The organism is Nocardia testacea NBRC 100365 (assembly GCF_000308775.1).
GTDB classification, from domain to species: domain Bacteria; phylum Actinomycetota; class Actinomycetes; order Mycobacteriales; family Mycobacteriaceae; genus Nocardia; species Nocardia testacea.
In genome coordinates this window covers 1-53,485 of record NZ_BAGJ01000060.1, presented here as the reverse complement: position 1 = coordinate 53,485, position 53,485 = coordinate 1, and the positions used below count along the sequence as shown (strand labels likewise).

53 protein-coding genes and 2 pseudogenes are annotated in these 53,485 nt (G+C 68.3%); 25 read left to right on the top strand and 30 right to left on the bottom strand.

From position 1 onward, the window contains the following. Positions 1–6: 6 nt before the first annotated feature. From fxsT to ON38_RS07960, 6 genes and pseudogenes are all read right to left on the bottom strand, one after another. Positions 7–1,842, bottom strand: coding sequence for an FxSxx-COOH system tetratricopeptide repeat protein (gene fxsT / locus ON38_RS07980; RefSeq protein ID WP_083872396.1), 1,836 nt, complete (start codon positions 1,840–1,842; stop codon positions 7–9). Between the two features lie 92 nt (positions 1,843–1,934). Next, positions 1,935–2,396 (bottom strand): Het-E N-terminal domain-containing protein, encoded by a 462-nt coding sequence (locus ON38_RS34015; protein WP_051164485.1) that lies wholly within the window; start codon positions 2,394–2,396, stop codon positions 1,935–1,937. A gap of 217 nt (positions 2,397–2,613) precedes the next feature. Further along, positions 2,614–3,051, bottom strand: coding sequence for a hypothetical protein (locus ON38_RS07970; RefSeq protein ID WP_157181696.1), 438 nt, complete (start codon positions 3,049–3,051; stop codon positions 2,614–2,616). A 462-nt stretch (positions 3,052–3,513) separates the two neighbouring features. Continuing rightward, a complete protein-coding gene (locus ON38_RS37890) occupies positions 3,514–3,645 on the bottom strand; it encodes a hypothetical protein (protein ID WP_281004601.1) in 132 nt (43 codons plus the stop codon). Positions 3,646–3,863: 218 nt separating this feature from the next. Continuing rightward, positions 3,864–4,265 (bottom strand): annotated as a pseudogene (locus tag ON38_RS07965) (alpha/beta fold hydrolase); the annotation flags it as partial. 210 nt (positions 4,266–4,475) lie between these two features. Next, positions 4,476–4,775: a putative quinol monooxygenase gene (locus tag ON38_RS07960; protein ID WP_039823637.1), complete on the bottom strand. Its 300-nt coding sequence runs from the start codon at positions 4,773–4,775 to the stop codon at positions 4,476–4,478. 170 nt (positions 4,776–4,945) lie between these two features. On the opposite strand from ON38_RS07960, the gene ON38_RS07955 reads away from it, so the two are divergent. Together ON38_RS07955 and ON38_RS36790 are read left to right on the top strand one after the other, a co-directional pair. Next, positions 4,946–5,821 (top strand): helix-turn-helix domain-containing protein, encoded by an 876-nt coding sequence (locus tag ON38_RS07955; RefSeq protein WP_039823612.1) that lies wholly within the window; start codon positions 4,946–4,948, stop codon positions 5,819–5,821. A 218-nt stretch (positions 5,822–6,039) separates the two neighbouring features. Continuing rightward, complete coding sequence (locus ON38_RS36790) at positions 6,040–6,279, top strand: hypothetical protein (RefSeq protein WP_039823611.1); 240 nt, start codon at positions 6,040–6,042, stop codon at positions 6,277–6,279. Between the two features lie 211 nt (positions 6,280–6,490). On the opposite strand, the gene ON38_RS07945 is transcribed toward ON38_RS36790, so the two are convergent. Together ON38_RS07945 and ON38_RS07940 are read right to left on the bottom strand one after the other, a co-directional pair. Then, positions 6,491–7,372 (bottom strand): TIGR03621 family F420-dependent LLM class oxidoreductase, encoded by an 882-nt coding sequence (locus ON38_RS07945; protein WP_039823610.1) that lies wholly within the window; start codon positions 7,370–7,372, stop codon positions 6,491–6,493. Between the two features lie 343 nt (positions 7,373–7,715). Continuing rightward, positions 7,716–8,885 (bottom strand): acyl-CoA dehydrogenase family protein, encoded by a 1,170-nt coding sequence (locus ON38_RS07940; RefSeq protein WP_039823636.1) that lies wholly within the window; start codon positions 8,883–8,885, stop codon positions 7,716–7,718. A gap of 128 nt (positions 8,886–9,013) precedes the next feature. On the opposite strand from ON38_RS07940, the gene ON38_RS07935 reads away from it, so the two are divergent. The 8 genes from ON38_RS07935 to ON38_RS07900 all read left to right on the top strand — a co-directional run bounded on the left by ON38_RS07935 (position 9,014) and on the right by ON38_RS07900 (position 19,446). After that, the gene (locus ON38_RS07935) at positions 9,014–9,796 is read left to right on the top strand and encodes a hypothetical protein (RefSeq protein WP_039823608.1); all 783 of its coding nucleotides are present in this window, start codon (positions 9,014–9,016) and stop codon (positions 9,794–9,796) included. Between the two features lies 1 nt (position 9,797). Continuing rightward, positions 9,798–10,895, top strand: coding sequence for a hypothetical protein (locus tag ON38_RS07930; protein ID WP_039823607.1), 1,098 nt, complete (start codon positions 9,798–9,800; stop codon positions 10,893–10,895). After that, on the top strand, positions 10,892–12,370 hold the full coding sequence (locus tag ON38_RS07925) for a hypothetical protein (protein ID WP_039823606.1): 1,479 nt from the start codon (positions 10,892–10,894) through the stop codon (positions 12,368–12,370). Before ON38_RS07930 ends, ON38_RS07925 begins: the two co-directional genes overlap by 4 nt. Then, entirely contained in the window at positions 12,367–13,677 is a 1,311-nt protein-coding gene (locus ON38_RS07920) for an AAA domain-containing protein (protein WP_085995365.1), read from the top strand. Before ON38_RS07925 ends, ON38_RS07920 begins: the two co-directional genes overlap by 4 nt. A gap of 471 nt (positions 13,678–14,148) precedes the next feature. After that, a complete protein-coding gene (locus ON38_RS07915; RefSeq protein ID WP_039823604.1) occupies positions 14,149–15,459 on the top strand; it encodes a S8 family serine peptidase in 1,311 nt (436 codons plus the stop codon). 9 nt (positions 15,460–15,468) lie between these two features. Continuing rightward, positions 15,469–15,729 carry a hypothetical protein gene (locus ON38_RS07910; protein WP_051164484.1) on the top strand — a complete coding sequence of 87 codons (261 nt, stop codon included), beginning with the start codon at positions 15,469–15,471 and terminating at the stop codon, positions 15,727–15,729. A gap of 97 nt (positions 15,730–15,826) precedes the next feature. Beyond that, entirely contained in the window at positions 15,827–17,827 is a 2,001-nt protein-coding gene (locus tag ON38_RS37425) for a serine/threonine-protein kinase (protein ID WP_245563960.1), read from the top strand. A gap of 458 nt (positions 17,828–18,285) precedes the next feature. Next, positions 18,286–19,446 carry an FAD-dependent monooxygenase gene (locus ON38_RS07900; protein WP_039823632.1) on the top strand — a complete coding sequence of 387 codons (1,161 nt, stop codon included), beginning with the start codon at positions 18,286–18,288 and terminating at the stop codon, positions 19,444–19,446. Positions 19,447–19,450: 4 nt separating this feature from the next. Here ON38_RS07900 and ON38_RS07895 read toward each other — a convergent pair whose 3' ends face one another. The 9 genes from ON38_RS07895 to ON38_RS07855 all read right to left on the bottom strand — a co-directional run bounded on the left by ON38_RS07895 (position 19,451) and on the right by ON38_RS07855 (position 27,031). Beyond that, a complete protein-coding gene (locus ON38_RS07895) occupies positions 19,451–21,040 on the bottom strand; it encodes a polyamine aminopropyltransferase (protein ID WP_083872400.1) in 1,590 nt (529 codons plus the stop codon). A gap of 34 nt (positions 21,041–21,074) precedes the next feature. Beyond that, positions 21,075–21,500 carry a DUF350 domain-containing protein gene (locus ON38_RS07890; protein WP_039823602.1) on the bottom strand — a complete coding sequence of 142 codons (426 nt, stop codon included), beginning with the start codon at positions 21,498–21,500 and terminating at the stop codon, positions 21,075–21,077. A gap of 40 nt (positions 21,501–21,540) precedes the next feature. Continuing rightward, entirely contained in the window at positions 21,541–21,966 is a 426-nt protein-coding gene (locus ON38_RS07885; RefSeq protein ID WP_157181695.1) for a DUF4247 domain-containing protein, read from the bottom strand. Positions 21,967–22,018: 52 nt separating this feature from the next. Next, a complete protein-coding gene (locus tag ON38_RS07880) occupies positions 22,019–22,606 on the bottom strand; it encodes a DUF4178 domain-containing protein (RefSeq protein WP_245563961.1) in 588 nt (195 codons plus the stop codon). Between the two features lie 112 nt (positions 22,607–22,718). Further along, positions 22,719–25,055: a hypothetical protein gene (locus tag ON38_RS34005; RefSeq protein WP_051164481.1), complete on the bottom strand. Its 2,337-nt coding sequence runs from the start codon at positions 25,053–25,055 to the stop codon at positions 22,719–22,721. A 102-nt stretch (positions 25,056–25,157) separates the two neighbouring features. Continuing rightward, positions 25,158–25,472 (bottom strand): hypothetical protein, encoded by a 315-nt coding sequence (locus tag ON38_RS07870; RefSeq protein ID WP_157181694.1) that lies wholly within the window; start codon positions 25,470–25,472, stop codon positions 25,158–25,160. 74 nt (positions 25,473–25,546) lie between these two features. Continuing rightward, positions 25,547–25,921, bottom strand: a complete 375-nt coding sequence (locus ON38_RS07865; RefSeq protein ID WP_051164480.1) for a hypothetical protein — start codon at positions 25,919–25,921, stop codon at positions 25,547–25,549. A gap of 9 nt (positions 25,922–25,930) precedes the next feature. After that, complete coding sequence (locus ON38_RS07860) at positions 25,931–26,272, bottom strand: hypothetical protein (RefSeq protein ID WP_245563959.1); 342 nt, start codon at positions 26,270–26,272, stop codon at positions 25,931–25,933. Positions 26,273–26,335: 63 nt separating this feature from the next. After that, entirely contained in the window at positions 26,336–27,031 is a 696-nt protein-coding gene (locus tag ON38_RS07855) for a class I SAM-dependent methyltransferase (RefSeq protein ID WP_083872390.1), read from the bottom strand. Between the two features lie 148 nt (positions 27,032–27,179). Here ON38_RS07855 and ON38_RS07850 point away from each other — a divergent pair, with 148 nt between their 5' ends. Then, positions 27,180–27,722: a TetR/AcrR family transcriptional regulator gene (locus tag ON38_RS07850; protein ID WP_039823592.1), complete on the top strand. Its 543-nt coding sequence runs from the start codon at positions 27,180–27,182 to the stop codon at positions 27,720–27,722. A 151-nt stretch (positions 27,723–27,873) separates the two neighbouring features. On the opposite strand, the gene ON38_RS07845 is transcribed toward ON38_RS07850, so the two are convergent. From ON38_RS07845 to ON38_RS07835, 3 genes are read right to left on the bottom strand one after another with little or no spacing between them, the layout of a single operon-like run. Continuing rightward, positions 27,874–28,566, bottom strand: a complete 693-nt coding sequence (locus ON38_RS07845) for an ABC transporter permease (RefSeq protein WP_039823590.1) — start codon at positions 28,564–28,566, stop codon at positions 27,874–27,876. Beyond that, positions 28,563–29,480 carry an ABC transporter ATP-binding protein gene (locus ON38_RS07840; RefSeq protein WP_039823589.1) on the bottom strand — a complete coding sequence of 306 codons (918 nt, stop codon included), beginning with the start codon at positions 29,478–29,480 and terminating at the stop codon, positions 28,563–28,565. The genes ON38_RS07845 and ON38_RS07840 overlap by 4 nt, the downstream gene beginning before the upstream one ends. After that, positions 29,477–29,797, bottom strand: coding sequence for a GntR family transcriptional regulator (locus ON38_RS07835; protein ID WP_373281195.1), 321 nt, complete (start codon positions 29,795–29,797; stop codon positions 29,477–29,479). Before ON38_RS07835 ends, ON38_RS07840 begins: the two co-directional genes overlap by 4 nt. Positions 29,798–30,251: 454 nt before the next feature. On the opposite strand from ON38_RS07835, the pseudogene ON38_RS37420 reads away from it, so the two are divergent. Beyond that, positions 30,252–30,623: pseudogene (locus ON38_RS37420) on the top strand (FAD-binding protein); the annotation flags it as partial. On the opposite strand, the gene ON38_RS37415 reads toward ON38_RS37420, so the two are convergent. Beyond that, entirely contained in the window at positions 30,615–31,028 is a 414-nt protein-coding gene (locus ON38_RS37415; RefSeq protein WP_245563958.1) for a hypothetical protein, read from the bottom strand. The pseudogene ON38_RS37420 and the gene ON38_RS37415 sit on opposite strands and share 9 nt — an antisense overlap. Between ON38_RS37415 and ON38_RS37410 the strand changes: the two genes are divergently transcribed. After that, entirely contained in the window at positions 31,018–31,677 is a 660-nt protein-coding gene (locus ON38_RS37410; RefSeq protein WP_245563957.1) for a BBE domain-containing protein, read from the top strand. The two genes, ON38_RS37415 and ON38_RS37410, sit on opposite strands and share 11 nt — an antisense overlap. A 7-nt stretch (positions 31,678–31,684) precedes the next feature. Here the strand turns inward: ON38_RS37410 and ON38_RS07820 are convergent, their stop codons facing one another. Next, positions 31,685–32,509 (bottom strand): cyclase family protein, encoded by an 825-nt coding sequence (locus ON38_RS07820; protein ID WP_039823583.1) that lies wholly within the window; start codon positions 32,507–32,509, stop codon positions 31,685–31,687. Between the two features lie 192 nt (positions 32,510–32,701). Between ON38_RS07820 and ON38_RS07815 the strand changes: the two genes are divergently transcribed. Then, positions 32,702–32,890: a helix-hairpin-helix domain-containing protein gene (locus ON38_RS07815; protein WP_039823581.1), complete on the top strand. Its 189-nt coding sequence runs from the start codon at positions 32,702–32,704 to the stop codon at positions 32,888–32,890. Positions 32,891–33,033: 143 nt separating this feature from the next. Here ON38_RS07815 and ON38_RS07810 read toward each other — a convergent pair whose 3' ends face one another. Further along, positions 33,034–33,339 (bottom strand): hypothetical protein, encoded by a 306-nt coding sequence (locus ON38_RS07810; protein ID WP_373281194.1) that lies wholly within the window; start codon positions 33,337–33,339, stop codon positions 33,034–33,036. Between the two features lie 593 nt (positions 33,340–33,932). Between ON38_RS07810 and ON38_RS07805 the strand changes: the two genes are divergently transcribed. Beyond that, positions 33,933–35,042: a C40 family peptidase gene (locus ON38_RS07805; RefSeq protein WP_039823579.1), complete on the top strand. Its 1,110-nt coding sequence runs from the start codon at positions 33,933–33,935 to the stop codon at positions 35,040–35,042. A gap of 78 nt (positions 35,043–35,120) precedes the next feature. Next, a complete protein-coding gene (locus ON38_RS07800) occupies positions 35,121–35,411 on the top strand; it encodes a hypothetical protein (protein WP_039823578.1) in 291 nt (96 codons plus the stop codon). Between the two features lie 100 nt (positions 35,412–35,511). Here ON38_RS07800 and ON38_RS07795 read toward each other — a convergent pair whose 3' ends face one another. Beyond that, entirely contained in the window at positions 35,512–35,730 is a 219-nt protein-coding gene (locus ON38_RS07795) for a DUF4287 domain-containing protein (RefSeq protein ID WP_039823577.1), read from the bottom strand. Positions 35,731–36,128: 398 nt separating this feature from the next. Continuing rightward, positions 36,129–37,565 carry a type I glutamate--ammonia ligase gene (gene glnA, locus ON38_RS07790; RefSeq protein ID WP_039823575.1) on the bottom strand — a complete coding sequence of 479 codons (1,437 nt, stop codon included), beginning with the start codon at positions 37,563–37,565 and terminating at the stop codon, positions 36,129–36,131. A 443-nt stretch (positions 37,566–38,008) separates the two neighbouring features. Here glnA (ON38_RS07790) and ON38_RS07785 point away from each other — a divergent pair, with 443 nt between their 5' ends. Both ON38_RS07785 and ON38_RS07780 read left to right on the top strand, forming a co-directional pair. Further along, the gene (locus tag ON38_RS07785) at positions 38,009–38,461 is read left to right on the top strand and encodes an RDD family protein (protein ID WP_039823573.1); all 453 of its coding nucleotides are present in this window, start codon (positions 38,009–38,011) and stop codon (positions 38,459–38,461) included. Between the two features lie 37 nt (positions 38,462–38,498). Further along, complete coding sequence (locus ON38_RS07780; RefSeq protein WP_039823571.1) at positions 38,499–38,867, top strand: YrdB family protein; 369 nt, start codon at positions 38,499–38,501, stop codon at positions 38,865–38,867. A gap of 9 nt (positions 38,868–38,876) precedes the next feature. Here ON38_RS07780 and ON38_RS07775 read toward each other — a convergent pair whose 3' ends face one another. Next, on the bottom strand, positions 38,877–39,614 hold the full coding sequence (locus ON38_RS07775; protein ID WP_039823570.1) for a DUF4191 domain-containing protein: 738 nt from the start codon (positions 39,612–39,614) through the stop codon (positions 38,877–38,879). 135 nt (positions 39,615–39,749) lie between these two features. On the opposite strand from ON38_RS07775, the gene ON38_RS07770 reads away from it, so the two are divergent. Together ON38_RS07770 and ON38_RS07765 are read left to right on the top strand one after the other, a co-directional pair. Continuing rightward, positions 39,750–41,171, top strand: coding sequence for a M20/M25/M40 family metallo-hydrolase (locus ON38_RS07770; protein ID WP_039823568.1), 1,422 nt, complete (start codon positions 39,750–39,752; stop codon positions 41,169–41,171). 132 nt (positions 41,172–41,303) lie between these two features. Then, positions 41,304–42,161, top strand: coding sequence for an alpha/beta hydrolase (locus ON38_RS07765; RefSeq protein ID WP_051164479.1), 858 nt, complete (start codon positions 41,304–41,306; stop codon positions 42,159–42,161). 141 nt (positions 42,162–42,302) lie between these two features. Here the strand turns inward: ON38_RS07765 and ON38_RS07760 are convergent, their stop codons facing one another. Beyond that, positions 42,303–43,742 carry a neutral zinc metallopeptidase gene (locus ON38_RS07760; RefSeq protein ID WP_039823618.1) on the bottom strand — a complete coding sequence of 480 codons (1,440 nt, stop codon included), beginning with the start codon at positions 43,740–43,742 and terminating at the stop codon, positions 42,303–42,305. Positions 43,743–43,960: 218 nt separating this feature from the next. Between ON38_RS07760 and ON38_RS07755 the strand changes: the two genes are divergently transcribed. After that, positions 43,961–44,248 carry a hypothetical protein gene (locus ON38_RS07755; RefSeq protein ID WP_039823566.1) on the top strand — a complete coding sequence of 96 codons (288 nt, stop codon included), beginning with the start codon at positions 43,961–43,963 and terminating at the stop codon, positions 44,246–44,248. 125 nt (positions 44,249–44,373) lie between these two features. On the opposite strand, the gene ON38_RS07750 is transcribed toward ON38_RS07755, so the two are convergent. The 3 genes from ON38_RS07750 to ON38_RS07740 form a co-directional block, all read right to left on the bottom strand. Beyond that, positions 44,374–47,385: a bifunctional [glutamine synthetase] adenylyltransferase/[glutamine synthetase]-adenylyl-L-tyrosine phosphorylase gene (locus ON38_RS07750; RefSeq protein ID WP_039823565.1), complete on the bottom strand. Its 3,012-nt coding sequence runs from the start codon at positions 47,383–47,385 to the stop codon at positions 44,374–44,376. A gap of 252 nt (positions 47,386–47,637) precedes the next feature. Next, positions 47,638–48,975, bottom strand: coding sequence for a type I glutamate--ammonia ligase (gene glnA, locus ON38_RS07745; RefSeq protein WP_030524004.1), 1,338 nt, complete (start codon positions 48,973–48,975; stop codon positions 47,638–47,640). A gap of 64 nt (positions 48,976–49,039) precedes the next feature. Further along, on the bottom strand, positions 49,040–50,578 hold the full coding sequence (locus ON38_RS07740) for an alpha/beta hydrolase (protein ID WP_039823563.1): 1,539 nt from the start codon (positions 50,576–50,578) through the stop codon (positions 49,040–49,042). Between the two features lie 144 nt (positions 50,579–50,722). Here ON38_RS07740 and panB point away from each other — a divergent pair, with 144 nt between their 5' ends. The 4 genes from panB to ON38_RS34735 form a co-directional block, all read left to right on the top strand. After that, a complete protein-coding gene (gene panB / locus ON38_RS07735) occupies positions 50,723–51,598 on the top strand; it encodes a 3-methyl-2-oxobutanoate hydroxymethyltransferase (protein WP_373281193.1) in 876 nt (291 codons plus the stop codon). An 85-nt stretch (positions 51,599–51,683) separates the two neighbouring features. Next, positions 51,684–52,133 (top strand): hypothetical protein, encoded by a 450-nt coding sequence (locus tag ON38_RS07730; RefSeq protein WP_039823561.1) that lies wholly within the window; start codon positions 51,684–51,686, stop codon positions 52,131–52,133. Next, positions 52,133–53,107, top strand: a complete 975-nt coding sequence (pip, locus tag ON38_RS07725) for a prolyl aminopeptidase (protein WP_039823560.1) — start codon at positions 52,133–52,135, stop codon at positions 53,105–53,107. The genes ON38_RS07730 and pip overlap by 1 nt, the downstream gene beginning before the upstream one ends. Continuing rightward, a partial coding sequence (locus tag ON38_RS34735) for a CHAD domain-containing protein (RefSeq protein ID WP_245563955.1) occupies positions 53,097–53,485 on the top strand: 389 nt, incomplete at its 3' end. The genes pip and ON38_RS34735, both read left to right, overlap by 11 nt.

Sequence of the window (53,485 nt, the reverse complement as noted above, 5' to 3'; positions counted from 1 at the left end):
CGTTCGTCAGTCGGTGAGGGTCTGCTCGTAGAGCGGGACTGCTTCGGTGGTGCGGCCGGCAGAGTTATAGGCGTAGGCGAGGTTGTTTCGGGATCTCAGGGTGCTGGGGTGGTCGGGACCGAGGATTCGTTCGCAGTCGGTGAGGGTCTGCTCGTAGAGCGGGACTGCTTCTGTGGTGCGGCCGGCAGCGTCATAGGCGTAGGCGAGGTTGCTGCGAGAGTTCAGGGTGCTGGGGTGGTCGGGGCCCAGGAGCCGTTCGGAATCGGTGAGGGTTCTCTCGAACAGCGAGATCGCTTCGGCGGCGCGGCCGGCAGATCTGTAGGCGTCGGCGAGGTTGTTTCGGGATGTCAGGGTGTCGGGGTGGTCGGAGCCGAGGATTCGTTCGGAATCGGTGAGGGTTCTCTCGAACAGCGGGATCGCTTCGGCGGTGCGGCCGGCAGAGCTATAGGCGTAGGCGAGGTTGTGGCGGGCTGTCAGGGTGTCGGGGTGGTCGGGGCCTAGGACCCGTTCGTGGTGGGCGATTGCTCGGTGCAAATACGTGACGGCGAGTGTGTTCAGAGCCTGGTCTCCGCTAAGGATGTAGAGGGCGGTGCCGGAGAGGAGATGCGATATGGTCGCGGTGTCCTGGCGGGTGTGAGCGGCGAGCGCTTCGATATGGGGAAGCAGGTTCTGCCAAACAGGCCAGTTGGCAGGGTTTTCCCAGTCGGGTAGCGCATCATCCAGGAGATCGGCGGCGCGGGTGCGAGCGTGTTCGATCTTTTCGGCACTGCGGTGGGGATCGCTGGGGTCGGGGGTGCGGGCTACCGCTTGGACGAGCCGGTGGATCGATACCGTGGTGGTGGCCGGGTCCGGGGTGATCATGCTGTAGGCGGTGAGCACACCGAGTGCCCTGTCGAAAGTGGGTGGGTCGGCCAAGCTTCGACAGAGTGTGAGGGGAATGGCGTTCGGGCCGTACCAGGCCAGGATGCGGAGTAGGTCAGCGGCCGCCGGCTCGGCGGCGGTGATGCGGTCGAGGTTCACGCGCCAGATCCGGGCGACGGCGCGCTCGGCATCAGCGCCGACCGCGGTTTGGCTGTACATAGCGGCCGGGTATTCGGCGAGCAGTTGCAGGTATGTCCGTGGTGTGGTGAGTGGGTTCTGCGCCATGTACGCACCGGCCTGTTCGATGGCCAGAGGCAGGAACCCCAGCTCGGCACACAACTCGGCCGCACCCTCGCAATCGCGGGGGCCGGCCGCGGTGAGGATGCCGGTGAGCAGAGCCAGCGCCTCCTGCGCATCGAGCACATCCAGCCGCACCACCGTGGTGGCCTGCTGCCACCCCGAGGCCAGACGACTGGTGATCACGATGCGGCCGTTCCCGGCGCGGGCCAGGACCTCGGCGATATCGGCGGGGTCGGCGACGTTGTCGAGGATCAGCAACCACCCGGAGTGAGTGGCCAGCCACTGCAGGGCGCGGTCGGCCAGCTGTTCGACCTCCAGCGCTTGTGCCAGGGCGGGTTGCAGTGCGGCAGCGAATTTCGCCAACCCCTGCTCGACACCGGCGGCGGTATCGACGGTGATCCACCGCACCGGACTGTGACCGTGGTTACGGGTCGCGGCCCAGTGCGCGACCAGGGTGGTCTTGCCGATCCCGCCCAGGCCGTGCACCGCCTGCACCACCACCTGGCCCGGAACCGACAACACGGCATCGAGGCGGTCGAGTTCGCGTGCACGGCCGACAAACCTGGTGCCCGGCTTCACGGGCAGGTTGTCCAACCCGGGCGGGGCGTCGACCTCGGCGATCGGCTGCCACGCCTCCTCCGGCAGCTGCACCACCGGCCGAGACCGATCTCCCAGATCCATGAAGGTGACATCGCCGTGGAACTGGTTCCCGGTCAGAGAGATCGTTGCGCCGCCGGCGGGGGCCGGGGCGGAAGGCGCGGGGGGACCGGGTGTCAGGGCCGCGCCGTACCGGGGTCCGGCGCCTCCGGAAAACCCGCGCGCAACCCGCTGATCTTCACCGCCCCCGCGATCTCACTGCCGCTCACCCGCACACCATCACCAGTGGAAGCGATATCGGAGATCTCCAGCACCGCGGCCACAAGACCGGACACCTCCGCGCCCACGACCTGTGGGTGATGCTGCTGCACCGCCTGCAGGACCGCGACCGCCGCTGCCCCCAACTCGGCATCACCGGCCGCGCCGGCATCGTCGAGGTCCTCGGCCAGCGACGCCTGCTTCGACTCCGACTCCGGTTTGCGCTCCACTCCCGACACATCCACCCCGCGGTACTTGCGCGCAATCAGGTCCTTCAACCCGAGGTAGGCGTCCTTCACCACCTGCGCCGCGGTATCACTCACCCCCGCCGCCGCACCCGCCGCGATCGCCGAAACCACCACTGCCGTCACAGGATCCATCCCGCGATCATCCCATCCACACCACCACCGGACACCGCTAAACCAGCACAACGCCGTGCGACCACCGCGGCGCGGCCTTGGCAACCCATCACCATGCGACGCACCCTCGGCAGTGTCCAGGAAAAGGGTATTTTATGGATGGACATGCGGCCACGATGATCGCTGACCAGCGCTGATAACCGAGATAGTCCCGCCCCACAGCGCCAAACGGCAGCGATCAGCCGTGCATGACGACCTCGAGACGGGAAGCGTCGGGGAAATGGGTACTGAGCGTGGTCAGCTCGATCGCGATCCGTCCGGGGCCGGGGGCGAAGGATATCGAGTTGGTCTCGTTGTGGAACATGTGCCGGGACACGCTACCAACCCCACCGCTGTTCAGATTGCGCCAGTTGACGACCGCGACCAGCGACGACCCGCATCCGGCGCTGCCGGTGCCAGCGATGTCGTTGGTCTGGTAGCCGATGGATACCTGGTCGCTGTCATCGAAGATGTTGGCCTTGGCGTTGATGGTCGTCGCGCACAGGCCGCCATCGAACTGTGCAGACAGCGTCGGCATACCGGTGTGCGACTCGGCTGAGGCCGGCGCGGCCTGAAACAGCAGCGCGCTACCGACGACGCCGGTAGCGAGGATAGAAACAAAGGCAGGAGCGTGCATGGTGTCCTCTCGTAGTTCAGGCCTTACACGCTATCGACACGGGTTCAGGCTCCATTCCCAACTCGCTCAACATCGTAGCCCGGTCATTCGTTGCCATCCTTTACCTGCGTCCTGCCCAATGCCGTTGTAATAGATTCTGCCGCTTGCGATGTCAAGCAACGGCATTGCCGCGGGGCCGGCTGGTGGCCTATAGCACCGGTGTCGGCTCGGTCGAGGTCGGCAGCCTGCTCGCGGACCTGAAGACGGCCACCGGCTTCTCGATGGGGCTGCTGGCCCGAACACCGCCCACAAGCGGTGTCCATGAAAGGGTCTTGATGGACGAGCCATCGGCCTAATTCATCGTTGACCAGCGATTAAAACGCCAGCAAGTGTTCACAAACGCACCAATTGATGAACACAGCTGCGGCGGTCGGGCTGTCTTTCGGTTGGTCACCGCCGGATACACGCGCCCGCTGATGGAACCTATCGCGCCTCGGCCGCGGCGACCGCATCCGACGTCGCCGGAGCAAATCCGAGCCAGCGATCGTGCATCACCTGCGCATCCAGCTCGCTGGGGTCCGCGCTGCGCACCCACTCCTCGCTCCAGCGTGACAACCACGGTTTCTACTCCATGGCGAGCACTCTGACAGGCAGGTACGACAAGAGGCTCGCACGCAACATGATTCGGTGGCCGGCGACCTGGGCGTCCCCCGACCGGATCAGGATTCGGATTACACCGGCCCTGAGCTGATCACTCGAATGAGCCGCATGGACGACCACGCATCGGTCGAGTACAGACACAGTCCGTACCTGCTCGCGAGGTCCCACGGCCGGGGTAGCGTTTGCGCGTAGGCGAGAATCAGGGTCGATCCCCACGAACGACCGTACAACAGCCACCTGTCGATGCCGAGATCCTCGCGGAGCAGTTCCATATCGGCAAGGAGGTGCTCGGTGGTGTTGTGGGCCATATCGACCGACGGATCCGAAGAGTGCGGCAGGCTCTGCCCGCACCCTCGCTGATCGAACAACACGATCCGGAAGGCGTCTGGATCGAAGCTCCTTCGCGCGCCGCGCCGACCTCCACCGCCGGGCCCGACGTGTACCACCAGCACAGGCCGGCCTTCGGGACTTCCGCTGGTTTCCCAGTAGATCTGATTGCCGTCACCGATGTCGAGCAGGCCCGACTCGTAGGGCTCGATCTCGGGAAACCGTTGCCGTGCTTCGGCAGCAGCCACAACCGGCAACAGTATCGGGCACCGAGCTACCGCGCCGAAGTCGGTTTGGATCAGCGGCCGGCTACTGCAGCGGGTCGGGTGATCCACCTGACCGCGCGGTGCCAGGTTCGTACCTGGCCGATCCACTTTGTCGGGCTGCGTACGGGCCAACCGTGAGGCGACCCGGTCGAAATGAGCGCGAGAGTACGTCCTCGGCAAGTGCGCGTGAATTCAGGCAGGGACGTCGGTCAGGCGACGCAGGGTGAACGGTTCGGCAAGGATCTCGTCCAGCGCGGCGGCCACCTGCTTGAAGTGCGGCAGGTTGAAGTGGTGGTCCAACGCCTCAGTGTCGGTCCACTCCTCCACGATGATCATCCGATCCGCGCGGGTGGGGTCGGTATACGGGTGGTACCCCAGGCACCCCTCCTCAGCTAACGAGGGGGCGATCATCGCGATCAACTCCTCACGCAGCCGCTGCTCCTGTCCCGGCTTGGCGACGAAACCGGCGATGATGGACAGGGTGTTCGACATGGGTATCTCCTCATGCGTCGGTGCGGTGGTTGTCGTGTCCGCTGAGCGAACGCTGTCCATCGTGTCGGCGAGCAACGGTTCCACCCAGTGCTCTACTCAACCGGGGTCGACCTTGCCTGGGTCTGGCAGGACCAGGCAGATCAGACCAGGCGTGATGGACACTGGAGAACGTGGATCGTGTCCGACAGCTCAGCGAATTCCTCAAGACCCGCCGCGCCCGTCTGCGACCTGACGACGCCGGTGCCGTTGACTTCGGGGGCCAGCGCCGAGTGCCCGGACTGCGCCGCGAGGAACCGGCTCTGCTGGCCGGCGTCAGCGTCGACTACTACACACGTCTCGAGCAGGGCCGTGCCCGAAATATCTCCCCAGACGTGCTCGACGACGCTGTGGCCCGCGCCTTACAACTCGACGCTGACGAACGCGTGCACCTGCACAACCTCGCCAAACCAGCCGCGCCCCGCAAACGCCCGAGCCGACCCCAGCAGGTTGGGCCCGAAATGAGACAAGCCCTCGAGGCCCTCGCCGCGGTTCCCGCCTACATCATCGGCCGGCGCCTGGATATCCTCGCCTGGAACGAACTGGCTCGACTACTCATCGCCGACTTCCCCGCACTTCCCTCTGCAGAACGCAACATGGCTCGCCTGGTGTTTCTGGACGAAGCGTCGCGAGACCTCTACCCCGACTGGGAGACCAAGGCACGCGACACCGTTGCCAATCTGCGCTACGACGCCGGCCGCCACCCCGACGATCCGCAACTGGCACACCTCGTTGGTGAGCTCTCCCTGGCCAGCAGCGACTTTCGACGCCTGTGGGCAGACCATTACGTTCACGCCAAGACCCGTGGCCGCAAGCGGTTCCGCCACCCTCGGATCGGGGAGCTCGCCCTCGACTATGTCGCCATGCGCGCGTCCGACGACCCGGACATGACCATGATGATCTACAGCGCCCCCACCGGATCCGATACCGCCGCCAACCTACAGCTGCTGGCGGCGCTGACCGCGTCGGCTCCTGAGTTAGCCGACCATCTCGCCGAAACCACTTCCTGACCACCGCTGGCGGTCGGCGGGGATCAATCACAGGGCGCTGACAGTCTGGCAGCGTGGCGGTCTCATGGCAGGTACCGAACGACAGCCGGTCAGGCGCCGAGGTTCCGTACCGGTCGTCCGACCGGGGTGTTGCCGAGATTCACGAACACCAAATCGAGCGGTGCTGGGATTCGCGACCAAGGTGATGCCGAGACTCACGACCAAACCTACGGCGGGCGATGAGCCGGTCGATCGCGGTGCGGGAGCGGACCGGGGTCTGGGAGTCCGGTGGTGTCGACCGTCCGGCCGAGGCAGGGAGCGTCGGTGCGGTCCAGCCCCGCTCGGCGCACCAGCTCAGCCTTTTGCCGACCGCGGCGCGGCGCGCGTTCCAGGTGTTCACCGCTGCGCTGCCCCACAGTGCTTCCAGCGCCGCGCCGATCTTGGGGCGCTACGGATATGTCCATCAACCGATCAATTGATGAACGAGCCCCCGACCGCCGGGCCTGGTGTAGTCATCATCGGCGGGCGGGGCAGGGGAGTGCGTTGTTCAGCGATGCGTCGATGCCGGCCGAAGCGGTGTTGTCGACCGCGCGGCAGGCAACACTCCCGGCGGCTGTGGGAGACGGCGCACGAATCCGGACCATCCAGACAACCCACCGCCGAACGCGCTACCCCGGCGTCAACCGGGGCTCACCGCAGTTCGGCGATAACCGGCGCGAAGGTCTCCAGATCCGATTCCAGCACGGTGATGTAGTTGAACCCGAATCGCTCGCGGTTCGCCCGGAGTCGCTTGGCGATGCCGCGCGGAGAACCCAGCAACACCGTGGGCAGCTCGTCCACCGCGTCCAGCACTTCCGGAGCCACCGCCGAACCGTGCTCTTCCAGGAACCGCGCGCGATCGGCCTCGGGCACCACGGCTTGAACCAGGATATTGAGGTCCACCTCCGGCGCCCGATCGCCCAGCGCATCCCGCACGAACGCCACCCGCTCCTCGATTTCGGCCGGCCCGGCCAGCCGCAAAGGTCCCGCCGCGGTGGTCGCGGCGCCGGTGAACGCCACCACCGCGGCGTAGCGCGCCGCCAGGCTCAGCATCCGATCCCCCCAGCCGGCGATCAGCAGCGGCGGCCCACCTGCCTGCGCCGGTCGGGGCAGGTACTCCGGGTCATCGAACAGTCGGCGCAGTGTCCGCACGGTCCGCTCGAGATGGGTGACGCGCGAACCACCGGACCCGAACGGAATGCCGGCGGTATCGAACTCCTCGCGCACATAGCCGGCGCCGAGTCCGAGCTCCAGCCGGCCCGCCACGAACAAATCGGTCCCGGCGACCTCCCGGGCCAGCAGCGTGGGGTTGTAGAACGCGGCGTTCAGCACGAACGTGTTCAACCGCACCCGCCGGGTGTTCTCGGCCGCCAGGACGAGCGCGGGGAACGGTGGCGCGGTGCCGAGATGATCCGCCACACCGATCACGTCGTAACCGAGTTCCTCGGCCCGGCGGCATTTGCCTACCCATTCGTCCCGTGCGTGTGGCACCACCATGTTGACGCCGAAGCGGAATTCCTTCGATGAGATCACCCCTCCTGCTTACCCCCGGTCCAGGCGATGTACCGACGGCCCCGCGCCGGACATATGGCGGGCGTGGTGTCCGCCCATAGCCGCATACCCCGGAACGGGCTGGGATCTGCACGAACTCCGGCACTGCGGCCTGATCCACCTCGGGGAATCCGGAGCCGGCCTGCTGGAACCGATGGCGAAATCCCGGCATCGCAAGGCCGAGAACCTGCGCCGCTACTTCAAACCGTCGCCGCAGGCGATGCGCGATCTGACCGCGCTGCTCGGTCCGGGAGGCGACCGCCGACGCTGAGCTGCGTCGTTTCCATATCCGTTGTTTTCTCGGCGATTGCAACCGGGGCCCCGGTCAGACCATGGCGGCGCGCGGGACCTTCAGCCCGATCGCGGTCGCTCCGGCGAGTTCGCGGGCGGTGTCGTAGTCGAAGACCACATGCCCGCTCAGCACGTCGACATCACGTTTCAGTCGCTGCATCGGATGATCGCTGAAATGCACACTCGCGCCGGAGGCGTACAGGAGGTCGGCGATGACGGACCGGGACTCGCGCACGATATGCGCGGCGGCCAGCCGGGCCTCGGCCCGGACCGGTACCGGCACCGGTGTCCCGGCATCGAGCAGTGCCTCGATCTCGGCCACCGTGGCGGCGAGTAGGCCGTGCAACGCCCGCAACCGGACCCGCGCCTGCCCGAGATGGGCCTGGGCCATGGGTTTGTCGCGCTGGCGGGTGCCACCCTCGTAGAGGATACGGCCCTCGAGCCGGTCGGTGAATAGCTCGGTGGCCCGTTCGGCGGCGCCGAGAGCCGGCATGGATGCCGCCAGCGACAGTGCCGGCACCAGGGGCCACCGGTAGGTGGTGGCGTCGTGAACCCGGGCGCCGGGGGTGTTTCCGCCGTAGATGTCGAGGACCCGCACCAGGCGGTGTTCGGGCACCAGCACATTCTCGACGACCACGTCGTTGGACCCGGTCGCGCGCATCCCCTCGGTGTGCCAGACGTCCTCGATCACCACACCGTCGGCGGGCAGCAGTGCGAGGGCGAGATAGAGCTCATCGGTGGGGCCACAGAGTGCGCCCACCATGATCCAGTTCCCGCTCATCACTCCGGTGGCCCAGGACCAGCGGCCCGACAACAGCACCCCGCCGTCGGCCGGGAGGCCCCGGCCGGTCGGCGCCAGCGGCGCGGGGCACAGGAAGGGCCCGCGACCGTATCCCTCCTGCTGGGCGGTTTCGGGAAAGAGGGCGAGCAGCCAGTTGTGCAGTGCGTAGAAGCCCAGTGTCCAGGCGCTGGACACACATCCGTGGGCCATGCGGCGGATCGGGTCGAGAACAGCGGGAAACTTCTCCTCCCGGCCACCGAACCGTTTCGGCACCAGCGCGCCGAGAAATCCCGAGGCCGCCGCGTCGGCGATCGTCTCGTCGGGCAGTCTGCGCGACTCCTCGGCCGCCCGCGCCCGCGCGGCCAGTGCGTCGACAAAGTTCTGATCGATTCCGAATGCGCAATTCGACCCCGCCGCAACCATATTCGCCACGCTAACATACCCAAAAGTATGTCGCAGGGTTCCCGGAGAACCCGTCCGCGCGGCAACACATACCGGCAAATACTGGCATTCACTGGACTTCCCTGGAATTGCCCCCTACATTTCACCCCATGCCCACCGCCGAGGCGCTCGAAGCGCGCATAGCCGAGTTACGCGCGCAAGTCCGCCGGGCCGCCGGATCCGGCGACCGGACCGCGGCCCGCCGGTTGCGCGCCGAACTACGCGCCGCCGAAATGGAATGGGACGCCGCTGTTCTCGGGACACCGGAACAACCCGCACCGGCCCGGCAGCCCGCCGCGGCGGTACCGGTCCGTGAGCATGTACACCGCGCGCTCACCCTGCTCTCCGTCCCCGCCGCCCCGAAACTGGTTCTCGCCGTGCACGACGCGTTCTTCTCCGGCGAACTCGTACCGGCCCGGCTCACCAGCCTGCGCCGCGACGAGGAGCGCTCCTTCCGGGCGGCGCCCTACGCTCGTCCGTACTACATCTGCGCCGCCATGACCACCGACCTGCTGGCCCCGGCCCGCGGCCTGCTGGCCGTGAGCACCTGGCCGTCGGCGCAGCGTATGGTCGGGCCGTTGAGTCCGCGGGTGGACCTGCTCACCGGAGCCATCCGGTTGGCCCGGCACATGACCGACCACGGATGTACACCGGCCGGGCAACGCGTGCTGTGGCAGCTGGCGGTGTCCATCCCCGGCGCGACCGACGGGAAGAACATCGACCCGGAGGCCGTGCGCGCGGCCGCGGAACGCGAACTAGAGGTGCACAGAGACGACGACACACAGCAGCGGGCCGACGCCGCGGAGCGGGCGGTGCGGCAACTGGCGGATCCCGCGGCGCAATTGTTCGGCGTTCGGCTCGCGGTAGCCGACCGGCGACGGAACGAGGCCTGAGATGACGCTAGCGGAAAAGACACTGACCAACCGGCTCGACGAATTGCGCGGCGACGCCCCGGCCACCCGGCACAATGCCCGGACCATCGCCGCGCTCACCGCCAATCCGGGCTGCGCGCGCCGGGCGTTACTGGACGCCGCCGCGGTGGACAAGACCGTGATCGCCCGGGAACTCGGCTTCCCGCCGAAATTCGGTCAGTCACCGTTCGCGATCACCCGCGGCAACAGCTTCGAGGCCATGGTGAAGGCACACGGCTGTGCCGAACTGCTGCGGCTGCTCAGGGAAGAACTGGGGCTGACCATCCCGGAGGTCGGATACCACGATCTGGAGACCGTCGGCGACAACGCGAGCAATTCGGTGCGCTACCAGCGCACCAAACAGCTCCTGGGTCAGGCGCTGAGCTCGGGCCAGGGCACCCTGTTCGACCATCCGATGCTGCGCTTGGAGATCGCCGGCGCCACCGCCTACCTGGAACCGGATGTGGTGGCCCTGCAGATCGGTGGCCTGTTCCACGTGGTGGAGATCAAATCGTTCGCCGTCGTGGACGGGCAGGCCGATCCCGCGCAGGTCGCCTCGGCGGCCCGGCAGTCGGCGGTCTACGTCCTGGCCATGCGGGAGCTGCTGCGCGAACTGGGGCAGTCCCCGGAACTGGTCGCGCACAACTCGATCCTGGTGTGCGCCCGGGATTTCACCAACCGTCCGACCGCCGCCCTGGTGGATCTGCGCAAACAGCTCGCGGTGATCGGGCGCCAGCTGTCCCGGCTCACCTCGATCGACACCCTGCTGGATCTGGTCCCGCCCGGCGCCTCGTTCACACCGGGTGACGGGCTGCCCGGCACCGTCGCGGCGATACCGTCACGCTACGCCCCGGAATGCATGTCCAGCTGTGAACTGGCCTTCGCCTGCCGCTCCGAGGCCCGGACCCAGGGGTCGGTGGACACCCTCGGGCGCGGGGTGTGCGACGACCTCGGCGGTATCGACAACCTCGATACGGTGCTCGCCCTGGCCGAGGGCACCCTCGATCCCGGTCCCGAACACGCCGATATCGCGGAAATGCTGCGCCGGGCGCGAGCACTGCGCCTGGAGGTCGCCCGATGAGCGTGCTCAGCGCGCTGGCGAAAGTGACCGCGGCCCGTAGCGGCCGCGCCGAGCCCATCGCCGACCGGCGGCACTACCACCTCTCGGATCGTCCTCTCGTGCTGGTGCCGCTGCGGCTGGCCGGTGAGGCCGCGGCACCGCTGGCGGTCGCACTCGGCTCCTCCCCGCACGACGCGACCGTACTGATCGTGGCCCAGCCGCGCGACCGGGTGCTGCGCCTGCGATTCATCGAACACTTCGCCGACCGGGTGCTGCCCTATATCTCGTCGTTCTGTGAGGACGCCGAGGAACTGACGGTGAAATCGACCGGCGAGGCCTACCTGCGCTACCTGGACGCGCCGCAGCTGCTGGTGCCCAATCCCGGCGGCGCCGAATTTCTGCGCCTGCTGGGCCGGTCGGTGCGGTTCCATCGCACCGAGGGCGACAACGCGGTCCCGGAATCGCTTCCCCTGCTGGGCCGCTGGCTCACCTGGTTCGGTGACCGCTCCGATTTCCCGGGCTCGAGTGTGTGCCTGGCGATGACCTCCGTACTCACCACGCACTGGGCCTCCGGACAGTCCGCGCTCGAGGACGGTAATCTCGCCGCCCTGCTGGGCTGGATCGATCCGCCCGCCGGGATGACGGGACCGGAGGCCGCGGCCCTGGCCGAGGATCCGCTGGCCTATCCGCCCGCCGGCCCGGCCACCGACCCCGGCTTCGACAACGAAGAGCTGGCGCCCTTGATCGCCGCCTACGACGGCGCCCAGCACGAATGGGCCAAAGTCGTGGCCACCGAACGGCTCGAGCAGGCATTGCGCGGGCAACTGGAACCGACCTGGCAGCTGATGTGGCGGGCCGTGGAACTGCTGCGCGCGCTGCCGGAAGGCGCGAGCGTGGCCAAACGCTGGACCGACGATCGCGCCGCGTTCTCCTGGTTCGTGGCCGATATCCCGGAGGGGTATCCGCAGGCCCGCCGCGATTCGGCGGTCTCGGCCACCCGGCGACTGCTCAAACAGGAACAGGCGCTGGACACCTTCCAGGCCCAGCGCGCCTTCGACGATCCCCGGGTCCTCATCGAATACCGGCTGGTCGGTGAAGCCTTCCAGGGCACGGTCAGCGCCTGCGAACCCGACCGGCGGGCGAAACCGAAATCGCGCGAGGTACCGCGCCCGTATCTGTGGGTCCACACCGCCGACCCCTTCCGGGCCCGCCCCGGCGAAACGCTGATCCGGATCGACCGGCCCGCACAGAAAGCCGAGGTCGTCGCGGTGGACGAGGATGTGATCCAGCTGGAGCTGATCAGTGGGATGGGGCAGGGCAAGAACCCCGCCGCCGGTAGCGTCCCCGAAGAGGGCGACGCGATCGGTTTCGCCCGGTTCTCCCCCACCGGTTTCGGCGGCCCGCCCGCCAAACTCCCGCCCCGGGAGGAGACCCCGTGGACCCACGGCGGACCGCCGCCAGAACCCACCCTCGAGCTCGCGGAGGAATGGTCGTGAGCACCGCGGACGAGGTGGTCGGCCGGATCCTCGCCGACCTCGACAATGCCGCCCATCGTGCCCTGGTGGTGGATTCACCGCCGGGCGCGGGTAAATCCACCCTGGTGGTGCGCGCGGCCCGGCAGCTGGCCGCGGCCGACGACGAACAGCGGATGATCGTGGCGCAGACCAACGAACAGGTCGACGACCTCATCGATCGGCTCGCCACCGCCGACCCCGGCCTGCTGATCGGGCGGTTGTCCGCCGGCGACTACCGCCGCAGCGCGCGGATCGACCGCGACAATGTCGAGGTGGCCAACCGGCCCGCCGATCTGGAGAAATGCGCGATCGTGATCGGCACTGCCGCGAAATGGGCCACCCTGGACGAGGGCCGCTGGTCGTATGCGATCGTCGACGAGGCCTACCAGATGCGCTCGGATATGTTGCTGCGCATCGCCAACCGGTTCGAACGCGGCCTGTTCGTCGGCGATCCCGGCCAGCTCGACCCGTTCGCCACTGTCGACGGTGACCGCTGGGCGGGTCTGTCCTGGGATCCGACCATGAGCGCGGTGGCCGTGATGCTCAATCACAATGCCGGTATCCCGGTGCACACGCTGCCGGTGTCGTGGCGGCTGCCGCCCTCGGCGGCCTCGGTGGTGTCCTCGGCGTTCTACCCGTTCGCGCCGTTCGCCGCCGGGACCCGGCCCGAACAGCGCCGGCTCGAATTCACCACCCGCGGGCTGCGGGGCCCGGTGGACGACGTCCTGGACGAAGCGGCCGCGCACGGCTGGGCGTACTACGAACTTCCCGCGCGGCATACACTGCGCACCGACGGCGAAGCCGTGGCGGCCATCGCCGACCTCACCTGCCGGCTGCTGGAACGCGGCGGGGTCGCGCATTCCGAACACGGCAGCCGCGGGATCGACGCGACCCGTATCGCGGTCGGTACCGCGCACCGCGACCAGGCCCAGGCGGTACGCGACGCACTGGCGGGAACGGTGGCGGAAACGGTCACCGTCGATACCGCGAATCGGCTGCAGGGCCGCGAATACGACGTCACGGTCATCCTGCATCCACTGTCCGGCCGCCGCGACGCGGGCGCGTTCCACCTGGAGGCCGGGCGGTTGTGCGTCCTGGCCTCACGGCACCGGCACGCCTGTATCGTCGTCGGCCGGGCCGGGATCGGGGAACTCCTCGACGCGCACCCCTCCGCGGAACCGGTCTACCTCGGGGTGCCGGTGAAGTTTCCCGACGGCTGGGAGGCCAATCAGGCGGTGCTGGGCAGGTTGGCCGAACATCGCATCGCCGCGCCGGTCCATGCCCGGTGAGCAGGGCCGCGACTCGCGGCACCGGTGGAACCGGAAGGCCCTCGCCGATCCGGCGGCCACTGCCCGGCCGGGCCCGATCGCCGTGGTAGCAACACGGGCCGGTCTGCCAGGACAGTGACCGATTCCACGGGTGCGGTCGCCGACGTGTCGCGCGGCCTCCGGCGACCGGTTCTCGTCCGATGCGGTTTCACGCCGGTGGGGAGGCCACACAGCGTGGTTTTCCGAGTTACCCGGTCGGCAACAGTGGCCCGGACAGCCGTGACGGTGACGGCCCGCATGCTCGCCGCCCTCGAGTGCCGAATCCGCACGCCGGAGTCCGGCCGGTGAGCCGATGGCCTCGATGTCACCGCGAAGCCGTGGTCGGCACGGGCAGCACCCGCCCCGTGGAAGGAGCCGGTCCCCCGCGCCTCGTCGCCGGCATCCGGTTGCGCAGCGATTGCCGTCCACCGGCTCCCGGGGCACTATGGCGGGATGCGAGTCCTCATCGAGCTCCGCCCCTCCCCTGAACTGATCTCCGCCGCAACGGATTCCGCGTCGAGAATCTCCGCCACCGCGCTCACCGGTGAGGTCCCCGGTTTCACCGTCGACTCCGGCTACGGCGCCGTGTCCGTCCCCGCTGCCACGACGGCCAGTGATACGCGCGGGGGCGGCGGCTCATATGTGGTGCGCGGTGAGATCCCCGACGACGACCCGGCCGCCCGGGCCGCGGTGGCGGGCGCGCCGGGCGTGACGGGAATTTTCGCCGACCCGGTGATCGAACCGGTACTCACCTGTGGTGATACCGGCCCGGTCGGCACCTGGACCGATGTCGCCGCCCGGCTCGGCCGCGACGAGCTCACCGCCGCCGGACTGACGGGTGCGGGCGTGGCCGTGGCCGTGCTGGACACCGGGATCAATGCTGCGGCGGTGCAGCGGGCCGCCGGTGCCGCGATAGCGATCGACCCCACCCGGAGCTGGAACCCGGCCGGGGTCCGCGGCACCGCCGGCGAATTCCCGGTCGACCACGGCACCATGTGCGCCTTCGACGCGCTCATCGCCGCACCCCAGGCCACGTTCCTGGATATTCCGCTCCTGCAGAGCACGCGTTCCGGCGGCAGCCGGATGGACGGTCTGCTCTCCGACGCGCTCGCCGCGTTCGCCCATCTGCGGACCGTGCTGACCGCGCAGCCGGCGGACCGCCGGGCCCTGGTGGTCAGCAACAGCTGGGGTTCGTTCGCACCACAGTGGGATTTCCCGGTCGGCGACCCGGGCAACTACTCCGACAACCCCGACCACCCGTTCAACGTCATCGTCGCCGGTCTGGACGCGGCGGGCGCCGATATCCTCTTCGCCGCCGGAAACTGTGGACGTGACTGTCCCGACGGACGCTGCGCCTATCCCGATCGACCCATCACCGGAGCGAATTCGCATCCGGGTGTGCTGTCGGTCGGCGGTATCGACACCGGTGGTCAGCGGGTCGGGTACTCGTCGCAGGGTCCCGGCCGGCTCGCCGATCACAAACCCGACCTCTGCGCCTACACCCATTTCCTCGGTTCCACTGCCTTCGGCGCCGACGCGCCGGATACCGGCACCTCCGCCGCCTGCCCGGTTCTCGCCGGAGTGGTGGCCGCCTTCCGCACCCGATGGACGGCGACCGAGGTACCGCCGGCCCGCTTGCGGGAACTGTTGCGCAGCACCGCGGGGGATCGGGCGGGCGCCGGATTCGACTACGACTACGGGTACGGCATCGTCGAACCCGAAGCCCTGCTGGCGGAGCTGCAGAAGGCGGCGGCCCGCGCGTAGCCTGGGGGAATGCCGCTACTGACCGTCTCACTGCCCCCGGGGTCGGGCCTGGCCGACGCCCTGCGGGAGCTGGGATTGGCCGAGGACGAAGTCGACCGTGAATACGGTCTGATCGCGGTCGACCCGGATACCGGCCGGTTCGCGCTCCGGGTGGCCGCGAGCGCGGCCGCCCGGCTGGCCACCGGTAGCGCGGCCACGGTGTTCGCGGACCCACCCGTAGAGCCGCTCGGCGACGCCGGGTCCATGGGGCGCGACGAACCCGGCCGCTGACCGAAAACCGCTCGTCCGCGCGTGATTCCACCCTCATCCCCGCCGGTGGGGTGCTGTGATCGGTCACCGGATGTGATATCCGTAGCTCGTGGAAGGTGTGGAAGGTACAGAGTTCGGTCGCTACCGACTGCTCGATCCACTGGGGGCGGGCGCCATGGGGGAAGTACACCGCGCCTACGACACCGGGACCGAGCGCATGGTGGCGGTGAAGGTGCTGTCGCGTGAATTCGCGCAGGACACCGTGTATCGCCGGCGTTTCCAGCGGGAAGCCCAGCTGGTGGCCCGGTTACACGAACCGCATATCGTGCCGATCCACGATTTCGGCGAGATCGACGGCCGCCTGTTCCTGGAGATGCGCCTGGTGGAGGCCCCCAACCTGGCGTCGCTGCTCGCGGACAAGGGATCGCTGCCCCCTGCCGAGGCCGTCGCCGTGGTCACCCAGATCGCCGCCGCCCTCGATGCCGCACACGCCGGCGGGGTGGTGCACCGGGACGTGAAACCCTCGAACATCCTGATCACGGCGGAGGGTTTCGCCTACCTCATCGATTTCGGGATCGCCCGCAGCAGTCAGGACACCACCCTCACCCGCGCGGGCACGATGATCGGCACGCTCGCCTATATGGCGCCGGAACGACTCACGCTGGACGAGGTCGACGCGCGCTCGGATGTGTACTCCCTGGCCTGCGTTCTCTACGAATGCCTGGCCGGTACGAAACCGTATACCGGCGAGAGCGTGGAACGGCAGATCGCCGCACACCTCACCGAACGGCCGCCGCTGCCCTCGGCCGCCGGTCTGCCGTCCGCCTTCGACGCGGTGGTCGCGCGCGGACTGGCCAAGGATCCGGACCAACGCTACGGGTCGGCCGGTGAGTTGGCGGCGGCGGCGCGGCAGGCGCTGGTCCCGTCCGGTCTGCCGGTAACGGGCACACAGTCGGCCGGCACCGCGCCGGAGAACGACCTGCCGGCCGACGATCCGCAGCCCGGCGATCCTCCGGTGACCGATTCGCGCGCACCCAACCCACCGATCGACAACACATCCGACCTCTTCGCACGACCGGACACCGGAACGCCCGTCATCACGCCGGCCGACGACGCACCCACCGGCTTCTTGCCCGCCGAGAACCCGCCCGGCAGCTTCTCTCCGGCCGACAACCCACCCGCGGGCGCGGGCTTCTCACCCGCCGACAACCCGCCCAGCAGCTTCTCCCCAGCCGACAACCCACCCAGCAGCTTCTCCCTGGCCGACAACCCGCCTGCGGGCTTCTCACCCGCCGACAATCCACCCGGCAGGTTCCGACCGGGCGACGACCCACCCGGCCTCGCCCCGCTCGCCGGCCGCTCGTTCGCCCTCGATACGCCGAACGACCACCCGCCCGCCACGCGGTCCCGTACCCGTGCCAAGACCGCGGCTGCGGTAGCCGCACTGCTGACCGCGATCATGAGTGTGTCGGCACTGGCCCTGACCCGGGAGGGCACCACCACGGTCACCGACGCACCGGTCCCCACGATGCCGTCGCGCGTACCGGCCACGGTCGCGCCGGGCGATCCGGCAGCCGAGCTCGCGCCCGCCCCGGCGCCGGGCCCTCCCGGACAAGAGCGGCCTTCGGAAACCCATACGGCGCCGATGGTTCCATCCGCGCCCCCGGCCGCACCGGCGACCACTGTCACCGAGCACACACCCACCACCCCCGCCAGTGAGCCGGTGGACGAGGAAACGCCCGCGCCTGCCGAACCTCCGCTGCCGACCACGACTGTCGCCGCACCTTCGACCACCACCACGACCGAGCCGACCGGCACGCCGACCTCCCCCACCACGACCACCGACCCCGGAACCGGCACGCCGACCACCACCCCCTCCACCGGCGAGACCACCACGACGACGACCCCGCCGGAAACCACCGGCACCGGCGAAGAGACGAGCGCCGCCGCGAGCAGCGGGACCAGTGAGCAGCCGCGGCCCCGAGGCAGCGCGATCGCCACATCCTCCGGCCACGTTCCCGCCACCGCTTCCCCGGCGACTCCCCTTGTCACCCCCGCCCCGGCCTCCACCTCCGCACCGATCTCCCCGCCACCGGGGTCTTCCCAGGTGCCGAGGTAGGAAGTGGGCTCACTCGCCGAAGTGCTGTGTTTTTTGGCGGCGCCTTCGGCGCCGCGGGGTTGAGGCCCCCTTGTGTCTCGCCGTTTCGGCCTCGAGACTCGCGGCTTCGCCGCATGCGCTTCGAGGCCGAAACGGCGAGACGGGCCTCAACCCTTTGAGGTGTCTCGTAAAACTCGACGCATGTGGGTTGTGTCGGCATTCGAGGGCCGGAACGGATGCCGACTCGACCGCCTGCGTTCCATCCGCCCTCACGAACAGCAACTTCCTCATGCTCGGCGCCGGGTAGAAGCAAGTGCGCACTCCGCGCCACACTGTGGCCGCGGCGCCCGGTGGACCGGCGGAACGCGAGCGAGACACGCAGCAACCGACGAAACGAACGCGCGGCAGCCGTCGATACGACCCCGCCGGCACGCGCCGAATATCGTTGCGAACAGCAGAGCTCCGAAACGGAGGTGGTGATGAGCACGGAACCGGTGGGCACCGAGCGCCGGGCGGTGGTCGTGGGTGCGGGAGTCGCGGGGCTCACGGCCGCGATCGCGTTACGGCAGCGCGGCTGGCGGGTCGAAGTCCTGGAACGGGCCGTCGAGGTGGAACCGGCCGGTTCGGGACTGAGCCTGTGGCCCAACGGGCTGCGTGGTCTCGATGTGATCGGTGCCGGCGGCGCGATCCGCCGGCAATCGCTCGCGGCGACCGAGGGTGGGATGCGCGATACCGGCGGCCGCTGGCTGTCCCGCACCGATATCGACGCCCTCCGCGACCGCTACGGAGATCTGGTGGTGATCCACCGCAACCAGCTGTCGGACATTCTGCGCGCCGTGCTCGGGCCCGGCTCCCTGCGATTCGGGTGTGCGGTGCAGGGCGTCGAGTTCACCGGTCGCGGTGTCCGGGTGCGGCACAGCAGCGGAACCAGCGAGGCCGATCTGGTGCTCGGTGCCGACGGGATCAACAGCACGCTCCGCGCCACGTTGTGGCCGCGGGCCCGGCGCCCGGTGTATGCCGGGTACACGGCCTGGCGGACCATCGTCACCCCGGCCGAGCCGGTACTTTCCGGCGGGGAGACCCTGGGTCGCGGGCAGCGTTTCGGTATCGCGCCGCTGCGCGACGGCCGCGTGTACATGTTCGGCACCGCGAACCTTGCCGCCGGACAGCGTGATCCCGGCGGGGAACTGGACGAGTTACGCCGCCGATTCGGCAGCTGGCACGATCCGATTCCGGCCCTGCTGGCGGCGGCCGATCCGGCGGCGATACTGCGGCACGATATCTACGAATTGCCGTCGCTGGACACCTATGTGCGGGAACGGGCGGTGTTGCTGGGCGACGCGGCCCACGCCATGACCCCGAACCTGGGCCAGGGCGCGAATCTGGCCGTCGAGGACGCGGTTACCTTGGCGGCCGTGCTCGACCGGACGCCCGATATCGCCGGTGCGCTCGGCGAATACGACCGGATCCGCCGCGCCCGGGTACAACCGCTGGCCCGGCTGTCGCACCGGATGGGCGCCGCGCTGCAACTCGCGCTGCCCGGAGTGGCGCCGGTGCGCGACACCGTGCTGCGCCTGCTGCCGGACGCCGCCGCCCTGCGCGCGCTGGGACCGGTGCTGTCCTGGGCGCCGCCCGCCTGAGCCGCTACACCCATTCCTTGCGCGCCAGCTCGAGGATTGTCGGATGCATGAGCGTCGACGGCTGTTCGCCGGTGTCCCGGCGATCCGGCGCGAAGATCGTCGCGGCCGGCAGGCTCGATTCGTCCAGCGACCGCAGTGGGGCCGGCGGGTCCAGCGCGAGTCGCGGCTCGGGGTCACGGGTGGCCTGAACGAAACCCCAGTCACCGAAACTGGGTACGTCCACGTGATACGGCAGGATGTGCAGGCCGGAGGTGCGGACAGTGGCCGCGATACACCAGTACGAATGCGGGGCGAAGAACGGCGAACCGGCCTGCACCACCATGGTGCCGCCGGGGGCCAGTACCCGCGCGGTCATCGCGTAGAACTCGGTGGAATAGAGCTTGGCGATGGAGGTCTGGTCCGGGTCGGGCAGATCGACGATCACTGCGTCGTAGTCGGTGTCGGCGGTCCGCAACCAGGAGAACGCGTCCGCTGTGACCACCCGAACCCGCGGATCGGCGAAGGAGTTCCGATTGAGTTCGGTGAGCCGTGCATCGGTGCGGGCCAGTTCGATCACGGCCGGATCCAGTTCGACCAGCGTCACCGACTCCACATCGGGATATTCCAGAATCTCGCGCAGTGCCAGCCCGTCGCCGCCGCCGATCACCAGCACCTCACGGCGCGGCCCGGCCAGGGTCGGATGCACCATCGCCTCGTGGTATCGGTACTCGTCCACCGACGAGAACTGCAGATCACCGTTGAGGAACAAGCGGGTGTCCCGGGTTCCGAACGGCGACACCGATTCGGTGAGCACGATCTTCTGGTATTCGGTCTGCCGCTGCCAGACGATCGGATACGCGAACAGGGCCTGCTGGGCGGTGGCCTCGAACCGATCGGCGTAGACGTAGCTGCCGACCAGTACCGCCGCCACCAGCAGGGTCACCGCGCCGAGGGCCGCCTGCACCGGCCGGGACAGATCGGCGCGGAACCAGATGAGTACCAGCGCCAGGCCGGCCACCGCGTTCACCACGCCGACGATCAGACTGCCGCGGATCTGCCCGAACACCGGCAGCAACAGGAACGGGAACGCCAGACCGCCGAGGAGGGCGCCCACATAATCGGCGGCGAAAAGGTCGGCGACCGCGCTGCCCGCCTCCTGTTTGCGAATGCGCTGCAGCATTTCCATCAGCAGCGGGATCTCGGCGCCGACCAGGGCCCCGATCACACAGGAGGCGGCCACCAGCGCCGCGGTGTAGAGATCGAGCCAGGCATAGGCGGCGTACAGGCCGAGCACCGAGAGGCCACCCACCAGCGCGAGTGCCAGCTCCACCACCACGAAGGCCACGGCGGCCCGCTGCCGCAGCGGTTTCGCGGCCAGCGCGCCGACCCCCATCGCGCAGACCATCACGCTCAGCGTGATCGATGCCTGGGTGGCGGTATCGCCGATCAGATAACTGCCCAGCGTCACCAGGGACAGTTCGTACACCAGTCCGCACGCGGCACAGACGAATACCGTGGTGAGCAGGGCCGCCCGCGCGAACCGTCCGGTCACCGGCGCCGCGGTCCCGTCGGCGCGGCCGGTCTCGGCCCGCCCGTCGGCCGCGGGCCGGGCCACGGCGGTGCCGGTAGCGGAGTCCTGCGGTGCCAACTTACGTGAGAGCCGAGGCGACCACGGCCGCGACGGCGATGTGCACCGCCGCGCTCACCCACACACCCGGATGCAGTTCGGGCTCGTTCACCACACCCCGGAACTCGCCCGGAGTGGTGAATTCCAGCAGCAGGAACGCCAGCGCCATCGCCACCAGACCGATGACCCCGTACACCGCGCTGGTGACCAGCGCCTGCCCGATCGCGCCGTCGGAGGTCCAGATGGCGGTGGCGACGATGATGCCCACCCCCAGCATGTTCGCGGCGACCAGCAGCGCGGCGTTGCGGTTGCGTTCCACCCAGATCTGATGACGCAAATTGCCCGGGGTGAGCACATCCACCAGGACGAACCCCAGCACCATCAGGACGATCCCGAGGCCGGAGTAGGCGGCCGCGGCACCGGCGTTCGCGGGCAGGTCTTCGAGCATTGTTTCCTCCTGGGAGTGGATCCGGATACGCGGGCGGCGGCTACTTTCCGTCGCCGGAACCGCCACCCCGGAAGCCGGTGTTGTCGCTGGGCCAGCCGAAGACGCTGACCGCGCTGTGGTGCCGCCGGTGCCCGGTCCGGTAATCGTCGAGCAGGACCTTGGCCCCGGCACCGTTCGGGGAGATCGCGATGATGTCGTCCCGGTACTGCAGGTACGTGGTGGCACCGGCGGTGCGCCGGTCCAGCTGGCGCACCCCCGCGGTGATGTCATCGGCCGTCGCCACCGGCGACTTGTTCGATGTGTACGCGGTTCCGTTGTTCGCTTCATCGAGCTTCGGCGCGCGTGTGTAGTGCGACCCGATATAGGACCGGACACCGACATCATCGTCGTCATCGGACCCGCATCCGGCCAGCACCGTCGTGAGGATCACGCAGCACGCAGCGAACAGCCAGGACTTACGACTCACAGCAAACCTTCCCCCGTCCGGCGCACAGACCCTCCGGTGCCGCAGCTATCGCTCAGTTCGACGACTGCGGGTAGATCATAATCGCACTCCGGTACAGCACCTGCCCGACTGCGGCTTCCTTTTTGCCCGATTCGCCGAAATCCTCGAAGGAGAGCCGGGTACCGTCCGCGGCAGTGTAGTCGTGATAGGCGACGGTTCCCGGAGAGGTGAGGCCGGTGGTCGCCTCACTGACGTACTGAGCGCGCCCCGACTCGTCGAGCCGGAACGTCTTCCCGTCGTGCTCGATCTCCGCCCCGCCCGCCGCCGGGACTCCGGGCGTCTCGGTCCACAGCACCAGCTCGAGATCCGGGTCCTCCTCCACCGACAACCATTTGCGCGTACCACCGGCGGTATCCAGCAGATGCTCACTCCACTGGTAGCCGCCCTCCTTCAGGCGCAACGAGCCGCGAACGGTGTAGGTCTCGCCGAAGATATCGACGATATCCCCGGCCTTCAACGCGCGCGGATCACCGCGCAGCGCATCGGAATCCTTGTCGGCGAACGGGTCCACGGGACCGGCCGCGGCGGGAGGCTCGCTCCTCTTCCGTACCAGCAGGAACAACGCGACCCCCGCCACGACGAGCGCGACGACGAGCAGCACGAGCAACAGCGCGTTGATGGCGGCCTCCCTCTGACGATCTCAGCGGAGACTAACACCCGCCACCGCGGCATCCCGGCCGGCCGAGCGCGATCGAGGCGCTCGGCCGGTCGTATCACGTCGCCTGGGGCTCCTTCGGTGCTTGGACCGAGGGTGGCGTCTGCGGCGTCTCGAGGGTGACCTTCGGTTCCGGCAATTCCGTCGGCGCGCCGGGAGCCTGCACGTCCGCCTCTCCCAGCCCCTGGGGACGGAGGAACTGCACGAACTTGCCGTGGCCCAGGTTGTCGAGATCGCCGTTCTGGTCCAGGCGGGTGAGAACACCGTCCTTCCAGTACTGCGGACCCGTTCCGTCGTTGATCACGACGGCACTGTGGTTCTCCCACCGGACCACGTCGCCCGTCTTCAGGTCTCCCTGGACGGCCTCCCAGGTACCGCCCATATCCTGCGAGGCCTGTGTGCCCTCGTAGGCGGTGAACGCATTGAGCGCCGGGTTCCCCTGCTGCCGGGTCAGCGCGTCGGAAACCGCCTGCGGCACCTGGATCGTGGTCTTACCGTCGGGCATCTTGTAGTCGACCATCGCGCCGGGCGTGGTCACGACCGGCGGAGCGCCGGTATCGGTGGGCGCGGTGACGGCCGGCTGCACGCCGGGACCCTGATCGGTCCCCACCGGAGCGACACCCGGCGACTGCTGACCGGGAGCGGGAACCTCGCGACCCTGCCCGCGGGGATCGTCCTTCTCCTTGTCCTTGTCTTTATCCTTGTCGTCCTTGTCCTTACCGTCCGCACCCTGCGGGTTCATCATTTGAGAAAGCAGCGGGAGCATCGCGAGGCTGCTCATATCCGGAGCACCGCTGGTCGGCGGGGCCTGGACAGCGGGCTGGGCCTGGGTGGCGCCACCGGTGGTCTGGCCGCCCGAGACAGGCTGCCCGTTCACGCCGGTCGGTGACTGCTCCCCGTCGGTACCGGTGGTATCGGAACCGCCCGTCTTGTCCTTGGTCGTGTCGCCCAGGATCTGGTCGTACTGTTTGTCCAGGTCCTTCAGCGCTTGCTCGCTGTTGACCGGAGTGTTCGCCGGGGCATTGGCGGGCGGATTCACCGGAGGATTCACAGGTGGATTCACCGGAGGATTCACAGGTGGATTCACCGGAGGATTCACAGGCGGGTTGGCCGGCGGATTCGCAGGCGGGTTGGCCGGCGGATTCGCAGGCGGGTTGGCCGGCGGATTCGCAGGCGGATCGGCAGGCTTGTCGAACCCTTCATATTGCGACTTGACCGGCGCAATCGGGTAATCGAGATCAGCGACGGTCTCGGCGAAACTCCATACTTTGTCCGCACAGTAGACCACTGCATCTCGGATTATCTTATATATCGGGCCTTCTTCCGATATATTCTGGATGCCCCCGTCTTGATACAGCGTTGTCATGGACGAGCCACCATGATAGCCCTTGACACCGGTCTTGGTCTGCTCCCAGATATCCTCGTGCGCAGCCTGGATATGATCGTACATATCGCGGTAGTAGGTGTCGTTGAGGCTGGTTACTTCGCCGGTCAGGTCTTTCAGCTTCGAGTCCAACGACTCCCACATCTGCTCCAGGCCGGCGACGGAAGTTCCCGCAGCATCATAGGCTTCCGTGGTCTCACCCGCCGAGTTCGCACCGCTCTTCAGATCGGCATAGAAATCCGTCGCCAGGCTGTCGTCGTATTTGGTTTTCGTTCCGCCCGTAGTCTTCTGATCGGGGTCTCTCAGGTACTTGAGAAACTCAGGGTTCTTCGTATCGCCCGAATCCACGGCACCCATCTGGTCCATGACATACCTGAGCACCATATTGGAGATGTGCACGTACCCTTTTAGTTCATCGGAAAGGTCACCGGGTATATCCCTGAACACCAAGGGGAACTTGGAGAACTTATCACCTTTTTTGGGCCTGGCATCGGCACCCAGGAACTCGAGCTCGGCTGTCTTCGCTTTGTTGAGGTCGGCATACCAAACTACATTGTCCGCACCTTGGGAAAGATTTCCGTCCCAATTGTCGGGCATCTTCTTGTTTACGGCAATGAGTTGACCGTCGTTGGTGAGAACGAACTGGGCGGCCCCCTGATCGTCTTCCCAGTCGTCTTCGCCCGCTTCGCCTTCGGTTCCGTTACCCTCGGATGATGCGGTCCAGACGTCGTCATCGTCGTCACCACCGCCCAGCAGCTTCAGGCTGTGCTTGCCGCCCTCACCGGTCCACCCGTTCGGCGACCATTCCCATCGCTCTTCGGTGAACTTGATCCTGTCGCCGCTGCTGTCATTGTTGGATATCGTGTTGACGACGGTATCCGAACCGACATGCTTGGTGACGACCTTGCCGTTTTCGACCCCCAGTTTGTACTCGCCATTCGGCGAGAACAACCACTCCCCCTCCTTGAGTTCATCCCCTGGATTCAGAGTTCCATCTTTTTGGTCACCCATAAGTCCATACCTCGGTCAAGGCGAGAAGCCGGAATCTACTCTGGATCCGAGAGAACGCCACCCCGAATCCCGGGACATCACGAGACACCGCAGCGGCGCGGATCAGGTTGGAATCGTCCCGGCGACCCCGGAAGCACCACTGCCGTCGGACGCTTCGAAATGACCGGCACCCGTGATGGCCGCATCGCCGATCCCGTGCCGCTTGTCGCCCGCTGTGGTGAAGCCCGCCTCACGGCCTCGCACATGCTCACGCGCATACACGTTGAACGCATTGGCCGCCTTGCCGTACTGATACTCCAGGCTGCCTTCCCACTCGGGGTCGCCCCCTGAACGCTGGTAGTTGACGTCACCCACAGCATGGTTGCCCCCACCCTGCCGACGTAGGCCGTCCGGCTCCTGAGCAACTTTCTTGGCCACAGCGACAGAACCTCTCCGATGCCGACAGTTTCATCCATTCTCGGCCATTCCCATTCATGGGGATGGCGACGGCTTCAGTGCGCGCCGCCGAACTCGGCTTTCTCCAGCAGTTCGTACTCCGCTCGAGTCGGGAGACCGAGCCGATCGGCAAGGCGAGCGCCGACCGCGGTGGCCATCAGTTCGACACGGCGGCCGGCCTGCGATTTCAGACGAGCCAACCGGGCGACCCGGACTATCTCCCGAGCCAGCCACTCGTCCGTGTTTTCCCAGACCTCGTCGTCCAAGTGCAAACCAACGATCAAGCCGCTTCGATCACAGGCTACGCCGACGGAGTAGTCGGGGTTGAAAACCTCGAATCTGCCGGGGTACCGGCTCGCGTCCGGCTCGGACTCACCATCGCTCGACACGCGCGATCCCCTCACAACCTCGTAGTCGGCACTCCCGAACACCGTGCCAGGTCAAGGCTGCCGCTTCGGTGCCGGCCACGTTGTTTCCTGAATCGTGATCTGCCGCTGACGGAAAGCATCCACCGTGCTGTCCCGCACGGCCGACATGATCTCGGAGACCAGTTCGCCCCGCTCGGAAGCAGCAACTGTACCGGGGGCGATATAGAGACTGGTCAAGCGACCCTCCCCGTCCACCTCGGGAATGACACGCCCGCTGGGCGACGGGCGCCGGGCGCGAATCTTGTCGATCTCGTCGAACATGTCGTCGACAGCATGGACGAGAGTCCGGGCAGAGTCGAGCGCCGCAGCAGTGTCGGGATGCAGCATATGAGCCCGGCCCCAGCCATTCGACACAGTGACTCCTCCCGTCCAGACCGGCCAGAGATCAAATCTGGCATATTCCGCGTAGACTTCTCATCACTGGGAGTGTTCGCGTTGCGGCGGGTCGGTCCTCACCTGTCCAGACTCGAATGCGCCGCCGGGTTTGGTGGCCAGCAACATTGCTGTGCGGTGGCCACTCGCTACGAACTCGGGCGCAGTGAACCCCAGTTCGCGCAGCGCCGCGGCATACCGGCGAACATCGACGGCCGCGGCCGGATCGCCGGGCTTCCGCCTCCGGAGACGCTGAGTCAGGGCATATGCCCTTCGAAAGCGGTCGGAAAGGTACGTGTCGGCGATCAGTATCCGACCACCGGGCTTCAGCACCCGCCACATCTCCGCCAGAGCGGCCGTCCGATGTTGTTCAGGGATATGATGCATCACGAATGTGCAGGTGATCACGTCGAATGCCGCGTCGGGCAAAGCGAGTTCCTGAGCCGTGGAGCGAATATACCGGTGTCGCGAGTCTCGACGCCGATTGTGCGCAATCGCCTCGCCCGAAGGGTCTACGCCCGTAGCGGTTCCGCCCGGCCCGACCCGTCGGCCGAGTACACGCACGAGTTTCCCGGGTCCACAGCCGATATCGAGAGCGTCCTGGCCCGGACGGACGCCGCTGCGGTCGGCCAGTTCCCGCAACAGCAGGCTCTGCCTGCCGAGGAAGAAGACCGTTGTGAACAAGTTGTATCGCCGCAGGCCGGACAACACAAGACCGGTTTCCGCTTCGTCGACGAACATGGGGGTGCGTGCCCGCTGGTCTGATCTCATGAGTCGATCGTCGCCGCGGCGGTAGTCGTCGACCAGACTCAGATGCGCAGGATCCGTCCGATTCCGCACAGATTCACGAGACTGTTCAAGTGGCACGGAGCACCGAGAGGCGAGGAACGTGGAGGCACCCGACCGCCGGGTCCGCAAGACCCGCAACGCCCTGCACCGGGCGCTCATCGAACTGATGATGGAACGGCCCTACGACCGCATCACCGTCAGCGATGTGATCGCGCGGGCCGATGTCGGGCGGTCCACCTTCTACGCCCACTACCGTGACAAGGACGATCTACTGGTGGTGAGTTGCGCCGAGCATCTGCGCGCGGAGATCGCTCGTTCACCGGATCAGGGGCGGTGGGCGCCGGTACGGGTGATGCTGGCGCTCGCCGCCGGGTACCCGCAGGTGTACCAGCCGCTGATCGGACCCAAGGCGTCCAGCACCGCCCTGCGCGGCTATCGGCACAGTGTCGCCACGATCCTGCGCGAGCATTTCGCCGAGCGGCCCGGCGCGGAACTCGACGATCTGGGTGTGACGACCCTCTCGTGGGCCCTGGTCGGCCTGCTCACAGCGGTCACCGATCCCGTGGCTCCGGTCGCGCCCGACGCGGCATGGCGGCATTTCCAATCGCACTACCTGAACCCGCCGCCGGGCTCACCGTCGTGAAATCAGATCGGGCATCGTGAATTCGGGCCGGACAAGAAAAACGGGCCCCGGCCGCAGTGGCGGAAGAGACCCGTTCCGGATGGGATCACCCGGGCGGGGCCCGGTCCGCTTCTTCACGATCCCGAGCCGAGCGCCCCCCACCTCGGCCCGGTCAGGCCGTGGCGCGCCGGATGGTGACCCGGGCGCCGATCAGCGCGGCCAGCGCGACCACGGCCGGTAGCACCACCATCGGCACCACCCGGGGCGCGTCGACGAACCAGGAACCCACCGCGGGCCACCAGCGCTGCCAGGTCACCAGAATGGCGGCGAGCCCGCCGGCGAGCAGGAAGATCGCACCGGCCGTGTAGAGGCCGGTGACCCGCCAGCGCTGGTAGACCGCGCCGAGAAACAGGCTCACACCGGCGACGAGCCCCAGGAACGCGACATAGGTGGCCAGCTGGGTCAGCCGGTTGCCGGTGAAATCGGCCGGGAGCCCGAACATCTCCATCCGCACACCCCACCCGTCGGTATGGTCCTCGATGACGGCCAGAACCCACAGCAGCAGGGAGGTCGCGCCCACCTGCGCCGCGCCGACCAGGACGGTGGCGTTGAAGAAGTCGCGGCGGGTGACACCGAGGCCGAGGGCGAAGGGGAAGGTCTGGGTCATCGCGCCCATGTAGAAGGCCATGGTCACGCCGAGGATCGAGTAGACGCTGCCGGTCGTGTTCGACTCGGTGGGATCGATGAGGGCGAAGATCACCCACGGGATCACGAAGGCGGCGACGAGGATCGCCAGCGGCCAGGCGATCAGCAGCGGCCAGGCCACGGTGTGGATCCGCGACACCTGCAGAGCGCGGGCGATCATGAGTTCTCCTTGCCGTGCAGGGGTGTGGTTTCGACGATGAACTGCTGCAACGAGACCGGTTCCACCAGCAGGCCCAGCGTTTTCGCGTGCCGGGTGTCCGTGGCGTTGTCGGTGGTGCGCAGCAGCACCCGGCTCTGGGTGCCCAATGATTCGCGGCGCAATTCCGGCCTGCCCGCGACGAAACGATCGATATCGGAGGTCGGGCCGGAGACCGTGAGGGCGCCGTCGCGCATCTCGTCGGCGGACGCGTCGGCGACGAGCCGGCCGCGGTCGATGAGCAGTACGTGTTCGAGCAGGTCGGCGACCTCGTCGATCAGATGGGTGGAAAGCACGATCGTGCGCGGATACTCGGTGTAGTCGGCGAGCAGCCGGTCGTAGAAGAGTTGCCGGGCCACGGCGTCCAGGCCCAGGTACGGTTCGTCGAAGAAGGTGAGCGGGGCGCGCGAGGCGAGACCGACGATCACTCCGAGCGCGGAGGTCATCCCGCGGGAGAGCTTCTTCACCTTGCGGTCGGTGGGCAGATCGAAATCGCGCACGAGCTCGCGGGCGAAACCCTCGTCCCAGTCGGCGAGCAGGTGCCGGGCCGCTCTCAGCACGTGCTCGACCTTGTAATCGGCCGGGTATGCCTGGCTCTCCTTGATGAACGACACCGACCGCAGCACCTCGGCGTTCTCGTGCGGCACCGCGCCGTTGATCCGCACCTCACCGGCGGTCTGGAACATCTGACCGGTGAGCACCTGCATGAGCGTCGTCTTCCCGGCGCCGTTGCGGCCGAGCAGACCGTAGATCGTTTTCTCGCGCAGATCGAAGGTCACATCGTCGAGCGCGGTGACCGAACCGAAGCGCATGGTCACCCCGCGCGCTCGGGCGAGTACCGCGTTGTCGAGTGCCGGGTCGATGAAGGTGGTGCTCATCGGGTCCCCTCCCGTTGGTCGAGCAGGGTCTTGAGTTCGTCGATGCCCATACCGAGCTTGTCGGCTTCGGCGATGAGCGGGTCGATGTACTGCTGGGCGAAGCGCTCCTTGCGCCGCAGTCGCAACGCCCCGCGCGCACCGGCGGTGACGAACATTCCGATCCCTCGTCTCTTGTACAGAATCCCGTCCGACACCAGCTGGTTCAGACCTTTGGCCGCGGTCGCGGGGTTGATCCGGTGGAAGGCCGCGAGCTCGTTCGACGACGGTGCCTGCGCTTCCTCGGGCAGCGATCCGTCGACGATCGAGTTCTCGACCATCTCCGCGATCTGCAGGAAGAGCGGCTTACCGTCCGCGAGCACGTGCCCTCACCTCCTCGGGTTGAGTGGTTCATTACTCATGTAATGAACCATATAACCCCCGTGGGTGGCTCGCAAGACAGAATCGTCCGCCCTGGTCGGCCCGGCCCCGGTCGGCACAGGTCGGTCGACGACTTCGCGTCCGAGTCCGCCGCTCGCCGGCTCGAGCGCGCACTCGACCCGCCGACAGCCGTGCCGCGCCGTCGCCGGCAGCGGAATCCACAACGAAAACCCCTGGTGGCGCTACGGTGAGCAGGCGAATCCATCAGATCGACTGCAGGGGGTCGAATTGCTGTCACGCCGGGAGTTTTTCGCCGCCGCCGCTCTCGGGGCCGCCACCGTGGGGAGCGGTGGCGCACCCGCCCGGGCCGTTCCCGCTGTCCTGCCCGGGCAACGGGAGTACCGCACACTGACCATGCGCGGCTACAACCGGCGCTACGTCGCCCGGCCACGGCAGATCCATCTACCGGCCACCGCGCAGGACGTCCGGCAGGCCGTCGCGAGCTCGGTCCGGGACGGTCTGCGTATCGCCGCCCGCTCCGGCGGGCATTGCTTCGAAGATTTCGTGGACAGCGCGGACACGAAGTCGCTGATCGATCTACGGAGACTGGACCGGGTCGACTGGGACGGCGAGCACCGCGCCTTCTCGGTGGGCACCGGACTCACCCTGGAGAGGTTGTACGCGGAACTGGCCCGATGGAACGTGACCGTGCCCGGCGGGATCTGCCGGGCCGTCGGGGTCGGCGGACATATCAGCGGCGGGGGTTACGGCCCGCTGTCACGCAAACACGGCGTGGTGGCGGATCATCTGTACGGCGTGGAAGTGGTGACCGTGGCGCGCGACGGCAGCGTCGGCCTGGTCACCGCGACCAGGGACGGACAGCACCGGGATCTGTGGTGGGCCCATGCCGGCGGGGGCGGCGGTAATTTCGGGATCGTTACCCGCTACTTGCTGCGCTCCCCCGGTTCCGATGGATCCGATCCGGCGGCCGCCCTGCCCCGGCCGCCGGATTCGATGTGGAGCACCACGCTCATGCTGCCCGTGACCACCGAGGATTCGTTCGTCCGGTTCATGACCAACTACCTCGACTTCTACGCGCGCCACCGCGAACCCCGGCAACCGCTTCGACGGCCTGTACGCGCCGATCAGCTTCCGGCCGAACCTGACCGGGCTGGGCGAGATGGTGATCATCCAGGCCGGCGACGGTGCCGATGCCCGGGGACGGCTGGACGAGTTCGTGGCGACCGTCTGCGCCGGTGTACTACCCGGTGCGGTCGTCGGCCCGGTGGTCGAGCGGTCCTACGCCGATACCGTCGCACATGTCTACTACGCCGGCACACCGGATCCGCCGCGGGTCAAGACCAAGGCCGCGTACCTGCGCCGGCCCTACACCGCCGATCAGCTGCGGACCTGCTACCGACATATCGTCTCACCGGCGTTCGTCGGCGAATCGTCACTGGAATTCCTGCCGTTCGGCGGCGCCGTCAATGCCGTCGCGCCCGATGCCACCGCCATGCCGGCCCGTGACTCGTTCATGAAGATGCTCATCCACGCCGCCTGGCGGCTGCCCATCGACGACGAGCGGCACATCGGGGTGGCCCGGCAGCTGTATCGCGAACTGTACGCCGGTACCGGCGGAGTGCCGGTACCGGACGACGACAACGGCGGCAGTTATATCAACTACCCGGACCCCGACTTGGCCGACCCGGAATTCAACCGTTCCGGCACCCCCTGGCACACCTTCTATTACGGCGCGAATTACTCGCGGCTGCAACAGGTGAAAGCCCGGTGGGATCCCGGCGACGTATTCCGGCACCGGCTCTCGATCGCGCTGCCCTGAAACCGCCTCAGGTCAACGCGAGCACACGGCACGGTCCACCGGTGCCACCGACGTGTTTGGGCGCGCCGACGACCACGGTGGCGCCCACCGGCGGCGCCGCGGCCAGGTTGGCGAGCAGTTCGACGCCGTAACGACCGGAGTCGAGAATGGCGGTGTGGGCACCGAAATCCGGGTCGGCGGCCCGATCGAGGCTCAGGGTGTCCACACCCACCCCCACGATCGCCCGCTCGCGCACCAGGAACTCGGCGGTATCCGCCGCGAATCCCGGCGCATGCGGTGTTCCCTCGCTGTCGAGGTTGACGAAGGCGCCGGGTATTTCCAGCCGTCGCTCCCAACCCGAATACATCGCCACGAAGGCCCGCTCCGGGATCCGGCCGTGCCGGGACTCCCAGACGCCGATATCGTCGGTGGTCACCGCCGCGTCCACATCGGTGCCGGACCGGTCGCTGATATCGATCACCACCAGCGGTGCGACCAGATCACGCGCGGCGAGCACATCGGTGGACTGCGCGCCGCGACGGTGCGTCGGCGCGTCCACATGTGTGCCCGTGTGCTCCCAGTACGCCAACACGTTCTGGTCGAATCCCCCCGCGGCTTCCCAGGCCACCGGGACCATCGAGAACGGCGGGACTCCCGGCCACGTCGGGGTCCGTGCGCTGAGCGGGTGGGTCAGATCCACGACCCCGCCGGCAGCGGCGCGGGCGGGCACCGCGGGGACGACGCCGCCCAGAATGACCGCTGCCCCGGCGGTCCGGAGGAAAGCACGCCGACCGGGACGGGGCAGGTCCTCGGCTGCCGCACGCAGGTCTCGGATTATTCGTGGTGCGCACATTTCGCGGGCAGCCTATTCGAACCCGGGCCGATAGGGCCGTATGCCACGCGCGATCACGGAAACCCGCCCCGGCGGATTTCCGGCCTCTGCTCCCGTTCAGGCTTCGAGTAGCCGCCTCACCGGCGGTACCGCGCTGTGACCCGGTTGCGCGATTAGGCCGCCTTGTCGGCACGGCGGGGTAGATTCGCCGGCGTGACCGAGGATCGTGGACCTGTCTTCGACGGGGTGAGGATCGGCAGACCGGCGACCGGCGCGTTGATCGACGCGGGATACCGGACAGTCGCCGAGCTACCCGAACACCTCGACGAGTTGCTGCCGCTGCATGGCGTAGGGCCGCGGGCGATAGCTCTGCTGACCGAGGCACGCCGGGCCGCACGGTGAGCCCGGGTAACCGGGGCCGGCTCGCGCGGGTTCGGGTGGTTGCGCCGGGAGCCGTCCCCGATCCGGCTGTCCGGCTCCGGCCGCTGTAGCCGACCGTCCCGAGGAGAACTGCCACAGCTCGGTGGCGGGAACCAGGCGCCGAGTCAGTCGGTACGCCGGAAGGAGAGATCCGGCCAAGGCGGGCGCCGCAACACCGCGAGAGCGGCGATCACGGCGGCGAGCAACCCGATCCACTCGCCCAGCTGCGCGATCCGGTTGACGTCCACCGCGGGAACCCAGGTGGCCGCGCTGTCACGAACCACGAAGATCCCCGCGGGCCGCATCGCCGAACCGGGGAAAGCGCCGCGGCGCGAGACGGTGATGACGATGGCGCCGTCCGCTGTCTCGAACGGTTCGCCGTAGACCGGCGCGGCATCGACCGCGGCCGCAGCCGATCGTTCCCGTATCACCAATATCCGACTCCGATCCCTCGTGCCGATGGGCACCGTGACGGTGCCGCGGTATCCGGAAGACTACGGCCGGAATGCGTACGCCGGGGCCGATCCCGGTGTCGGGAACGATCCGGGAGGGCGCGATCGCAACCGTCGGAGATATCGGCGTTGAACTCGTCCGCACGGAAGAGGCCCGGCACCAGCCCGGGGCGATCCGGAAGAAGATGATCTCGTCCGGCACATCGAGTAGCGGATCCCGGCCGAGTCCTTCGACATAGAACCGGCGGGTCGCGTCGAGGTCGGCCGGCGCGATCGTCGAGTGCGCCCGCTGCTCCATGAAGGCTCCCATGTCGGATGCTCGATGCCCAGCCGCGGATCGCGTGCCGGCCCGGCTCGGCTGCCGGTCGGATCCGCCTCCGGCCGGTCGAATTCGGCAGCGTACATGGGCGACGAGGTGGTCGCGTGGGGTATTTCTCGGTGCCGGGAATGTCTGTAAATCGTGCTATAACGCACTGGGGTGCGGCTCCGAGCCGGGCAGGGTATGCCCGGAGCCGATTCACACCGCGTATTCGTTGTCGTGGCTGTACGGCCGGCGCAGAGAGAAGTGTCCGATGAGTCCGACCACCGTCGAAAAGCTCGAGATCGACCCCCTGCCTCGTCCCTGGGGCGCCGAGCGCCTGCACCCCCTCATCGGCGCGGTCGAGGAGCACATCAACCGGTCGATCCTGTTGCTTGCTTCGGGAAAGCCCCGCAGCGCGACGGATTTGTCCGATTGGCTCGACGACAAAGGACTGCCGGATCAGGATGACCTGGACAAGCCGACGAACAAGTCCGTCATGATCGACAAGTACACCGCCCGCGAGGGCGACGTGACCCGCCTGACCACGGAGCTGGATCGGAAGAACCGGGACATCAAGGATTCCGCTGTGGAGGCCTTCGACACATCGAATACGACATACAAGGAGATCACAACGATCGTCGAGCGGCTGCGGACAAAACTCGAGGACGCGCCGGACCCGACGAAAGGTGCGGACGGCATCTACCGTCTGCCTGTCGGCGTGGAGTTCGATCTGCTGGTGGCGCTGCTGAACGCGGCCGACCAGGTGCACGCGGAAGTCGAAGGCGCGGCAAACGCAATGGACGCCAAGGCTCGCCAGATCGATGGGTCGGTACCGACCGTCCCGCGTGGTTACGACTACAACAATGGTGGAATGCCGGCGGCGACCAACGCCTACCAGCCGCCCCGGGCCAGCAAAGCCAGCTACCGGATCACCGACCCGAACGATCCGGTGGGCAAGGCTCTCAGCGTGGCCAGCGGTGAGCTCGGCACCAGGGAGACGGACGCGGCCTTCGCCGGCAAGCCCTATAACAACGGCAGCGCGTGGTGTGCCGCGTTCACCAGCTGGGTGTGGAAAGAAGCCGGATACGACGTCACCTGGACCGACTTCGACTATGTGCCCGCCGTCTGGAACGACGCCGCCGCACTGGATTTGCGGAGGGGCAGCACCGCCGAGGCGCAGCCGGGAGATCTCATCGTGTTCGACTGGGAAGGCGACGGCACTCCCGACCACATCGGAATCGTGGAAGCCGTCAGCGGTGGAAAGATCCACACCATCGAAGGCAATTCCAGCGATCAGGTGGCACAGCGGAACTACGACCTCAATTCCGGAAAAGTCGTCGGTGTGATCAAGCCACCGCCCACCGGCTCGGATCGGGTGTAGCGACGACCGCACGACGCCGTCCCCGGGCCGGGTTCTCTTCCGACTCCCGGCGCCCATGCGTATACGTAAACTTCTTCTATGGATCCACTGAGCCTTGCGGTCGGCGCCGGCCTTGTCGCGATCGGCTGGCTGGGCGGCCGATTCGGGTCTCGGCGGCGAGCCGGCTCGACAGCGAAAACCACGGCCCGTTGCGGCTGCGGGCACGACCTGGCGTTGCACGACCGCGAGACCGGCAAATGCCACGCCGAACTCTCGCGAAGAGGTATGCACGGCATGCGGGAATGGGTCGGCTGTCATTGCCGCCGCTACACCGGCCCCATCCCGCTGGAAGAGGTGTTCAGCCCACCGATACTCCCGCCGGAGTCCTGAACGCGCGACGTCCCGGCAGGAGCGTCCGACGACGATGCGGAACGATCCGCAGCACCCCTCGTGCGTGTCGGCGCGCCTGCCGGGACCCGGACGAAACAGGTCAGGCCGCGGCCCACTTCTCGGGATGGAGATGGTGCTGGACCAGCGCATTGGCGTGTCCGTGCCCTAAACCGTGCTGCCCCTTCAACAATTCGACGAGTTCCTTGTGTGAGGTCGAGCCCGCCTCACGAAGGACCGTCTTCCATTCCTCGATACTGCGGCCGTATTTGGCCTCGATGGACGGAAAGTAGGACGCGGGTCCCTTCGGGGTGGTCGCCATCTTCGATCTCCTTGCTGGTTACGAACTCGATAGGTGAGACGGGAGGCTCGTCGAGATCTCATCGCCCGCGCCGCCTATGTGTCGCACATCACTCGATGTTCGTTACCGGCCGGAGTTCCGAGCCCGGGGCTGTTCCGCGGCGCACGATGACGATCACCGTGCGTGGACCGACAGACGTGACCGGACCACAGACGGTCGGCAGTGCCGGTCCGGCTGGTGCGTGCTTCGCCTGCGTGAGCCGACCGGGATTCGGCGCCCGAACGCAGACGAGTCCACCCGGACCGCAATCGGTGAAGTGATCGCGGAGTGGGTGGACTCGTCTACAGCTGTTGCGGACGTATTGCGGACGGGAGGCTATCGGTGAATAGATCCGCCGCAGTTGGGACCGCTATAGCGGCTTACACGTCGAAGTAGAGCTCGAACTCGTACGGGTGCGGACGCAGGTTCACCGGGGCGATCTCCTGCTCGCGCTTGATGCTGATCCAGGTCTCGATCAGGTCCTCGGTGAAGACATTGCCTTCGGTGAGGTACTCGTGGTCGGCCTCGAGGCGGTCGATGACCGAGGCGAGGCTGGTGGGGGCCTGCGGGATGTTCTTGGCCTCCTCCGGCGGGAGCTCGTAGAGGTCCTTGTCGACCGGGGCCAGCGGTTCGATCTTCTTCTTGATGCCGTCCAGGCCGGCCATCAGCATGGCGGCGAAGGCCAGGTAGGGGTTGCCCGAGGAGTCCGGAGCGCGGAATTCGATGCGCTTGGCCTTCGGGTTGTTGCCGGTGACCGGGATGCGGACCGCGGCGGAGCGGTTGCGCTGCGAGTACACCAGGTTGATCGGGGCCTCGAAGCCCGGGACCAGGCGGTGGTAGGAGTTCACCGTCGGGTTGGTGAACGCCAGCAGCGAGGGGGCGTGGTGCAGGATGCCGCCGATGTAGTGGCGCGCCAGGTCGGACAGGCCGCCGTAGCCGGCCTCGTCGTGGAACAGCGGCTTGCCGTCCTTCCACAGCGACTGGTGGGCGTGCATGCCCGAGCCGTTGTCGCCGAAGAGCGGCTTCGGCATGAAGGTGACGGTCTTGCCCTCGGCCCACGCGGTGTTCTTGACGATGTACTTGAACAGCTGCAGGTCGTCGGCCGCACCCAGCAGGGTGTTGAACTTGTAGTTGATCTCGGCCTGGCCGGCGGTGCCGACCTCGTGGTGGCCGCGCTCCAGCTCGAAACCGGCGTTCTGCAGGTTGGTGGAGATCTTGTCGCGCAGGTCGACGTAGTGGTCGTAGGGGGCGACCGGGAAGTACCCGCCCTTGTTACGGACCTTGTAGCCGCGGTTGGGGCTGCCGTCGGGGTTGGTCGCCGCGCCGGTGTTCCAGGAGCCGGAGATCGACTCGACCTCGTAGAAGGCGCCGTTCATGGCGGAGTCGTAGCGCACCGAGTCGAAGATGTAGAACTCGGCCTCGGCGCCGAAGTACGCGGTATCGGCGATACCGGTCGAGCGCAGGTACTCCTCCGCCTTGCGGGCGATATTGCGCGGGTCGCGCGAGTAGGCCTCACGGGTGAAGGGGTCGTGCACGAAGAAGTTCATATTGAGCGTCTTCGCCGACCGGAACGGGTCGAGCTGCGCGGTGCTGTAGTCGGGCAGCAGCAGCATGTCGGACTCGTCGATGGACTGGAAACCGCGCACCGAAGAACCGTCGAAGGCGAGGCCTTCCTCGGCGAGGTCGGCGGTGAAGGCCTTCGCCGGGATGGAGAAGTGCTGCTGCACACCGGGCAGATCGCTGAAGCGGATGTCGACATATTCGACCTCCGAGTCCGCGATGTACTTGATGACCTCGTCGGCCGTGCTGAACGTCACGTGGTTCTCCTTACGGATAGATTCCCAGCCAGTATCGAGTGCGGGGCGTCGCGACCCGACGCTATGGACAGGGTGTTTCCCGCCAGTCAAGAGTGTGTTTCGCCAGTGTTACACGTCGGGTCGGTGGCGTGTCCTCGGCCACGCCACGAACTGCGGGTTCGGTCCACGGACCTCGGTCCGGACCGGCCCGGAGCTGCCCTTTATGCCCAAAATCCAGCGGGAACCTCGTGTAACGGAGGCCGCCCGTCACTCGGGCGCCGCACCACCGCCGAATGCGGGGCCGAGGCGAAGCCTATCCCCAATCCGTGCCCGGCGGGTGGATGCACAGGTATACAAACCGCGCATGACCGAAGCGAACGCGGAGGTGCTCGCGAGCGCGCGGCCGGAAGCGCGGCCCGAGCTACGCGGAAGCACGGGCCGGGGGTGCGCCTATTCTGGGGTGCATGGCACGTATCACCGGTTCCTGGCTCTCCGGACCTCCCGTCGCCTCCGGTACCGGCGGCGATGATTACGCCGGAGCCGGCCTGGGGCTGCCCCGGGAGGGCGCCGGATCACTGCCGGGGATGTTCCGGCGTGTGGTCGCGATGCTGGTGGACTGGCTCATCGCGGTCGGAATCTCGGCGCTGATCGCGCAGGGTATGCCGGCCTCGTCGGTGAACCTGGGGCTCTGGTTCGTGATCGGGGTGGCGGCGGTGACGCTTTTCGGGTTCACTCCCGGGCAGTATTTCCTGCGCATCCGGGTGGCCCGGGTCGATGCCGAGGCGCCGGTCGGGTTCCTGCGGGCGCTCGGCCGCCAGGTGCTGCTGGTGTTCGTGATCCCCGCGCTGTTCACCGACGCGGACGGACGCGGCATGCACGATCGCGCGACCGGCACCGCGGTGGTGCGTTCTCGCTGACCGGTCACCACAGGTGGGGGCCGGTCACGCTCGCGCGATGTCACTGAATCCGGTACTGCTCGGTCTCCGACTCCTGCTCGAACTCACCGCCCTGGCCTCGGCCGGGGTGCTCGGCTGGCGGCTGACGGAGGGGCCGGGACGGTGGCTGCTGGTGGTGCTGCTCCCCGTGATCGCGGCGACGGCATGGGGTGTCTTCGCGGTACCGGATGATCCGAGCCGCTCCGGGGAGGCTCCGGTCGCGGTCCCCGGGGTGATACGACTGCTGGTCGAGTTCGCCGTGCTGTTCGGCGGCGCGGCCGCGTTGTGGCTGGCCGGACTACCGCGGCTCGCACTGGTGTCCGCGGCGGTCCTGCTCGCCTACCACGTACTCGCCTACGACCGGGTGCTCTGGCTGTTGCGGCGCTGAGCCCCCGGGTCAGCGGCGGCGGATGGTGCGCTGCATACCCCGCATCTTGGCATTGGTCGGCATCGGCCCCTTGGGCATGGCCGGGCCGCCGCCGCGCGAACTCAGGGCACTGAGCCTGCCCTCGATCTGGTCCATTCGTTTGGTGTCGATATTGCGCGGGAGTTTGGTGAGGTAACGCTGGAGTTCCTTCAGCGGGACCTGTCCCTCCTCGTTACCGACCATCACGTCGTAGATCGGGGTGTCGCCGATGAGCCGGGCGGTGCGCTTCTTCTCCTGCGCCAGCAGCGAGCGCAGCCGTTGCGGCGAGCCCTCCCCCACGAAGATCACACCGGGCAGACCGATGACGCGGTGCACGGCGTCGAGCTGGGTGGTGGCGGCGATGCCGTTGCTGACCCGCCACTTGCCCTGCAGATTGTCCAGCACCCACGCGGCGGCACCGGCCTGACCCTCGGCCTTTCCGTAGACGGACTTCTGCACGCGGCGACCGAAGATGATGAAGGCGAACAGCAGGCCGAGCAGCAGGCCCAGTGGCAGCAGGAACCACTGCGCGCCGAAGAGGAAGCCGACCCCGAACAGCACCAGCGTGGTGAGGACCACCGCACCGATCATCAGCGGCAGCAGCAGCTTGTCCTCTTTGCGCTGCATCTGGAACGCCTGCCAGATCTGCTGACGACGTTCCTTCGACTGTGCTTTGCGCGCCGCTTTCGCCGCGGCCTTCGCCTCTTTGTCGGGCTTGCCTGCTGCCATGGCTCCCAGAATAATGCCCGGCCCGCGGCGCTCCGGCCACGGGACGTACTCCGCCCGCGGGCGGCGGCGCCCGACGGTCGGCACGGTCCCCCGGACAGTCCGGGCGGGGCTTGCGCGGGCGAGGAGAATACAGGGATGTCCACCCACCTCGAGGCCGATCCGGCGACCGGCGCACCGGTCGACGACGCGACGGCGGAGCGACTCGCCGCCGCGCTACGGTGCGTGACAGTGTCCCGGGAGGAGCCCGAGCCGGGCCGCGACGGCTCCGGCGCGGCGGCCGATACCGAGTTCGAGCGGCTCGGCGCGCACCTCGAGCGGTCGCTTCCCCGGGTGCACGCCGAACTGGAGCTCGAACGTTTCGGGCACAGCCGCCTCTACACCTGGCGGGGCGCCGACCCCGCGCGGACGGCCGCGATCCTGCTCGCGCACCAGGACGTGGTGCCCGCGGACGATCCCGCCGGGTGGACTCATCCGCCCTTCGCGGGCGTGGTGGACGCGGAGTTCATCTGGGGTCGCGGCGCGATCGACGACAAGAGCCGGATGCTGGCCATCCTGGAAGCCGTCGAGTCCGCTCTCGCCGAGGGGCTGCGGCCCCGCCACACCGTTCACCTGGCGTTCGGCCACGACGAAGAGGTGTTCGGCGACCGCGGTGCCGTGCGGATGGCGGCCCGGCTACGGGAACGGGATGTCCACGCCGACCTGCTGCTGGACGAGGGCGGGGTGATCACCGAGGGCATCGTGGACGAGGTGACCGTCCCGGTGGCCACCATCATGCTCGGGGAGAAGGGGTATGCCACGGTCCGGTTGTCGGTATCGGAGAAGGGCGGGCATTCGTCCATGCCGGGCCGGCAGACCGCGGTCGGGCGGCTGGCCCGCGCCGTGAGCCGGATCCAGGACGACCCGATGCCGCTACGGGTCACGCCCGTGGTCACCGATATGCTCGCCCGCCTGCGCCCGCATCTACCCGCGACCAAACGCCGGCTGCTCGGATTCGCGGCGCTGGCGGCGCCGGTGATCAGCCGGATCATGGCGTCGGCACCGCAGACCGAGGCGCTGGTGCGGACGACCACGGCACCGACGGTGATCCGCGGCGGGGTGAAGGCGAATGTGCTGCCGCAGCAGGCGGAGGCGCTGATCAACTTCCGGATCCTGCCGGGCGATACGGTCGATTCGGTGCTCGCGCACTGCCGCCGGGCCGTCCGCGACGCACAGGTCCGGATCGAACTGGTGGGCATGACTTCCGAACCCACCCCCGCGACCGGCCCGGGTCCGCAGTTCGACCTCATCGCACGCCTCACCGAAGAGGTGGCGCCCGGCGTCGCGGTGACCACCGGCCTCGTCCCCGGCGCCACCGACTCCCGCCACTACGACGATCTGGCTGCCACCCGCTGCAATTTCGCCCCGATCCGGCTCACGGCCGCGGATCTGGAACGGATCCACGGAAACGACGAGCGGCTGTCCCGGGTGAACTACGCTCGCCTCATCGACTTCAACCGGCGCCTGCTCACCGCGCTCGCCGAGCCCGGACAGGCCCGAGCGCCCCGGGTGCCGCGATGAGGCGATACCTCCGCTGCCCGTGCGGCCGCCACCGGCCGTAGGTACCCGTTTCACAGGAGTTTCGATGAGGCGATACCCGCGCCGCCGCCGCGGCCTCCGCGGATCCCACTACCGGCTTCGAGGGAGGACCTTGTGACCAGCGACCAGGACATACGAGTGGAGCGCGGGGAGTTCGAGCACGCCGGGCACCGGCTGAGCCGGCGTTCCTGGGTGCCCGCGACGGCGCGCGGGGTAATCGTTCTCGTGCACGGGGTGGCGGAGCATTCGGGTCGCTACGAGTACGTCGCGCGGACCCTGGCGGACACGGGTTTCGCGGTGTACGCGTTCGACCATGTGGGGCACGGGGAATCCGCCGACGCGGGCACGCGCGCCAATATCGGGTCGATCGACAATGCCGCCGACAATGTGGCGGCCCTGCTCGCCGCGGCGCGTGCGGAACATCCCGGTCTGCCGGCATTCGTCATCGGCCATTCCATGGGCGCCCTGATCACCCTCTACCTGGCGACCAGGGCGCCGCTGGACGTGGCGGGGGTGGTGGTCTCGGCACCGCCGCTGATCATCGACGCCGGAAATCCGGCGCAGCGGCTACTGGCCCCGGTACTCACCCGGCTGGCCCCGAACCTCGGTGTGCTCAAACTCGATTCGTCGCAGATCAGCCGGGACCCGGCGGTCGTCGCGGCCTACGACAACGACGCGCTGGTGTTCCGCGGGAAGCTACCCGCCCGCACGGCGACCGAGATCCTCACCGCCGCCGGAACCGTGCTCGATCGCCTGCCGCGGTTGCGGGTCCCGACGCTGGCGCTGCACGGAAGCGCCGACGCCATTGCCGCCCCGGCGAGTACGGACCGGATCGAACAGCGCGCGGGCACCACCGATCTCACCGTCCACCGCTACGACGGGCTCTACCACGAGATCTTCAACGAACCCGAACGCGACCGGGTACTGGCCGATGTGGTCGGCTGGCTGGACGCGCGAACCACCGGAGAGTGAGGATCGGCGGCGCACGCCGCCGAGCCGGGAGAGCGATACCGGAACCGGTTGGACTCGAATCCTCGGCAGGCGCTGCGGTACAAGCCCGCAGCGCCCGCCGGAGGCGTGTGGTGATGCCTGGATCCGCTCGTCACGGCGCGTCTACTCGTACTCGGCGAGACAGGCGCTCTCCCCTTCGAGCACGCCCAACCGGAAAGCGTCCAGGCGCAGATAGCCCCCGGGGACCACGTCGCCGTTGACATCGGCGGCGGCCAGTCCGTCGGCGAGCAGGCCCGACACCGCCTCGTCCAGGTCCCCCGCGGACAGGCGCGGATTGCTGTTCGCCCTGCTCAGCGCGGTGGTCACCACACCCGACAGGCAGGCGGTGCGCAATCCCGCCGTCTCGGCGCCGACCAGGGCGAGCTGTTTGTGGTTCTGGTAGGCGAGGGCGTAGCGGGAGACGAACACGACGAATGCGTTGTAGTCGCCGGCGACGATGGCCGACAGCGGTTCGTCCTCGCCGCCCGTCTCGCCGGCGCGTTCGGCCAGCGCCTCGACGTCCGTGCCGATCACATCGGTGACCGGGCAGTACGCGACGGGCGCGGTGGGGGTCGCATCGGAGCAGCGGGCCGGCACGCCCGCGTAGTCGTATTCGGGCGCCCGGGTGACCGGCAGGATATCGGCCATCGCGACGGCCATATCCTCGAGCGAATCCTCGGTGACCTCCAGTTGCAGGTATTGCTCACCGGGTTCTTCGAACGTCACCGGCAGTCCGGCCCGGCGGTCCTCGATCTCCTGTTCGTCGATCCGCGCACACGCCTCGGCGCCGTTCGTATAACCCATCTGCACCGCCGTCACGCGCTCGAAGGCGCTGCCGTGCACATTGTCCGGGTCGCCGGGATCACGGTCGCGGACGGCGACCGTGGCGCCCAGGACGCCGTTGAGACCTTCGGTGGTGTTGAGGGTGAAATGCCGGGAATCGCCCTCGGCCACATGCCGCAGGAACACACCGGCCAGACAGTCGGCCTGCTGTTCGGTGACCAGACCCGGGGAATCCTCGGTCGCGATTCCGGCAGGTATCTGCAGGGCATGCCCGTATTCGTGGGCGAGCACCATCACCACGGCCATTTCGCCGAACTGATCGACCAGTTCCGGCAGCAGTACACCGCGGTCCCAGCCGATGGTGTCGTCGGTACCGCAGTAGGCGGCGTTCACCAGTTCGTGGGTGCTGATCGTGCAGAACTCGATCGAATCGCGTTCGCGGGCATCGGCGTCCCAGGAGACGAGTTGCGACACCGGCCGGAACTCGCCCGGAAACGTCGCCGAGTAGTTCTCCGCCCAGAACTCCTCGATATCGGCGACCGCGTTGAGCGCGAGCCGGTCCATCTCGCCGCCGTCGCCGTTGGCGGCCTGCCGGTCGGTGTCGGGCACCCCGTCGCGGGACCCGCTGGGCCCGGTACTGGTCGTGGCTCCCGTGATCTGCCACGGATTCTCGGCGTCCCGCTGTGTCGATTTCGCCTGCGAGCACGCCGACAGCGCCGATACCGTCAGAACCGCCGCTGCTGCCGTGACGACCAGCCGTGACCATCGTGTCCCGGTCATTTCCGCCTCCCCGTTCCCGACCGGGCCCGCGGGCCCGGCGCCACCCGATCGCGATACCACCGCGACCGTGCCGAGGAATATCGAAACACAAGGCGGGCAACGACGTACAGCGCTGAAGTACGGGCGGCCCGTTCACTCTGCGGTATAGGAGCCGGCGGGACGGCCGTCAGCACTCGGCCCGGTCCTACACTGAACTCCATATCTCCCGAGGAGGCCCGGTGTACATCGAGGAATTCCGCTCGCCCGGCCCGCTGACGGCGGCAGCCGCCGAGGAACTGGCCGGCTCCCTTCCCGGCTGCACGTCCCGGATCACCCTCGCCGCCAATGACCGCGCGGTGAACCTGCCCGTGCTGCCCTGGTGCTGGTCGGAACTCGGCATCGAGCGGGAAACCCCCGTGACCGTCACCGCGGCGGGCGGTTATCGACCGGCCGATCTGGAGGACCGGCGCGCGCTGGAGGACCTGGTCACCCGATTCCGGGCACTGACCTCCCCGCCAGGCTCCTAGGCGTACCTCCGCATTCGCTCCGGCCGTGCGCGTCGATATGCGGCCGAAACCCTCACCACACCCACCGGGGCCGACCTCGGCGTACCTCCGCACCGCTCTGTCCGGACGCTGGCGCGTACCGCCGGTCAGACGCCGAAGACCCGCTCCACCACGGCGCGGGCCCGGCGGGTGATCCGCAGGTAGTTGTCGAGGAACTCACCGCCGTCGTGGGTGGGCCAGCCCGCCACCCGCGCCACCGCCGACAGCGTGGTGCCCGGGCCGGGCAGCTGGTCGGACGGTTTACCGCGCACCAGGACCAGCGCGTTGCGGGCCGCGGTGGCGGTGAGCCAGGACTGGCGCAGCAGGTCGGTGTCCACCGGGCTCAGCAGCTCCGCCTGCTCGATCACATCGAGCGATTCCAGCGTCGAGGTGTTGTGCAGTGCCGGGATCTCGTGCGCGTGCCGCAATTGCAACAGCTGAACGGTCCATTCGATATCGGCGAGGCCGCCACGACCCAGTTTGGTGTGGGTGGCCGGATCGGCACCGCGGGGCAGCCGTTCGGAATCGACCCGGGCCTTGATGCGGCGGATCTCGCGGACCGCCTCGGCGGAGACACCGCCCGCCGGATAGCGCACGGCGTCGATCGTGTGCAGGAAACGCAGACCCAGCTGCTGGTCGCCGGCCACCTGGTGGGCGCGCAACAGCGCCTGGACCTCCCACGGCTGCGCCCACTGGCGGTAGTAGGCGTCGTAGGCGGCCAGGGTGCGCACGAGCGCGCCACTGCGCCCCTCCGGCCGCAGGCCCGCATCGACCTGCAACGGTGGATCGGTACTGGGGGCGCCGAGCAGTTTCTGCACCTGCTCGGCGATACCGTTGGCCCATTTCACCGCGACGTGCTCGTCCTCGCCGGGCCGCGGATCACACACGAACAGCACATCGGCATCGGAGCCGTAGCCGAGTTCCCGGCCGCCGAGCCGGCCCATCCCGATCACCGCGAAATCGGCGGGCGCGGGTGCGCCGCGTTCGGCGACGCTGGCCCGGATCACCGCGCGCAGCGATGCCTCGAGCACCGCCACCCACACCGCGGACAGCGCGGCACAGACCTGCGGCACATCCAGCAGCCCCAGCAGATCCGCCGAGGCCACCCGCGCGAGTTCGTGCCGACGCAGGGAGCGGGCGGTGGCCACCGCCCGCTTGGGGTCGGTGTACCGGTCGGCGGCGGTGAGAATGCCGCCTGCCACCTCGACCGGCTGGGTGCGCAACAGCAGCGGCCCGTGCGGGCCGTCGGCGTACATGCGGATTGTCTCGGGAGCGTTGATCAGCAGATCGGGGAGGTAGGCCGAGGAACCGAGCACCATCATCAACCGCTGCCCGACCGCGCCCTCGTCGCGCAGTACCCGCAGATACCAGTCCTGATCCACCAGCCCTTCCGACACCCGCCGGTAGGCCAGCAGCCCGGCATCGGGGTCGGGAGTCTCGCCGAGCCACTCCAGCAGAGTCGGCAGCAGCACCGCCTGGATCCGGCCTTTACGCGAAACACCGCTGGTCAGAGCGCGTAGATGGCTCAATGCGTGTTCGGGCGAGCCGTATCCGAGGGCGGCGAGCTGCCGCACGGCGGCGTCCGGGCTCAGGCGCAGCGCGTCGGAGTCCAGGCGGGCCACCGATTCCAGCAGCGGCCGGTAGAAGAGTTTGGTGTGCAGGCGGCGGATCCGGCCCGTCTGCCGGCGCAACTCGGCCTGCAACACTCCCGCGGCGTCATGTCTGCCGTCCGGGCGGATATGCGCGGCCCGGGCCAGCCAGCGCATTCCTTCCTCGTCGTCGGCGGCGGGCAGCGTATGGGTGCGTTTGAGCCGCTGCAACTGCAGCCGGTGCTCGAGCAGACGCAAGAATTCATAGGAGGCCGTGAGGTTCGCGGCGTCCTCACGGCCCACGTATCCGCGCGCGGCGAGCGCCGCGAGAGCTTCCACGGTGCCCTGGACGTGCAGTTTCGGATCGACGCGGCCGTGCACCAGTTGCAGCAGCTGCACCGCGAACTCCACATCGCGCAAACTGCCGCTGCCCAACTTGAGTTCGCGTTCGCGTAGTTCGGCGGGCACCAGATCCTCCACCCGGCGGCGCATGGCCTGCACATCCGGCACGAAATCCGGGCGTTCGGAAGCCGTCCACACCAGTGCGTCGGTGGCCGAGCGGTACTGTTCGCCGAGCTCCAGATCGCCGGTCATCGGCCGGGCCTTGAGCAGCGCCTGGAACTCCCAGGTCCGCGCCCAGCGCTGGTAGTAGGCCAGATGGGAGTCGAGCGTGCGTACCAGGGCGCCGGCCTTGCCCTCGGGCCGCAGCGCGGCGTCGACCTCGAAGAAGGCCGAGGAGCCCACGGTCATCAGTTCGGCGGCCAGCCGGGTGGCGACGGCGTCGGCGGGTTCGGCGACGAAGACGATATCGACATCGCTGACGTAGTTGAGTTCGCACGCCCCGCTCTTACCCATGGCGATCACGGCCAGCCGCACCGGGCACGGTTCGTCGCGGCACACCCGGGCCACCGCGACCGCCAGCGCGGCGGTCAGCGCGGCATCGGCGAGCGCGGTGAGCTGGCGGCCCACCGACTCGTACGGGATCACCGGCTCGTCCTCGACGGTTGCGGCCAGATCGACGGCGGCCAGCAGCATGAGCTGATCGCGGTACCGTTTGCGCAGCGCCGCGACCACTTCCGGCCCGGACTCGGTGGCCCGGTACAGCATCGGCGCGGCATTGGGCCCGGACTCGGGTTCGCCGCCGACGACCGCGAGCAGATCGGCGATCAGCTCGTCGCGGTCGGGCAGTTCCTCCCGCCGTAGCAGCACCCAGGATTCCGGATCGGCCACCAGGTGATCACCCAGCGCGGTCGAGGAGCCCAGTAGCGCGAACAGCCGGCCGCGCAGCATCGTCTCGCTCCGGATCGCGGAATCCAGTTCCGCCCAGTCGCTCCCGAGCGCCTCGAACAACCTGATCAGAGTGTTCAGCGCCAGATCGGCGTCCGGTGCCCGCGACAGCGACCACAGCACCGGAATGCTCTCGATATTGTCCCAGCCGAGCGTCTTCAGCGAGTCGGCGGCCGACGGTTCGAGCAATCCCAGACGGCCGACGCCGGGGACGGCGGACCGGGCGGACGGTGGGCGGACCATGAGCTCAAGGTACCGACAAGCGGGCCCGGAATGTGCCGGACCCCTCGGCCGGCCGCGGTCGCCGGCCACATCGGCACGCAGTCACGGGACCGGCCGGCCCGGGGCGCGGACCGACCGGCCATCGGAGGGGAAACGAACGTGCCGTCGCCGGCAGACCGCGCCGCGGTTCACCGGCGTCCGTGCCGGCACCGGCTTACCGCACGCGCCTCCCACCGGGGACGACGGCGGGATACCGGGCCGGCGAGCCGAGGGTCAGAGACCCAGGTATTCGCGCAATTCGAACGGCGTCACCTGGGCACGGTAATCCGACCACTCCCGGCGCTTGTTGCGCAGGAAGAAGTCGAAGACGTGCTCGCCGAGCGTTTCGGCGACCAGCTCCGAGCGCTCCATCGCGTGCAGCGCCTCGTCCAGGGTGCCGGGCAACTCCTTGAAGCCCATGGCGCGCCGTTCCGCGGCGGTGAGCGACCAGACGTCGTCCTCGGCCTCCGGCGGCAGCGTGTAGCCCTTCTCGACGCCGCGCAGGCCGGCCGCCAGCAGCACCGCGAAGGTCAGGTACGGGTTGCAGGCGGAATCCGGACTGCGAATCTCGACGCGCCGCGACGACGACTTGTTCGGGGTGTACATGGGCACCCGGACCAGAGCCGAGCGGTTGGACCGGCCCCACGATGCCGCGGTCGGCGCCTCACCGCCGTGGATCAGCCGCTTGTACGAGTTCACCCACTGGTTGGTGATGGCGCTGATCTCGTGCGCGTGTTCGAGGATGCCCGCGATGAAGGCGCGCGCGGTCGCGGACAGGTTGTCCGGGTCGTCCGGGTCGGAGAACGCGTTCGCCTCGCCCTCGAACAGGCTCATATGCGTGTGCATGGCCGAGCCCGGGTACTGGGCGAACGGTTTGGGCATGAACGTGGCGCGCACGCCCTCGTCGATGGCCACTTCCTTGATCAGGTAGCGGAAGGTCATCACATTGTCGGCCATCGACAGCGCGTCGGCGTAGCGCAGGTCGATCTCCTGCTGGCCGGGCGCGCCCTCGTGGTGGCTGAACTCCACCGAGATGCCCATGGATTCGAGCGCGTCGATGGCGTGCCGCCGGAAGTTCGGCGCGGAATCGTGGACGGCCTGGTCGAAGAAGCCTCCGTTGTCGGCGGGGACCGGATCGACGCCGTCGGGCTGGTTCTTCAGCAGGAAGAACTCGATCTCCGGATGCACGTAGCAGCTGAAACCGACGTCGCCGGCCTTGTTGAGCTGACGCCGCAGCACATGGCGCGGATCGGCCCACGACGGCGACCCGTCGGGCATGGTGATATCGCAGAACATCCGGGCGGAATGCTGATGGCCCTTGCTCGAGGACCACGGCAGCACCTGGAAGGTCGACGGATCGGGCCGGGCCACCATATCGGCCTCGGAGATCCGCGCGAATCCTTCGATCGCCGATCCGTCGAACCCGATGCCCTCTTCGAAAGCCCCCTCGAGCTCGGCGGGCGCGATGGCGACGGACTTGAGATAGCCCAGTACGTCGGTGAACCAGAGACGTACGAAGCGGATATCCCGCTCTTCGAGCGTCCGCAGCACGAATTCCTTCTGGCGATCCATGACCGCGAGAGTAGGCACCCGGCGTTAAATCCGTGTTACATGACGCGCTGCGCTGTGTGTCGGCTCAACAGCGTAGCCCCTCGGCGGGGGGCTCGAGGTCCACCAGGTAGCGCACCACCGCGTCGTCCACGCAGGTGGCGCCGCCGTTGAAGACCACGGTGTGACTGTCGCCCTCGTGGGTGATCAGTGCCGCACCGAGTTGCTGGGCGAGATCGACACCGGCCTGGTACGGAGTGGCCGGATCACCGGTCGTGGACACCACCACCAGCTCGGGCAGCCCCTCGACGGAGATATCGTGCGGCCGGCTGGTGTTGGGCACCGGCCACTGCGCGCACAGTTCCAGCGGCGCCGCCCCGGTGCCGCGGCCGTCGTCCAGGAACGGGGCGGCCCGGCGGTATTCGGTGTCCTGCCGGCCGGCCACCGCGCGATCGGTGATCCGCGGATCGTCCACACAGCGGATCGCGTCGAAGGCGTCGGTGAGATTGCTGTAGGTGCCGTCGTCGCGGCGGCCGTTGTACATATCGGCAAGTTGCAGCAGCGTATCGCCGCGGCCCTGGGACAACTCGGTGAGCCCGATGGTGAGCACCGGCCAGAAATCGGCGCCGTACAGAGTCTGCTGCACCCCGGTGATCGCGTCGTCGTAGCCGAGGCCACGCGGATCGGTGGTGGCGGCCCGCGCGTTCCACAGCGGATCGACCAGGGCGCGGAACCGCGGCACCGCCTGCGCCGGGTCGGTGCCCAGCGGGCAGTCCGGTGACTGGGCGCAGTCCGCGGCATACGCGTCGAAAGCCTTCTGGAAACCCGCTGCCTGGCGTAACGACTCGGCGACCGGGTCCTGCGCGGGATCGATGGCACCGTCGAGAACCATGGCGCGGACATTGCCCGGGAATTTCTCCGCGTACGCGGTCCCGAGTCGGGTGCCGTAGGAGTAGCCGAGGTAGGTCAGCTGCCGATCACCCAACGCCGCGCGCATGATGTCCATATCCTGGACCACTTCGCGGGTGCCGACATGGGCGAGGAACTCCGCACCGGTGCGGGCCACGCAGCGGTCGGCGTATTCGCGGTTCTCGGTCTCGGCCTCGGCGATCCCCTCCGGCGTATTGGGCACCGGCGGTTCGGCCCGCTCGGCGTCGGCTTCCTGCGGAGTCAGGCAGTCCACCGCGGGTGTGGAGGCGCCGACCCCACGCGGGTCGAACCCCACCCGGTCGAACCGATCGGCCAGCTCGGTCCCGCCGCCCAGCATCACCGTGGACAGCCCGGACATCCCCGGGCCGCCGGGGTTGATCAGCAGCGAACCGATCCTGTTCCCGGTCGCGCGCATCCGGGACACCGCGAGCTGCGCGGTCGGACCGGCGGGGTCGGCGTAGTCGACGGGGACCTCGATCCGGGCGCACTGCGCCGCCGGCGGCAGCGCTTCCCCGGGGTCGGTGTAACCGGCGCACGGCTCCCAGGCCGGGGTCTGGCTGTAGAAACGACTCAACTCGGCCGGGATCGGCGCGGGCGGATCCGGTTGTTCCCGGACCTCCTCCGCACACCCCGCGACCAGCACCGTCGCGACCGCCAGCACCGCCAGCACACCACACCCGCTCCGCACTGCCGCCATGCTAGCCGGACCGGGCCCGGACGCGGGGATGTGACCAACCGCACCTGGTCGCGGGCTTAATCCGGGCTCGGCCACGGGTGCACACTGGAGGGCGTCAACCAGACCCGGGGACCCGATCAGGGCCTCGAGGAGACGAAAGGGACGATGATGTCCGTATCAACCGGCACACCCGATGCCACCTCGGAAACACCCGCCTACGGTGCCACCGCGGCGGCGAAACCGGCCCGGCGACCCACCCGCGTCCAGCATCTGCAACAGATGAAGGCGACCGGTGAACGCTGGGCGATGCTCACCGCCTACGACTACTCCAGCGCCCGGCTCTTCGACGAGGCGGGTATACCTGTGCTGCTGATCGGCGATTCGGCCGCCAATGTGGTGTACGGCTACGAGACCACCGTGCCCATCACCACCGACGAGCTGATCCCGCTGGTGCGCGGCGTGGTGCGCGGCGCACCGCACGCCCTGGTCGTGGCCGACCTGCCATTCGGCACCTACGAGGGATCACCCGAACAGGCCCTGGCCACGGCCACCCGGTTCATGAAGGAGGGCGGCGCGCACGCGGTGAAACTGGAGGGCGGCGAACGCGTCGCCGACCAGATCAGGCTGCTCACCGCCGCCGGTATCCCGGTGATGGCACATATCGGCTTCACTCCGCAGAGCGTCAACACCCTGGGTGGCTACCGTGTCCAGGGCCGCGGTGAGGGCGCCGAGGGGCTGCTCGCCGACGCGATCGCGGTACAGGCCGCGGGCGCGTTCTCGGTGGTGATGGAAATGGTTCCGGCCGAGGTGGCGGGCCAGGTCACCCGCAAGCTGACCATCCCCACGGTCGGCATCGGCGCCGGCGCGGACTGTGACGCCCAGGTGCTCGTCTGGCAGGACATGGCCGGGTTCACCAGCGGAAAGACCGCCAAGTTCGTCAAACGGTTCGCCGCGGTGGGCGACGAACTGCGCGGCGCGGCCGCCGCCTTCGCCGAGGAGGTCCGCCGGGGCACGTTCCCGGGTCCGGAACACAGTTTCTGACCCGCTCGGCTCGCAGCGGGTCCCCACTCCGGCGCGGGATGGCAAACTCGGTGTCGACGGTTCCGACTCGAGTTCTGAGGTACTGATGCGGCGACGCGCTTGGACAACACGGGGTGCCCTCACGGTGGCGGGAGTGTGCGGGGCGGTGCTGCTCACCGCGTGCGGCGGTGTGCAGACGGGCTCGGAGGACAACTCTGCGGCCGCGTCCACCGCTTCCGCCACCGCGACCTCGAAGACCACGGGCAGCGCCGCACCGGCCACACCGCTCGAGGTCTCCGACAAGGCCGCCCAGAACCTGTGCGACATGATGCGTCCCGAGCTGTCCAACTGGCGTGTCCAGGGCCCGACGCTGGGCCGGATCGGCCTCAACGCCATGGTCCACGAATGGGCGCTCACCAACGGCGGTATCAATGCCCAGGTCCTGGCGGACAAGGCCGTGGTGGACCGGGCGACCGTGCAGGCGTGCGCCGATGTGCACGACGAGGCCGTGCGGGCGCTCGAACTTCCCGATCTGGCCTCCGGCCTGGCCTTCTGATGCGTCCGCTGTACCCGCCGATCGAACCCTATGCGCAGGGCATGCTCGAGGTCGGCGACGGACAGGCGGTGTACTGGGAGACCAGCGGCAACCCGGACGGGAAACCCGCGGTGTTCCTGCACGGCGGCCCGGGCGGGGGCACCACGCCGCTCAACCGCCGGTTCTTCGACCCGGACCGCTACCGCATCGTGCTGCTGGACCAGCGCGGCTGCGGCCGGTCGACCCCGCATATCGCCGACGGCGCGGATCTCTCGGTCAACACCACCGCGCATCTGATCGCCGATATCGAAGCGCTGCGCGCCGCGCTCGGTATCGAGCGGTGGCTCGTGTTCGGCGGTTCGTGGGGTTCGACCCTGGCGCTCGCCTACGCGCAGCGGTATCCACAGCGGGTCACCGAACTGGTACTGCGGGGAATATTCCTGCTGCGCCGCAAGGAGATCGACTGGTACTACAACGGCAGCGCCGGCTACGTCTACCCGGACGAATGGGAGAAATTCCTCGCTCCGGTTCCGGAGTCCGAACGCGACGGCGATCTGGTGGAGGCCTACCACCGCTTATTCGGTTCCGCGGATCCGGAGGTGGTCACCGCGGCGGCCCGCGCGTGGACCGCCTGGGAGAGCGCCACCAGTACGCTGCGCCCGGACCCCGAGCGGATGGCCGAAACCTCCGATACCCGGTTCGCTCTCGCCTTCGCCCGGATCGAGAACCACTATTTCCGGCACGGCGGCTTCCTCGACGAGGCCCAGCTGCTGCGCGATATCGGCGCGATCACCCATATTCCCGCGGTGATCGTGCAGGGCCGCCACGATATCGTCTGCCCGGCGGTCAGCGCGTGGGACCTGCATCGCGCCTGGCCGGGGTCGCGCCTGCACCTCGTCGACGATGCCGCGCATTCCGCCGCTGAGCCCGGGATCACCCATCATCTGGTCGAGGCGACCGACACCTTCGCGACGGCGGCACACCATGGCAGATGAACCGATCGCGGCGGCCGACGCCCTCACCGACGCCCTTACTGCCGATATCGAACGCCTGCTCAACGCCGAACCGGAAGTGCGGGCCGATGCCGACGATTCGGTCCATCAGATGCGGGTGGCGACCCGCCGGTTGCGCAGTGTGCTGCGCTCCTACCGGAAGCTGCTCGACCCCGACGCCGACAACCGGATGCGCACCGGAACTCGCCTGGCTTGCCGGGCTGTTGGGTGTGGCGCGCGATGCAGAGGTCCGCGCCGGACGTTTCACCGCGCTGCTCGACCGCTACGGCGATCCCGGCTCGGCCGTCTTCGAAATCCACCCACTACCGCCTGGTCCGCGCCGAACGCGACCGGTACGCCGCCGCACACAGCGAGATCCTG

Bases quoted from the DNA above. Each gene is read 5' to 3' on its own strand.
- ON38_RS34005 (WP_051164481.1), bottom strand. From the start codon at position 25,055: ATGGGTGACCAAAAAGATGGAACTCTGAATCCAGGGGATGAACTCAAG.
- ON38_RS07855 (WP_083872390.1), bottom strand. From the start codon at position 27,031: ATGTTCGTCGACGAAGCGGAAACCGGTCTTGTGTTGTCCGGCCTGCGG.
- panB (WP_373281193.1), top strand. From the start codon at position 50,723: ATGATGTCCGTATCAACCGGCACACCCGATGCCACCTCGGAAACACCC.
- ON38_RS07780 (WP_039823571.1), top strand. From the start codon at position 38,499: ATGTCACTGAATCCGGTACTGCTCGGTCTCCGACTCCTGCTCGAACTC.
- ON38_RS07970 (WP_157181696.1), bottom strand. From the start codon at position 3,051: ATGCACGCTCCTGCCTTTGTTTCTATCCTCGCTACCGGCGTCGTCGGT.
- ON38_RS07805 (WP_039823579.1), top strand. From the start codon at position 33,933: ATGAGTCCGACCACCGTCGAAAAGCTCGAGATCGACCCCCTGCCTCGT.
- ON38_RS07740 (WP_039823563.1), bottom strand. From the start codon at position 50,578: ATGGCGGCAGTGCGGAGCGGGTGTGGTGTGCTGGCGGTGCTGGCGGTC.
- ON38_RS07935 (WP_039823608.1), top strand. From the start codon at position 9,014: ATGCCCACCGCCGAGGCGCTCGAAGCGCGCATAGCCGAGTTACGCGCG.
- ON38_RS07940 (WP_039823636.1), bottom strand. From the start codon at position 8,885: ATGGTTGCGGCGGGGTCGAATTGCGCATTCGGAATCGATCAGAACTTT.
- ON38_RS07795 (WP_039823577.1), bottom strand. From the start codon at position 35,730: ATGGCGACCACCCCGAAGGGACCCGCGTCCTACTTTCCGTCCATCGAG.
- ON38_RS07800 (WP_039823578.1), top strand. From the start codon at position 35,121: ATGGATCCACTGAGCCTTGCGGTCGGCGCCGGCCTTGTCGCGATCGGC.
- glnA (WP_030524004.1), bottom strand. From the start codon at position 48,975: ATGGATCGCCAGAAGGAATTCGTGCTGCGGACGCTCGAAGAGCGGGAT.
- ON38_RS07775 (WP_039823570.1), bottom strand. From the start codon at position 39,614: ATGGCAGCAGGCAAGCCCGACAAAGAGGCGAAGGCCGCGGCGAAAGCG.
- ON38_RS07750 (WP_039823565.1), bottom strand. From the start codon at position 47,385: ATGGTCCGCCCACCGTCCGCCCGGTCCGCCGTCCCCGGCGTCGGCCGT.
- ON38_RS07730 (WP_039823561.1), top strand. From the start codon at position 51,684: ATGCGGCGACGCGCTTGGACAACACGGGGTGCCCTCACGGTGGCGGGA.
- ON38_RS07840 (WP_039823589.1), bottom strand. From the start codon at position 29,480: ATGAGCACCACCTTCATCGACCCGGCACTCGACAACGCGGTACTCGCC.
- ON38_RS07915 (WP_039823604.1), top strand. From the start codon at position 14,149: ATGCGAGTCCTCATCGAGCTCCGCCCCTCCCCTGAACTGATCTCCGCC.
- ON38_RS07785 (WP_039823573.1), top strand. From the start codon at position 38,009: ATGGCACGTATCACCGGTTCCTGGCTCTCCGGACCTCCCGTCGCCTCC.
- ON38_RS07845 (WP_039823590.1), bottom strand. From the start codon at position 28,566: ATGATCGCCCGCGCTCTGCAGGTGTCGCGGATCCACACCGTGGCCTGG.
- ON38_RS37410 (WP_245563957.1), top strand. From the start codon at position 31,018: ATGGTGATCATCCAGGCCGGCGACGGTGCCGATGCCCGGGGACGGCTG.
- ON38_RS07910 (WP_051164484.1), top strand. From the start codon at position 15,469: ATGCCGCTACTGACCGTCTCACTGCCCCCGGGGTCGGGCCTGGCCGAC.
- ON38_RS34015 (WP_051164485.1), bottom strand. From the start codon at position 2,396: ATGGATCCTGTGACGGCAGTGGTGGTTTCGGCGATCGCGGCGGGTGCG.
- ON38_RS07835 (WP_373281195.1), bottom strand. From the start codon at position 29,797: ATGGTCGAGAACTCGATCGTCGACGGATCGCTGCCCGAGGAAGCGCAG.
- ON38_RS07900 (WP_039823632.1), top strand. From the start codon at position 18,286: ATGAGCACGGAACCGGTGGGCACCGAGCGCCGGGCGGTGGTCGTGGGT.
- fxsT (WP_083872396.1), bottom strand. From the start codon at position 1,842: ATGGATCTGGGAGATCGGTCTCGGCCGGTGGTGCAGCTGCCGGAGGAG.
- ON38_RS07890 (WP_039823602.1), bottom strand. From the start codon at position 21,500: ATGCTCGAAGACCTGCCCGCGAACGCCGGTGCCGCGGCCGCCTACTCC.
- ON38_RS07930 (WP_039823607.1), top strand. From the start codon at position 9,798: ATGACGCTAGCGGAAAAGACACTGACCAACCGGCTCGACGAATTGCGC.
- ON38_RS07820 (WP_039823583.1), bottom strand. From the start codon at position 32,509: ATGTGCGCACCACGAATAATCCGAGACCTGCGTGCGGCAGCCGAGGAC.
- ON38_RS07925 (WP_039823606.1), top strand. From the start codon at position 10,892: ATGAGCGTGCTCAGCGCGCTGGCGAAAGTGACCGCGGCCCGTAGCGGC.
- ON38_RS36790 (WP_039823611.1), top strand. From the start codon at position 6,040: ATGAGCCGGTCGATCGCGGTGCGGGAGCGGACCGGGGTCTGGGAGTCC.
- ON38_RS07760 (WP_039823618.1), bottom strand. From the start codon at position 43,742: ATGACCGGGACACGATGGTCACGGCTGGTCGTCACGGCAGCAGCGGCG.
- ON38_RS07770 (WP_039823568.1), top strand. From the start codon at position 39,750: ATGTCCACCCACCTCGAGGCCGATCCGGCGACCGGCGCACCGGTCGAC.
- pip (WP_039823560.1), top strand. From the start codon at position 52,133: ATGCGTCCGCTGTACCCGCCGATCGAACCCTATGCGCAGGGCATGCTC.
- ON38_RS07960 (WP_039823637.1), bottom strand. From the start codon at position 4,775: ATGTCGAACACCCTGTCCATCATCGCCGGTTTCGTCGCCAAGCCGGGA.
- ON38_RS37415 (WP_245563958.1), bottom strand. From the start codon at position 31,028: ATGATCACCATCTCGCCCAGCCCGGTCAGGTTCGGCCGGAAGCTGATC.